This is a genomic window from Rhizobium sp. AC27/96, from assembly GCF_001692325.1.
GTDB lineage: Bacteria > Pseudomonadota > Alphaproteobacteria > Rhizobiales > Rhizobiaceae > Rhizobium.
Genome location: NZ_LXKN01000066.1, coordinates 171892 through 228304, shown reverse-complemented (window position 1 = coordinate 228304; position 56413 = coordinate 171892). Strand labels below are relative to the sequence as shown.

At 60.0% G+C, this 56413-nt stretch carries 58 protein-coding genes (2 of these 58 running past the window's edge); 25 read left to right on the top strand and 33 right to left on the bottom strand.

The window, feature by feature from the left end; all coding sequences use genetic code 11:
- From A6U86_RS30365 to A6U86_RS30335, 7 genes are all read left to right on the top strand, one after another.
- Positions 1-16 carry the 3' end of an ABC transporter ATP-binding protein gene (locus A6U86_RS30365; RefSeq protein ID WP_068399467.1) on the top strand. It extends 1715 nt beyond the left edge of the window, so the window shows 16 of its 1731 coding nt (coding positions 1716-1731); the start codon falls outside the window, past its left edge; it ends in the stop codon at positions 14-16.
- Entirely contained in the window at positions 13-1095 is a 1083-nt protein-coding gene (locus A6U86_RS30360; RefSeq protein ID WP_068399464.1) for an LLM class flavin-dependent oxidoreductase, read from the top strand. The genes A6U86_RS30365 and A6U86_RS30360 overlap by 4 nt, the downstream gene beginning before the upstream one ends.
- Positions 1096-1322: 227 nt before the next feature.
- On the top strand, positions 1323-1901 hold the full coding sequence (locus A6U86_RS30355; RefSeq protein ID WP_068399461.1) for a TetR/AcrR family transcriptional regulator: 579 nt from the start codon (positions 1323-1325) through the stop codon (positions 1899-1901).
- A 248-nt stretch (positions 1902-2149) separates the two neighbouring features.
- Entirely contained in the window at positions 2150-2311 is a 162-nt protein-coding gene (locus tag A6U86_RS30350) for a DUF1328 family protein (RefSeq protein WP_068399696.1), read from the top strand.
- Positions 2312-2530: 219 nt separating this feature from the next.
- Positions 2531-4039, top strand: coding sequence for an ATPase domain-containing protein (locus A6U86_RS30345; protein ID WP_068399458.1), 1509 nt, complete (start codon positions 2531-2533; stop codon positions 4037-4039).
- Positions 4023-6083, top strand: coding sequence for a hybrid sensor histidine kinase/response regulator (locus A6U86_RS30340; protein ID WP_068399455.1), 2061 nt, complete (start codon positions 4023-4025; stop codon positions 6081-6083). The genes A6U86_RS30345 and A6U86_RS30340 overlap by 17 nt, the downstream gene beginning before the upstream one ends.
- Positions 6084-6152: 69 nt before the next feature.
- Positions 6153-6920, top strand: a complete 768-nt coding sequence (locus A6U86_RS30335; protein WP_068399452.1) for an SDR family NAD(P)-dependent oxidoreductase — start codon at positions 6153-6155, stop codon at positions 6918-6920.
- 52 nt (positions 6921-6972) lie between these two features.
- On the opposite strand, the gene A6U86_RS30330 is transcribed toward A6U86_RS30335, so the two are convergent.
- The 3 genes from A6U86_RS30330 to A6U86_RS30320 form a co-directional block, all read right to left on the bottom strand.
- Positions 6973-7542, bottom strand: coding sequence for a hypothetical protein (locus A6U86_RS30330; RefSeq protein WP_244510137.1), 570 nt, complete (start codon positions 7540-7542; stop codon positions 6973-6975).
- Positions 7543-7851: 309 nt separating this feature from the next.
- The gene (locus A6U86_RS30325) at positions 7852-8172 is read right to left on the bottom strand and encodes a 2Fe-2S iron-sulfur cluster-binding protein (protein WP_068399693.1); all 321 of its coding nucleotides are present in this window, start codon (positions 8170-8172) and stop codon (positions 7852-7854) included.
- A gap of 28 nt (positions 8173-8200) precedes the next feature.
- Positions 8201-9430: a cytochrome P450 gene (locus tag A6U86_RS30320; RefSeq protein WP_068399690.1), complete on the bottom strand. Its 1230-nt coding sequence runs from the start codon at positions 9428-9430 to the stop codon at positions 8201-8203.
- 87 nt (positions 9431-9517) lie between these two features.
- Between A6U86_RS30320 and A6U86_RS30315 the strand changes: the two genes are divergently transcribed.
- Together A6U86_RS30315 and A6U86_RS30310 are read left to right on the top strand one after the other, a co-directional pair.
- Positions 9518-10438: an AraC family transcriptional regulator gene (locus tag A6U86_RS30315; protein WP_244510136.1), complete on the top strand. Its 921-nt coding sequence runs from the start codon at positions 9518-9520 to the stop codon at positions 10436-10438.
- A 130-nt stretch (positions 10439-10568) separates the two neighbouring features.
- Positions 10569-11495: a cation diffusion facilitator family transporter gene (locus A6U86_RS30310; protein ID WP_068399443.1), complete on the top strand. Its 927-nt coding sequence runs from the start codon at positions 10569-10571 to the stop codon at positions 11493-11495.
- 68 nt (positions 11496-11563) lie between these two features.
- Here A6U86_RS30310 and phnF read toward each other — a convergent pair whose 3' ends face one another.
- Positions 11564-12322, bottom strand: coding sequence for a phosphonate metabolism transcriptional regulator PhnF (gene phnF, locus A6U86_RS30305; protein ID WP_077467683.1), 759 nt, complete (start codon positions 12320-12322; stop codon positions 11564-11566).
- Between the two features lie 223 nt (positions 12323-12545).
- On the opposite strand from phnF, the gene A6U86_RS30300 reads away from it, so the two are divergent.
- The 11 genes from A6U86_RS30300 to A6U86_RS30255 all read left to right on the top strand — a co-directional run bounded on the left by A6U86_RS30300 (position 12546) and on the right by A6U86_RS30255 (position 22207).
- Positions 12546-13793, top strand: a complete 1248-nt coding sequence (locus A6U86_RS30300; protein ID WP_068399437.1) for an extracellular solute-binding protein — start codon at positions 12546-12548, stop codon at positions 13791-13793.
- Between the two features lie 10 nt (positions 13794-13803).
- Positions 13804-14688, top strand: a complete 885-nt coding sequence (locus A6U86_RS35980) for a carbohydrate ABC transporter permease (RefSeq protein WP_083197036.1) — start codon at positions 13804-13806, stop codon at positions 14686-14688.
- Complete coding sequence (locus A6U86_RS30295; RefSeq protein ID WP_244510135.1) at positions 14685-15524, top strand: carbohydrate ABC transporter permease; 840 nt, start codon at positions 14685-14687, stop codon at positions 15522-15524. Before A6U86_RS35980 ends, A6U86_RS30295 begins: the two co-directional genes overlap by 4 nt.
- A 7-nt stretch (positions 15525-15531) precedes the next feature.
- Positions 15532-16332, top strand: coding sequence for a PfkB family carbohydrate kinase (locus A6U86_RS30290; protein WP_068399687.1), 801 nt, complete (start codon positions 15532-15534; stop codon positions 16330-16332).
- 144 nt (positions 16333-16476) lie between these two features.
- Positions 16477-16935: a phosphonate C-P lyase system protein PhnG gene (locus A6U86_RS30285; RefSeq protein ID WP_068399432.1), complete on the top strand. Its 459-nt coding sequence runs from the start codon at positions 16477-16479 to the stop codon at positions 16933-16935.
- A gap of 2 nt (positions 16936-16937) precedes the next feature.
- Positions 16938-17483 (top strand): phosphonate C-P lyase system protein PhnH, encoded by a 546-nt coding sequence (gene phnH, locus A6U86_RS30280; RefSeq protein WP_068399429.1) that lies wholly within the window; start codon positions 16938-16940, stop codon positions 17481-17483.
- Complete coding sequence (locus A6U86_RS30275) at positions 17483-18574, top strand: carbon-phosphorus lyase complex subunit PhnI (protein WP_068399426.1); 1092 nt, start codon at positions 17483-17485, stop codon at positions 18572-18574. The genes phnH and A6U86_RS30275 overlap by 1 nt, the downstream gene beginning before the upstream one ends.
- On the top strand, positions 18571-19482 hold the full coding sequence (locus tag A6U86_RS30270; protein ID WP_068399423.1) for an alpha-D-ribose 1-methylphosphonate 5-phosphate C-P-lyase PhnJ: 912 nt from the start codon (positions 18571-18573) through the stop codon (positions 19480-19482). The genes A6U86_RS30275 and A6U86_RS30270 overlap by 4 nt, the downstream gene beginning before the upstream one ends.
- Complete coding sequence (locus A6U86_RS30265; protein WP_068399421.1) at positions 19482-20309, top strand: ATP-binding cassette domain-containing protein; 828 nt, start codon at positions 19482-19484, stop codon at positions 20307-20309. Before A6U86_RS30270 ends, A6U86_RS30265 begins: the two co-directional genes overlap by 1 nt.
- A 10-nt stretch (positions 20310-20319) precedes the next feature.
- Positions 20320-21066: a phosphonate C-P lyase system protein PhnL gene (locus A6U86_RS30260; RefSeq protein WP_068399418.1), complete on the top strand. Its 747-nt coding sequence runs from the start codon at positions 20320-20322 to the stop codon at positions 21064-21066.
- Entirely contained in the window at positions 21053-22207 is a 1155-nt protein-coding gene (locus A6U86_RS30255; protein WP_068399416.1) for an alpha-D-ribose 1-methylphosphonate 5-triphosphate diphosphatase, read from the top strand. The genes A6U86_RS30260 and A6U86_RS30255 overlap by 14 nt, the downstream gene beginning before the upstream one ends.
- A 91-nt stretch (positions 22208-22298) precedes the next feature.
- Here the strand turns inward: A6U86_RS30255 and A6U86_RS30250 are convergent, their stop codons facing one another.
- Complete coding sequence (locus A6U86_RS30250; RefSeq protein ID WP_068399413.1) at positions 22299-23108, bottom strand: SDR family oxidoreductase; 810 nt, start codon at positions 23106-23108, stop codon at positions 22299-22301.
- Positions 23109-23115: 7 nt separating this feature from the next.
- The gene (locus tag A6U86_RS30245; RefSeq protein WP_068399410.1) at positions 23116-24309 is read right to left on the bottom strand and encodes a phytanoyl-CoA dioxygenase family protein; all 1194 of its coding nucleotides are present in this window, start codon (positions 24307-24309) and stop codon (positions 23116-23118) included.
- Between the two features lie 107 nt (positions 24310-24416).
- On the opposite strand from A6U86_RS30245, the gene A6U86_RS30240 reads away from it, so the two are divergent.
- Positions 24417-25436 (top strand): LacI family DNA-binding transcriptional regulator, encoded by a 1020-nt coding sequence (locus A6U86_RS30240; RefSeq protein WP_068399407.1) that lies wholly within the window; start codon positions 24417-24419, stop codon positions 25434-25436.
- A gap of 25 nt (positions 25437-25461) precedes the next feature.
- On the opposite strand, the gene A6U86_RS30235 is transcribed toward A6U86_RS30240, so the two are convergent.
- From A6U86_RS30235 to A6U86_RS30190, 11 genes are all read right to left on the bottom strand, one after another.
- On the bottom strand, positions 25462-26463 hold the full coding sequence (locus A6U86_RS30235) for a hypothetical protein (protein WP_068399403.1): 1002 nt from the start codon (positions 26461-26463) through the stop codon (positions 25462-25464).
- Positions 26464-26584: 121 nt separating this feature from the next.
- The gene (phnX, locus tag A6U86_RS30230) at positions 26585-27388 is read right to left on the bottom strand and encodes a phosphonoacetaldehyde hydrolase (protein ID WP_068399401.1); all 804 of its coding nucleotides are present in this window, start codon (positions 27386-27388) and stop codon (positions 26585-26587) included.
- Entirely contained in the window at positions 27385-28539 is a 1155-nt protein-coding gene (locus A6U86_RS30225; RefSeq protein ID WP_068399686.1) for a TIGR03364 family FAD-dependent oxidoreductase, read from the bottom strand. The genes phnX and A6U86_RS30225 overlap by 4 nt, the downstream gene beginning before the upstream one ends.
- A gap of 153 nt (positions 28540-28692) precedes the next feature.
- Positions 28693-29595, bottom strand: a complete 903-nt coding sequence (locus A6U86_RS30220) for a LysR family transcriptional regulator (RefSeq protein ID WP_068399398.1) — start codon at positions 29593-29595, stop codon at positions 28693-28695.
- Positions 29596-29703: 108 nt separating this feature from the next.
- Positions 29704-30501: an ABC transporter permease subunit gene (locus tag A6U86_RS30215; RefSeq protein WP_068399394.1), complete on the bottom strand. Its 798-nt coding sequence runs from the start codon at positions 30499-30501 to the stop codon at positions 29704-29706.
- Complete coding sequence (locus tag A6U86_RS30210) at positions 30485-31354, bottom strand: 2-aminoethylphosphonate ABC transporter permease subunit (RefSeq protein ID WP_068399391.1); 870 nt, start codon at positions 31352-31354, stop codon at positions 30485-30487. Before A6U86_RS30210 ends, A6U86_RS30215 begins: the two co-directional genes overlap by 17 nt.
- Positions 31347-32492 carry an ABC transporter ATP-binding protein gene (locus tag A6U86_RS30205; protein WP_068399388.1) on the bottom strand — a complete coding sequence of 382 codons (1146 nt, stop codon included), beginning with the start codon at positions 32490-32492 and terminating at the stop codon, positions 31347-31349. Before A6U86_RS30205 ends, A6U86_RS30210 begins: the two co-directional genes overlap by 8 nt.
- Positions 32492-33523 carry a 2-aminoethylphosphonate ABC transporter substrate-binding protein gene (locus tag A6U86_RS30200; RefSeq protein ID WP_068399683.1) on the bottom strand — a complete coding sequence of 344 codons (1032 nt, stop codon included), beginning with the start codon at positions 33521-33523 and terminating at the stop codon, positions 32492-32494. The genes A6U86_RS30205 and A6U86_RS30200 overlap by 1 nt, the downstream gene beginning before the upstream one ends.
- 251 nt (positions 33524-33774) lie before the next feature.
- On the bottom strand, positions 33775-34374 hold the full coding sequence (locus A6U86_RS30195) for a TetR/AcrR family transcriptional regulator (protein ID WP_083197035.1): 600 nt from the start codon (positions 34372-34374) through the stop codon (positions 33775-33777).
- A gap of 13 nt (positions 34375-34387) precedes the next feature.
- Positions 34388-34798, bottom strand: a complete 411-nt coding sequence (locus A6U86_RS35030; protein ID WP_083197034.1) for a hypothetical protein — start codon at positions 34796-34798, stop codon at positions 34388-34390.
- A 14-nt stretch (positions 34799-34812) separates the two neighbouring features.
- Positions 34813-35256 carry a hypothetical protein gene (locus A6U86_RS30190; protein ID WP_068399678.1) on the bottom strand — a complete coding sequence of 148 codons (444 nt, stop codon included), beginning with the start codon at positions 35254-35256 and terminating at the stop codon, positions 34813-34815.
- Positions 35257-35685: 429 nt separating this feature from the next.
- On the opposite strand from A6U86_RS30190, the gene A6U86_RS30185 reads away from it, so the two are divergent.
- Positions 35686-37011 (top strand): MFS transporter, encoded by a 1326-nt coding sequence (locus tag A6U86_RS30185; RefSeq protein ID WP_083197032.1) that lies wholly within the window; start codon positions 35686-35688, stop codon positions 37009-37011.
- A 148-nt stretch (positions 37012-37159) separates the two neighbouring features.
- Positions 37160-37786 (top strand): LysE family translocator, encoded by a 627-nt coding sequence (locus A6U86_RS30180; protein ID WP_068399385.1) that lies wholly within the window; start codon positions 37160-37162, stop codon positions 37784-37786.
- Between the two features lie 6 nt (positions 37787-37792).
- Here A6U86_RS30180 and A6U86_RS30175 read toward each other — a convergent pair whose 3' ends face one another.
- Complete coding sequence (locus A6U86_RS30175; RefSeq protein WP_068399382.1) at positions 37793-38599, bottom strand: helix-turn-helix domain-containing protein; 807 nt, start codon at positions 38597-38599, stop codon at positions 37793-37795.
- A 106-nt stretch (positions 38600-38705) separates the two neighbouring features.
- Between A6U86_RS30175 and A6U86_RS30170 the strand changes: the two genes are divergently transcribed.
- A complete protein-coding gene (locus tag A6U86_RS30170; RefSeq protein WP_244510134.1) occupies positions 38706-39890 on the top strand; it encodes an MFS transporter in 1185 nt (394 codons plus the stop codon).
- Between the two features lie 26 nt (positions 39891-39916).
- On the opposite strand, the gene A6U86_RS30165 is transcribed toward A6U86_RS30170, so the two are convergent.
- The 11 genes from A6U86_RS30165 to A6U86_RS30115 all read right to left on the bottom strand — a co-directional run bounded on the left by A6U86_RS30165 (position 39917) and on the right by A6U86_RS30115 (position 49718).
- Positions 39917-40597 carry a GNAT family N-acetyltransferase gene (locus A6U86_RS30165; protein WP_068399376.1) on the bottom strand — a complete coding sequence of 227 codons (681 nt, stop codon included), beginning with the start codon at positions 40595-40597 and terminating at the stop codon, positions 39917-39919.
- Positions 40594-41088 carry a MarR family winged helix-turn-helix transcriptional regulator gene (locus A6U86_RS30160; RefSeq protein WP_068399373.1) on the bottom strand — a complete coding sequence of 165 codons (495 nt, stop codon included), beginning with the start codon at positions 41086-41088 and terminating at the stop codon, positions 40594-40596. The genes A6U86_RS30165 and A6U86_RS30160 overlap by 4 nt, the downstream gene beginning before the upstream one ends.
- Before the next feature lie 144 nt (positions 41089-41232).
- On the bottom strand, positions 41233-42495 hold the full coding sequence (locus A6U86_RS30155) for a Zn-dependent hydrolase (protein ID WP_068399371.1): 1263 nt from the start codon (positions 42493-42495) through the stop codon (positions 41233-41235).
- On the bottom strand, positions 42492-43334 hold the full coding sequence (locus A6U86_RS30150; RefSeq protein ID WP_068399368.1) for a BtpA/SgcQ family protein: 843 nt from the start codon (positions 43332-43334) through the stop codon (positions 42492-42494). The genes A6U86_RS30155 and A6U86_RS30150 overlap by 4 nt, the downstream gene beginning before the upstream one ends.
- Entirely contained in the window at positions 43331-44245 is a 915-nt protein-coding gene (locus A6U86_RS30145; RefSeq protein WP_068399365.1) for a ribokinase, read from the bottom strand. The genes A6U86_RS30150 and A6U86_RS30145 overlap by 4 nt, the downstream gene beginning before the upstream one ends.
- Positions 44246-44250: 5 nt before the next feature.
- Positions 44251-45021 (bottom strand): glutamine amidotransferase, encoded by a 771-nt coding sequence (locus A6U86_RS30140; protein WP_068399362.1) that lies wholly within the window; start codon positions 45019-45021, stop codon positions 44251-44253.
- A 28-nt stretch (positions 45022-45049) separates the two neighbouring features.
- Positions 45050-46141 carry a phosphotriesterase gene (locus tag A6U86_RS30135; protein ID WP_068399359.1) on the bottom strand — a complete coding sequence of 364 codons (1092 nt, stop codon included), beginning with the start codon at positions 46139-46141 and terminating at the stop codon, positions 45050-45052.
- Positions 46142-46144: 3 nt separating this feature from the next.
- Positions 46145-47152, bottom strand: a complete 1008-nt coding sequence (locus A6U86_RS30130; RefSeq protein ID WP_244510139.1) for an ABC transporter permease — start codon at positions 47150-47152, stop codon at positions 46145-46147.
- A gap of 2 nt (positions 47153-47154) precedes the next feature.
- Positions 47155-47952, bottom strand: a complete 798-nt coding sequence (locus tag A6U86_RS30125; protein ID WP_068399675.1) for an ATP-binding cassette domain-containing protein — start codon at positions 47950-47952, stop codon at positions 47155-47157.
- Between the two features lie 89 nt (positions 47953-48041).
- Positions 48042-48983, bottom strand: coding sequence for a substrate-binding domain-containing protein (locus A6U86_RS30120; RefSeq protein WP_068399354.1), 942 nt, complete (start codon positions 48981-48983; stop codon positions 48042-48044).
- Positions 48984-49103: 120 nt separating this feature from the next.
- Positions 49104-49718: a cupin domain-containing protein gene (locus tag A6U86_RS30115; protein WP_234906354.1), complete on the bottom strand. Its 615-nt coding sequence runs from the start codon at positions 49716-49718 to the stop codon at positions 49104-49106.
- A gap of 730 nt (positions 49719-50448) precedes the next feature.
- Between A6U86_RS30115 and A6U86_RS30110 the strand changes: the two genes are divergently transcribed.
- Complete coding sequence (locus tag A6U86_RS30110) at positions 50449-51540, top strand: porin (protein WP_068399348.1); 1092 nt, start codon at positions 50449-50451, stop codon at positions 51538-51540.
- A gap of 668 nt (positions 51541-52208) precedes the next feature.
- Here A6U86_RS30110 and A6U86_RS30105 read toward each other — a convergent pair.
- The 4 genes from A6U86_RS30105 to A6U86_RS30090 all read right to left on the bottom strand — a co-directional run.
- A complete protein-coding gene (locus A6U86_RS30105; protein ID WP_068399345.1) occupies positions 52209-52709 on the bottom strand; it encodes an HPP family protein in 501 nt (166 codons plus the stop codon).
- Between the two features lie 68 nt (positions 52710-52777).
- Positions 52778-53980 (bottom strand): NAD-dependent formate dehydrogenase, encoded by a 1203-nt coding sequence (locus A6U86_RS30100; protein ID WP_068399672.1) that lies wholly within the window; start codon positions 53978-53980, stop codon positions 52778-52780.
- Positions 53981-54198: 218 nt separating this feature from the next.
- Positions 54199-55146, bottom strand: a complete 948-nt coding sequence (locus A6U86_RS30095; RefSeq protein WP_068399342.1) for a LysR family transcriptional regulator — start codon at positions 55144-55146, stop codon at positions 54199-54201.
- Positions 55147-55223: 77 nt separating this feature from the next.
- On the bottom strand, positions 55224-56413 hold the 3' portion of the coding sequence (locus tag A6U86_RS30090; protein WP_068399339.1) for a 3-hydroxyacyl-CoA dehydrogenase NAD-binding domain-containing protein. Its footprint extends 874 nt past the window's final position; 1190 of the gene's 2064 nt are visible here — the last part of the coding sequence; the start codon falls outside the window, past its right edge — the gene reads right to left on this strand; its stop codon occupies positions 55224-55226.

Here is a 56413-nt window from a genome sequence, read left to right as displayed (position 1 = left end):
GGAAAAGATCGCATGAGCATCGCAGCGTCCGCCGGCATCCAGCCCTCGCCATTCCGCCCGAAGCAGCGGCTCGGCTTCAACACAAGGGTATCCTTCAACGATGATGCCGGGCCGGCGCAGGGACTGCGTGATGGGATCGAGCTGTTCAAGGCAGCCGAACGCCTGGGTTACCAGTCGGGCTGGGCCTATCAGCGGCACTTCGACCACTATCTGTCATCGCCCCTGCCGTTTTTCGCCGCAACTGGCCAGCACACACAGCACATCACGCTGGGCTCTGCTGTGATCCCGATGCGCTATCAGGACCCGATCCTGCTCGCCGAGGCGGCCGGCACGACCGATCTGCTGATTGGCGGCCGGCTGGAATTGGCAATCTCGACCGGTGCCAACGCCGCATTTGACGCCGTCTTCGGCACCGTTGATACCGACGCCCGCACGGAGGCCAAGCGCCGCCAGGCCCGCTTCCTTGCCGCGATCTCGGGGGAAGTCCTTCACACCGTCGCCGGGTCGGGCCAGGGTGCTCCTGCGGGCGCCGAGCTGCGCGTGACGCCGCACAGCCCAACATTGCGGTCCCGGATTCGGCAGGGATCGGCGAGCCTTGGCTCCGCGGTGCAGGCCGCTGAACTCGGAATCGGGCTCATCTCTGGAACCGTGCAGCACGACCACGCCGAAGGCGAGAGTTTTGGCGAATATCAGGCCCGCTGCATCGAGGCTTTTCGGATCACCTGGCACAAGACTTGGAGAACCGAGCCGCCACCGGTGGCCGTCGCCGCTTCGGTCCTTGTCGGCACCACTAGTGAACTCCGGGAGAAATACGCTGCCTACGATCTCGAGCGTCGCACCCAGGGGATAGCCGCGTCCCGTCCCAAGGGCGCGCTCGCGCCGGCCAACCAGCCAGTCGGCGCTCAGATTTCGCCGGTCTTTCACGGCGCGCCCGACGAGGTACTCGAGGCCGTGTTCAACGACCCGGGCCTTGCCGCAGCAGACGAGATTGTACTCTTCCTGCCGCCCGCCTTCGGTCTCGCCGAGAATGTGCGGCTGCTGACCGATCTCGCGGAGACAGTGGCACCAGACCTCGGCTGGTCGCCCACCTGGTGACTGGCACAGCAGAGCCAGGCTTGTCGCGGCTTTCGGTGAGGGTGCTATCGAGGGAGCAAGGCAAAACGATCAAACAGCCGGGATCGAAGCGCCCGGCGGGTACGGATCGGATGCGCCGGCAAGTTCAAGGAGTTGATCTTGCCGATGGGGATGCAAATCCCGCCACAACCTTATATCTGTTTTCCGCTCCCCATACGTCGAACTGAGCATAGGCGCTACGAATACCCATGAGACGGTCCATATCCGAACAAATCCTCGAGGTCGCCGGCGTGTTGTTCTATCGCGAGGGCATCCGCGCGGTCGGCATCGAAAGGATCATCGAGGAAGCCAGCATCGCCAAGGCGACCCTCTATCGCCATTTTCCTTCCAAGGATTATCTGGTCGCAGCCTATCTGAGCCAACGCCACGAGCGTGTCATCAACGCATTGGAGGATGTGAGGCGGCGAACGGCAACGCAGCGCGAGCAGATAGAGGTCATTTTCCAGGAGCTCTTCAAGAAGGCCGACAGCCGCGAATTCAGGGGGTGCGCCTTCGCACTCGCGGTTGCCGAGCATGGCGATTCCGCTCGCATCGTGGACGTTGCGCGAGAACACAAACGCGCCGTCCGCGCCATTTTCGCGGCTATTCTGGCCGAAGCCGGCATTACCGACAGCCAGCCGGCGAGACATCTTGCTCTTCTCTACGAAGGTGCACTTGCCACCGTTGCCGTCGATCGCGATCCGGCAGCAGTACTCGTTGCCGGCCAATGCGCCCTTACGGTTTTCGATGGGGCAAAGGCGGCCCTGGACGGCCGCGACAGGCAATGAGATCACAGCGCTAACGGGTTAGAAATTCGACGGCCCCTCATCCGCATGCCGTCCCACCGCCACGTAAATATCAGCCATTGCCGCAGCAGTGTTTGACGCCGACCTCTGAGTTCTTCGCGCACTTACCGTGCATGACAATGACCGAAGATCTTGAGGCCGTTTCCTCTTCCGGTTTGTGCTTGCATCACCGGGATGGAACAAAGCAAGGGCTGTTCTCGTTCTCTGTCTGACCACAGATGGAGGATAAGATGCTTTACTATGCACTGCTATTTCTTGTCGTTGCTTTGATTGCAGGTGCTCTCGGCTTCGGTGGTCTTGCAGGCGCGTCGGCATCCATTGCCCACGTCCTATTCTTTCTTTTTCTCATATTGTTCGTCGCGTCGCTTCTCATGCGCGTAATCCGACGCTGAAGGATAGCCGTCGCACAATGAAACATGGGCTGATGGTGCCAGCTGATCGTTGCACCAACCTTCACGCTACAGCGAGATATACAGCGAAGATCGCCTCTTCATCATCATCGGGCGATCCTCAGGCTTGCTGAAGATAGAACAAGCATTCGAGCAGCTGCCGGAGGCCGGTATTTGCTCTCGCAATCTAAGCTCTGCATCTTGGAGAGATTAGGAGAAAAAATGATTGAAGAGTTGCATGAAAAGGCATTGACCGGCGTTGCGGGTCTCGACGATGTGCTTTCCGGTGGATTGACACGCCGTCACGTATTTCTCTTGGAAGGCTCGCCGGGCACCGGCAAAACCACGATTGCCCTGCAGTTCCTTCTGGAGGGAGCGGTCAAGGGCGAACGCTGTCTCTATATCAGCCTTTCAGAAACCGAAGACGAGTTGCGAGACAGCGCCCGTTCCCATGGCATGGAAATCGGCGATCAGATCCGGATCTTCGAGCTTGTCCCGCCCGAAAGCCTTCTCGACGCGGATCAGCAGCAAAGCCTTTTATATTCGTCCGACCTCGAACTGGGCGAGACGACCAAGCTCATTTTCGAGACATTCGAGCGCATGAAGCCGCAAAGAGTGGTCATCGACAGCCTCTCGGAAATCCGGCTGCTGGCGCAGAGTTCGCTGCGGTATCGCCGCCAGATCCTGGCACTCAAGCATTTCTTCTCGAGGTCCGACGCTACCGTCTTGCTTCTCGACGACATGACATCCGATATCCTCGACAAGACCGTTCATAGCGTCGTTCATGCCGTCATCCATCTGGAGCAGCTGGCCCCCGATTACGGATCGGAGCGTCGGCGGTTGCGGATCATCAAATACCGCGGGCAATCCTTTCGCGGCGGCTATCATGATTTCATCATCAAGACGGGCGGCGTCGCCGTATTCCCCCGTCTGCGTGCGATAGAACATAAAATGGGGTTCGAGCGCACCACGCTTAAAAGCGGCATCCCGGAGTTCGATGATCTTCTGGGTGGCGGCATCGAGCGCGGTTCGAGCACGCTCCTGATCGGCCCGGCAGGAACGGGCAAGAGCCTGTTTGCACTGCAGTTCGTCGATGCGGCCACCAAGCGCGGCGAAAAGGCGGCCATTTTCGTCTTTGACGAGGAACTAGGCCTGCTTTTCTCGCGGACCAAGGCGATGGGCTTTGACCTGGAGGGCATGCGAGATGCAGGCCTGATCCACATCGAGCAATTGGATGCGGCAGAGCTGTCACCCGGTGAATTTGCCCAGCGTGTCAGGGACCGCGTCGCGAGCTATGACGCAAAGGCCGTCGTCATCGACAGCGTCAACGGCTACCAGGCGTCGATGCCGGAGGAAAACGCGCTCATTCTGCACATGCATGAGCTGCTGCAATATCTCAACCGGCAGGGCGCCAACACTTTCCTCACGGTTGCCCAGCACGGGCTCGTCGGAGATATGAAATCTCCTGTCGATGTGACCTATCTCGCCGATACCGTCATCCTGCTTCGCTATTTCGAAGCGCTCGGGAAGGTCCGGCGGGCAGTATCCGTCATCAAAAAGCGCACAGGCAAACATGAGGATACCATTCGGGAATTTCGGATTACGCATGCCGGCTTGACCTTGGGCGAACCTCTTTCCGGCTTTCAAGGCGTCCTGCGGGGCGTACCGACTTTCATGAACGAAAGGCACCCGCTGCTTTCGAATTCAGACGAGGATGGCGATCATTCCTAATAGAGATACCATCGGCCTTATCCACGCTCCTCTCGGACGCGATGCACAGATTGCAGCCTCGTTGCTGCAGGAGGCAGGCGTCAATTCGAAAGTGGCGCCGGATCTCACCGCCTTTGTCGCCAGTCTGAGCGACGATGTGGCGTTTGCAATCATCACCGAAGAGACATTGCGCTCAGCGGACCTGCGCGCAATGTCCGCCTGGATCGAAGCCCAGCCGAGCTGGTCCGACCTGCCGTTCATCATCATGACGAACCGCGGCGGCGGCCCCGAGCGCAATCCCGCCGCCGCAAGGCTTTCGGAAATCCTCGGCAATGTCAGCTTCATCGAACGTCCGTTCCATGTAACAACCTTCGTCAGCGTCGCCCGATCGGCATTGCGGGGACGACGTCGCCAATACGAAGCGCGATTGCGCATCGAAGCCCTGGACGAAGGCGAGCGGAGGCTGCAAACCGCAATCGAGGCCGGGCGGCTAGGCGCCTGGGAGCTCGACCTTGCGACCAAGGAGCTGATCACCTCGGCAACCTGCAAGCGGATTTTTGGACGCGACCCCGACCTCGGCTTCACCTATCGTGACCTGCTGGATACCGTCCACCCGGAAGACCTTGACCGCATGCAGAATGCGGTGGCCACCACGGTCAACACAGGGGCGGACTACTCGATCGAATACAGGACGATCTGGGGCGACGGTTCGGTCCACTGGGCAGAAATCCACGCCCAGCTTCATCGAGATCGAGCGGGCAAGGCGATCAAGCTGGTCGGTGTGTCGGCCGATATAACCGCGCGACTGAAGGCCGAGGAACATCAGCGGCAGCTCAATGAAATATTGGAGGAAAGAGTGGCGGAGCGTACGCTTGAACTCGAACAGGCGCACGCTGTCGTCATGGCGGAGGTCAGCCAGCGCGAGCGCGCGGAGGAACAGCTTAGTCACGCACAGAAGATGGAGGCTATCGGCCAGTTGACCGGCGGGGTCGCCCACGATTTCAACAATCTGCTGATGGCAGTCCTCGGCAATCTTGAGTTGCTTCGCAAACATGTCGGAGACGACGTAAAGGCAGGCCGCCTGATCGACGGGGCGTTGCAAGGCGCCAAGCGAGGCGCCTCTCTCACCCAGAGACTGCTGGCGTTTGCACGCCGACAGGACCTTCGCATCGGCCCGGTCGATCTGGGCGGGCTTGTCGTTGGAATGGAAGATCTCCTGAAACGATCCGTCGGCTCGGCTATTCGAATTGAATCGTCAATTCCCGCCGCCCTCCCTTTCGTGTCCGCAGACAGCAATCAGGTGGAGTTGGCTCTGCTCAATCTCGCAGTCAACGCCCGGGATGCCATGCCCGATGGCGGCACCATATGGATAAAACTGAGGGCGGAAGAACAGGCCGAGAAAACAGAGACTCTTGCGGCCGGGAACTATCTTGTTCTGTCGGTGGTCGATGAGGGGCATGGGATGAACGAAGAAACGCTGCAAAAGGCCATAGAGCCGTTCTTCTCCACGAAGGAACTCGGAAAGGGAACGGGGCTCGGCCTATCCATGATCCATGGGCTTGCCCTGCAGTTGAAAGGCGATCTCAGACTAGCCAGCAGCATCGGCAAGGGGACGACGGCTGAGCTCTGGATACCGGTCTCGACATCCACGAGCTCCCGAGACGTCGTTGTCGAGGTGACGCCAGTGAGCCCGGAAGAGGCCGCGGGACCAAAGAAGATCCTGCTCGTCGACGATGATGTCCTGATCGCGATGAGCTCCGCCGATATGCTCAGCGATCTCGGTCATGAGGTGACTGAGGCGCATTCGGGCAAGGAGGCGCTCGAATATTTGAACAGCGGCGGCGGCTTCGACCTGATGATCACCGATTATTCCATGCCCGGCATGACCGGTGCGGAATTGGCCAAAGCAGCCCGTAATATTGCTCCCGACCTACCGATCCTCATTGCCTCCGGATATGCCGAATTGCCGGCCGGTGCGGATCTCGATGTCGCAAGGCTCGGAAAACCGTATACGCAAACGCAGTTGGCTGCCGAAATCGGCAAGCTTATATCCCCGGATCGTTGAGAAATATCGCTTTATGCCGCGCGTGAATTGTAGTTCGATCCACATTTTCGGACATCAAGCGAGGAACCAATGACGGACAGGCTAAAGGGTAAGATTGCCATCATCTCTGGCGGAGCCACGGGGATGGGCGGGGCGGCGTCACGTCTGTTTGCGGCGGAAGGAGCGAAAGTCGCAATTATCGACCGAAATGGCGATGCCGCGGCGGAGACGGTGCAATCCATTCGCAGCGGCGGCGGCAGCGCCGATCATTGGGTCGCCGATGTTTCGGACGAAGCGGCCGTCAATGGCGCCGTGAAGGGCATCGAGGATCGTTTCGGTGCCGCAAACGTACTCTTCAATCACGCCGGAACGATCGTCATCAAACCGTTTCTCGAAACGACGCTTGAGGAATGGGAATGGCTGCACGCAGTCAACGTGCGTTCGATGTTCCTGATGACCAAAGCCGTCCTGCCGGGCATGATTGCGGCTGGCGGGGGTTCCATCGTCTGCACATCGTCGATCTCGGCAGTTGCTGCTACGCCGATGGAGGTACTCTACGACACCACGAAAGGTGCCGTTCATATGTTCGCTCGCGCCATAGCCGTCGAATTCCGCGACCGAAATATTCGTTGCAACGCGGTTTGCCCTGGCTTTATCCGCACGCCGCATGGCCTGCGCGAGGTCGCCGAGCTGCAGGCGCTTGGTGTCGATGTTTCCGATGCCGCGATCGCCGCGCAACAGGGCCGGATCGGCGAGCCGGAGGATGTGGCACGAGCCGCCCTCTACCTGGCCTCTGACGAATCCAATTTCGTGAACGGCATCCATCTCTTCGTCGATAATGGCTTCACGGCAATTTAGCCGTATGGCGCCTCGGACTAAGAGACACTGTCTCGAGAGACGATAAGATCCCCTAGGCTGCCGTGGCGCCAACTCTGCGCCCGGCACGCCGTGACCGGCTTTCGCTAAGGGCGCGTTGAAAATTCTTGTCGGTTTGTGCGTGGTGGCCGAGATCATCGAGGAATTCGGAGACATCCCGGAGGGTTTCGACAACGATGTATCGCAGACCACCGCCGGCATCGATCCGGTCATAACCGATGCTGATACCGAAGCCGCCATTCACCTTGCGAAACCACGCGGATCGCCAGCTGTTGAAGCCGCTGGGATCCGCCTCAAATTCGGCAAGCAAGGTCTTTTGCCGTTCAAGCCGCCTGAGGAATGTTGCGACCATATCCGCCGCGCCCGCCTTCGGCTTTTCCGCCCTCTTCGCAGCCCATTTTTCGACAAACCCGGATCTGGGCGGCGAAATTGAGACTTCATCGTGATTGGCTGCAATAGCCTGGACCGGATCCGACACCTCGGTACAGTGCTCGCGCACAGGCGCGCTGACCGCAGGCTCCTCGTTTTCCGCCAGGCTCTGCTTGAGGTCGGAGGCGAAGGAGCCCCAGATCGACTTTGCCTGTTCGGCAGGCCTTGTTCTCATTCGGCGGGAGGATTTGATTTCGAGGACGAAAGGTTTTGTCTGTTTAGCCATAATGCTCGGATGTGCGCTCAGTGACGGGCCGCGTCTGACTCAGGATCAGCTTGGATGAAGGGCTGAGGATTGCCTCATAGTCGCAATTGCGGTAGCGCAATCGCTTATGATCTCTCCAAGACAAGACCTTATAGCGGATTGTCTTCCATTGGAAACCCCCGCTGTATTCGATCGCAACTCTGCCAAGCCAGGCCTTCGGAATAGAAAATGGCAGCGTCTTCTATTCAGCAACCCTGTCGATTGCCAAGATGCCTGGGATCAGTGCTGACTATCCGGAACGACCACGCGCATTCCGTCGGTGACGCTGCTCAAGAGGATCTGACAACTAAGGCGACTGTTGGCGGTCGGGTCCATCACGAACTCGATCATGTCAGCTTCCTCCTCAGAAGGCGGAGGCAGCAGATCGAGGTGCGGCTGATCGATGTAGCAATGACAGGTCCCGCAGGCCAAGGCGCCGCCGCATTGCGCCACGATACCATCGATGTTGTTCCTGACGGCAACGGCCATCAGCGTCTCGCCATTCTCCGCACGCACACGCTTTTCCTGACCAGCGGAGTCGACGAACACGATTTCACACATTGCATTCTCCATGCTTTCGACAACCCGCTCAAGCGGGAATAAGCCTGATGTTAAGCCGCTGCGGCCCACGAACCGACAGTCCGCGCTTGTAGGCGGGACGTTCGTCCAGCAATTCGATGGAGCGCGTTCGCTGGAGCAGCGTCGTAAAAATGATCTCCATATCGAGGCGGGCGAGATGATTGCCGAGACAGAAATGCGCGCCACCGCCGAACGCCAGATGGCGGTTGGGGCTTCGCTCGATATTGAATTGGTCAGGCGTGTCGAACTGCTCGGGATCACGATTGGCAGCACCATAGAGCAGGCCGACCTTGGTGCCTCTCGGCAGGCTCTTGCCCGCGATCACCTTTTCCTCGGTGAGATAGCGATGGAAGAATGGCAGCGGCGACTCGTAGCGGAACATTTCTTGAATGGCGGTCGGCATAGCGGTCGGCGCTTCCCTGAGCTTGGCCAGAGCGTCTGAATGCTGCAAGAGAGCGTGCATTCCGCTGCCCAGCACGTCGATCGTCGAGCCGTGTCCGGCCATCAAGATCAGCATGCAGGTGGAAACGAGTTCGTCTTCGGTCAACTCGCCGGCGGTATAGGCCTGCGTGAGCCGACAGAGGAGATCGTCGCGCGGGCTGCGCACGCGATCGGCAATGAGCTCCTTCAGCAATTCGTAGAACTCTGTCGTCGCGCGCTCGGCAATCGCCTTGCGTTCGGCGCTGCGGTCGACGTCGAAATACTGCACCACCTGCTCCGACCATCGGCGCAATTGCCCCGCATATTCGTCCGGCACACCGAGCACCGAGCCGATGATATGGCCTGGGACTTCCGAGGCAAGATCCTCGACGAAATCGATCGTTCCCGCCTCTAGCAGCCGGTCGAGCAGCTTGTCGACGAAATCCTGGATCATCCCGCGCTGGCGGGCGACGAGAGCGGGAGTGAATTCGCGGAAAACCTTGCGCCGCAGACGGTCGTGCGTTTCGCCATCGGAATCCAGCATGCTGAACTGCACGAAGCGCGAATGGTTCGGCATGTCATGCCAGTTCAGCCGAACCTTGTGCTCCTGGATCTCCTCGGGAGAGAGGAAGAATTCAAGGGAGCGCACCAGCGTCTTGTCGCCGGCGGCGGCGGCAACATCCTGGTAGCGCGACAGCAGCCATATATCGAAATGCTCGTAATAAACCGGACCTTCGCTGGCGCGGAGTGCGCGATAGGATGCATAGGGATCCTCTGCGAATGCCTGCGAGAGCGGATCAAATGATTGGGTTGCCGTCATCGCCACCTGGATCTCCTCCATTCCGGTTAAACTGGCGCAGAATAACCTTCCCTACAACAGAAAGACATAGATGCGAACCGCGCCCATATGGATAAAACTCTCATCCTCGGATATGGTCGGGCCACCATGGTCGACGAAGCAACAGCGGCGGAAATCCGCGCCCTCGATGAGGTCTTCTTTCAAACGCCGGGCCGGCTCTCGCGGGCCCTACCCTATTCGCTCCTGGCCGCCGGACGGCGGATCTGCAGCCCCACAGAAGCGCCAATCGCCCAGCGCTTCAACCAGCATACCCTGATCCTCACCCTCAGCGGCAAAGGCGTGCTTGACGTCAACGGACAATCAAACCTGCTGCAACAGGGAACAATCGCCTGGCTCGACTCCTCGATGCTCTACTCGCATGGCTGTGAGCCGCACCATTCTCACTGGTCGTATCTCTGGCTCGGCTTCGTCGGTCACGGGCTCGACACCCTGTTCGATAATCTGGGCGTGGGTGGAAATCCTGTCTTCGCTACGGCGGCTCAACATGATCTGCAGCCGCTTTTCGAAGACATTCTCAAGGAGGTGGAGACAAGCGGCTTCCTGGCCGACAGCCGGTGTTTTGCCCTGCTCGCACAGCTGATATCGACGCTGGTGTCCGAGCGCGCCGACTGCGGCGATCTCAGCGGCGCGGTACAGAGGTTGCAGCGCGTCCTGGAAACCGTACGGGCCGATCTTTCACATTCCTGGAGCGTGACGGAACTTGCAGCGGCCGCCAATCTCAGCCAGGCACAATTGTTTCGCCGGTTTCGTCAGAGGATGGGGACGACACCTCTCGACTGGCTTCGCCACGAGCGCGTCAACGCCGCCAAACGACTACTCGTCGTGACGGAAGAGCAGATCGGGCAGATCGCCGCCAGATGCGGCTATCCCGACCCCTTCCATTTTGCGCGGGACTTCAAAAAACTGGCCGGCGTCACGCCAAGCGAGTTCAGGCGGCAGGGGCGGAGCGCGTCCTTTGGGAGCCCATGAAAATCGCGACACTTGTCGATGGGCTCCAATCAATTGGCCCGTTTTAGGACGCCGCGAAAAGCTGTCGTATAACCGTATACAGAAGGACCGATCGAAGCATGTGTGAGATATCCCTCAGGAGGATCGAAGAGTGAGCAACGAACAAGGCGTCCTGCGCGTCTCCATCATCGTAACGTTCGTTCTTGCGGCCGCGGGCATTATCTTCGGCGTCCTGTCCGGCTCCTACGCCATCGTCTTCGACGGTGTCTACGCTTTGACGGATGCGATCATGACCATCGTCGCGCTGATCGTCTCCAACCTGATCATCTCGTCGGCAACAGACACGGAAGGCAGCCGCAGGTTCGCCAAGCATTTCACCATGGGTTTCTGGCATCTGGAACCCATGGTCCTCGGCCTTAACGGCATCCTGCTGACGGGTGCGGCGATCTATGCATTGATCAATGCGGTCGCCAGCATCATGGCCGGCGGTCGGCATCTCTCCTTCGACCAGGCCATCATTTATGCCGTGCTGACAATGATCATTGCCTTCGCCATGGCGATCTACGCCCAGAGGATGAACAGGACGCTCAGATCGAGCTTCATCGCCCTGGACGCCAAGGCCTGGGTGATGACCGGCGGCCTCAGCACCGCACTGCTCATCGCCTTTATCTTCGGCTTCTTCATTCAGGGAACGAGCCTGCAATGGATGTCGCCCTATGTCGACCCTGTGGCGCTTGCCCTTGTGTGCATCATCGTTATCCCCATACCGGCCGGCACGATCAGGCAGGCATTTGCCGACATCATGCTCATGACACCGGCTGATCTCAGGGAGCATGTCGACCGTGTCGCGACTGACGTCGTCCAGCGCTACAATTTCGAATCCTACCGCTCCTATGTCGCCCGCGTCGGGCGCGGCAAGCAGATCGAGCTTTACTTCATCGTGCCCAAGGATGGACCGGCAAGAAAACTGGAGGAATGGGATCGTATCCGCGATGAAATCGGTGAGGCGATCGGCGATGAAAGCCCGGACCGCTGGCTGACCATTGCCTTCACGACCGATCCGGAATGGGCCATCTAGCCTATAGGGAACGCCCGTTTGCGCCGATCAGCCTGTCGCGCCACATTCGCTCTTCCGCCGAAGTCCGTTTAACCGGCATCGCCGCGCGTCAGCACGTCCAGAAGCTGGCTGGTATTGTCGATCGAGAACTGCACACGCTCACCCGGCCAAACCGACTCTGAATAGGAAATCGGTGTGCCCTTGAGATCGACGTCGACTTTTCTAAGCGCCACTACCGGCTGGGACATGGATTGCGATAGCTGCTTTGCCTCTTCGCTTGTCGGCAACCGGACGATGATGTCGGTGCGCAGGCGGATATAGTCGGGTATGCCGTACTCGGCCAGAATGACGGTGACGCTCCGCCCACCGCGCCGCGCTTCGTCAAAGCCGGGAAAGCGGCGCACGGGATAATAGGCATGCGAGTAATTTATCGGCTCGTCGTCGGCGAAGCCGCGGCGGACGATATGATAGACCGGCTCTCCGTGCGGAAGCCGCAAAGCTTCGGCGATGAACTCGGGAGCGGGAACCACTTCTTCGTGGATCGCCTGCCCCAGCGGCTCTCGGCCCTGATCCAGCAGGTTCTGGGAGAAACGCGTGCGTTCGGACAAACGGTAGTCGAGGCGGCTATCCCTGACGAAGGTTCCGCGTCCCTGCTCGACCAGAACAAGCCCGCGGCTTTCCAGACGAGAAATAGCGCGCCGTATCGTATGGCGCCCAACGCCGAAACGGTCCATCAGGTCGGTTTCCGTCGGCAGTTGCGCTTTCGGCGACAGACGGCCGGTCAGAATATCCTCGGCAATATCGCTCTCGACCTGCTGCCATTGTCCGTGCAGCGACTTCTTCTCCATGCCCATCCATCCGAATCCAGCCATGTCATTCGAATGTCATATATCGGCTTCAGCATTGTATTTCAATCTCTGTTCAATGATGAACGTCCCACAGATCGTTGATGAACCGAATTTTACCCGTGATCTTCTGCCATTAGGCCAATGCCTCTTCATATGGATGTCATTTGCCACCATTAGATAAATATCCGGATGATATATTATTCATTCGGATAATGAGGGTATAATGGTAGAGCTTAATCGTCGGCAATTTATTGCAGGTACAACAGCAGTCATCGGCGCAAACATCGCGCTGACCGGAACAGCTCGATCGGCCGATGCGGCCATTGAAATCTCGAGCACCTGGGGCTCCGACAAGCCGTTCCAGAAGGTTGTCGACGCATTCAACGCCAAGAATCTCGGCGTCACTGTTACGAACCGCTTCGACGGTGACTATGAAGCGGTGACCGCAAAGGCCGTCGCCAGCATCGCCGCCGGCCGTCCGCCGGCCATGATGATCACCGGCTGGAAATTCGGTTATTTCGCCAAGCGCACGCTTGGCGCCCGCGATCTGCGTGAGATCAATGCCACCAAGGCAGAGGCGATCCTTGCCAATTTCCGTTCTTCCGTGCTGCCGCTCGTCACCATTGATGGCGCGGTCATCGGCCTTCCCTGGGCGATGTCGACGCCGATCACCTATATCAACAGCGAGATTTGGAAGGCGGCCGGCCTCGATCCGAACCTGCCGGAAACACCGGATACGACGTGGCTTTACGAGAGTGCCCGCAAGCTCGATGCCGCGTTGAAGGGCAAGCATCCGACCTATCGTTCGCCGATCTCGCTCTCCAACAATGAATGGACGAGCCAGTCCTTCATCCAGAATGCGGGCGGCTTTATTATCGATCCGGCCGGCAAGCTGGCCTTGAACAGCCCCGAAGCCATCGCCGGCATGACGGAATATTGCGCACCGGCGCATGAGGGTCTTTGGCTCCCAGTCAGCGACAAGGAACAAACGGCAGCATTCCAATCCGGTGCCCTTGCCATCTGCACGACCAGCTCGACCTCGGCCGTCACTTTCCCCTTCGGCGCTGCAAAGGCGATCACGACCAAGTTCCCGAGCCTTCCGGACCATCCACGCAAGATGAACAGCGGCGGCAATTTCATCGCCGTTTACACCCGTAACAAGGAACAGGCGGAAGCCTCGCTCGCCTTCCTTGAATTCTGCGCTTCGAAGGAAGGCCAGACGCTCTGGTCGCAGACCGGCTACCTCAACACGTCGACGCATGACATTCCCCTGATCAACGACTTCATGAAGCCGGCCGCCGGCCAGCTGACGGACGGCTTGACCGCAGAGACGATCTGGCCGGGCAAGCGCGGTCTCGAAGGTCAAGCCGTGTGGCGCAAGTGGGTCTCGCGCATGCTGCTCAAGGAGACGACGGTCGCCGACGGCATCAAGGGCGCCCATGACGAGCTGACAGGCCTGATTTCGGCATAGGCACAGTATTATGCCATTTCGTCTTAGATCGCTGGCCCCCTATCTGTTTGTGGGGCCAGCCGTTCTCGCCGTTGCAATATTCCTCTACGGCCCGCTCATCGCTTCGATGGCGCTGTCTGTGATCGACTGGAATCTGCTGTCGTCCGACATCCGTTTTGTCGGCTTCGACAATTATGCGTCCGTTTTCGAGAATGCCGATTTTCGCGCCGCAGCCTGGAATACGTTGCTCTATTGCATCGTCCTCATCCCGGCCGAGATCATCGTGCCATTGATCTTTGCGGTCATGCTTCATTCGGTGCGCAAGAACCCGATGCAGGCCTTTTATCGCGGCAGCCTGTTTCTGCCGACGATCGTCGCCTATTCCGTCGCGGGCGTCGCCTGGTCGTGGTTGTTCAACCCCATCAACGGCCTGTTCAACGAAATCCTCGGCTATTTCGGTTTCCCACCATCGCGTTGGCATACCGATCCGAGCCTGGCGCTCTTGTGCGTGAGCCTCGTGACATTCTGGAAGACCTTCGGCCTCAACATGCTCCTCTGGCTGGCGGCACTGGCAAACCTGCCGCATCAGCTGCGCGAGGCATCGCAGCTCGATGGTGCGGGGTCGCTGCGGCATTTCTTCAACATCAGTCTGCCATTGATGACGCCAACAGCCTTCTTCATCAGCGTCACGACCTTCTTCCACGTCCTTGACGACATTGTCGGCATTATCGACGTCCTGACCCATGGCGGGCCTGCGGGCGCCAGTTCGAGCCTGCTTTATTTCCTGTGGCAGCAAGGATTGCTATTCTTCCAGTTCGGACCCGCAAGTGCCGTTGCCGTCATCATTATCGTGCTCGTGCTTGCCGTGACATGGCTGCAGTTCCGCGTCAGCGAAAAGCGGGTCCACTACAGATGAACAATTTTGGCTCGAAGCTGCACCGGCTGCTGCTTCATATCGCGCTGCTGGCGATCTGCATTGTCACCGTTTTTCCGCTGGTCTGGATGGTTTCCGCCGCCTTCACGCCAAACGAGATCATCATGTCGAAGTCGGTGCGGCTCTGGCCGGAAGATCCGACCCTGTCGAATTTCACCGCCGCCGCCAGCCGTCATCCCATCTGGATGTGGCTGTGGAACTCGTTGCTGACGGCAACGCTCATCACTGTCGGAAAGCTCATTCTCGCCGTCCCTGCGGGTTTTGCCTTTGGGCGACTGGAATTTCGGGGGCGGCAGACACTCTTCTGGTTCGTCATAGCCACCATGTCCTTTCCGAGCGTGCTGGCGATCATCCCGACCTATATCGCCGTCGTTAAACTGCAGGCCTTCAACACCTATGGGGCGATGATCATTCCGTCGATCCCCTATATCGGCTTCTACGTCTTCTACATGCGGCAGGCGTTCCGGTCGCTGCCGGCCTCGATGTTCGAGGCAGCGCGGATGGATGGCAGCGGCCTGGGGCGGCAATTTATCGAGATCGGCCTGCCGAATGTCATCCCGGCGATCGCGGCGCTTTCGGTCATCTCCTTCATGGGCGCCTGGAACATCTATCTCTGGGGTCAGCTCGTGCTGGACGACGCCTTCAAGAAGACGCTGACGACCGGTATCGCGTCCTTTGCCGATCTTGAAGGTGCCGATCGGGCATGGGGACCATTGATGGCCACGAGTTTGCTGTCGATCGTGCCCGTTCTTCTGATATTCCTGCTGGCACAGCGCTTCATCGTCGATGCGCTGGCCCCCGGCATTGACGACAGATAGGCAGAGCATGCCCCGTGTAATTGTTATCGGATCGGTCAATCACGACCGCATATGGCAGCTGGACGCACCACTGGTGCCGGGCCGGCGGATACAGTTCTCATCCCGGACAACCCGGCTCGGCGGCGGCGCCTTCTATACGGGTCGGCAGCTTCTGGAACTGGGAGCCGACGTCGCCATCCTTTCGCGGCTGATGCAGGACGAACAGGGTGAAGCAGCCCTGAAATCTCTCGTCGCCGATGGCTTCGACAGCCAATACATCACGATGGCGCCGGGCGAGACCATGCCGCTGGAAATCTTCCTCGAACCGAATGGAGAGAGGACCATCCTCGCACCCACGAGGCAATTGGCGCCGTTAACGGCCAGTGAGAAACTCTCGAGCGCGGGCGTCTACATCAATGCGCTCAGTCTCGACGAGAGCCTTGTCGGTCAGATCGGTGCCCAGCCGCTCGTCATTTCGCAATTTCCGCTGCGGCCTGCAACGCCGCGTCCCGCCGACTATGTGATCTCCTCCCGTGACGATGTCGCGGATGATCTCCACGTCGCTTGGCTGCGCGCCGGTCAAATCGCCGGTCCGCGCCTGAAGATGCTTGTGCTGACCGATGGGCCTCGCCCGATCAGCCTGTTCGATGGATCGACGACCGTGGAAGTGGAGCCGGCGGCAAAGGTCGATACCGCAAATACGATCGGCGCAGGGGATCGGTTTGCCGGCGCCTTGCTGTTCGCCTTGCTGGAAGGGCTGGAGCCAGCCGCCGCAGCGCGCGAAGCAAGCCGCGTGACTGCAAAATGGTTGCGCCGGCGCGAAGGCTGAGCATCCCCGTCATTCGGGATCAGAAATATCGCCCTTGCGCAGCGAAACGACATGGACAATTCATTCGGATGATTATAGAAATTATTCGAATGTTTCTGACGTGAGGCGTCCAGCCCAAACGAACCACTGCCAAGGAAGAAGACCATGACCGAGGAGAAGACCGGTAGTCCGGTCGGTAAATCCTATCCCCATGCGCAGGCATTGGAAATTCTTGCAGCAGGCCGCCCGGAGGCCATAAAGGCGACTGCCGAACAAGTGCTCGACACGCTCGGCGAGGTCGCCGTTCTCGTCAACCGCACCGGCCTTGCCATGCTTCCACTGACCGATACGGTCCGTGGTACGGCCTTTCATCTGGGCGAGGTCCTGGTGTCCGAGGCGCATATCCGCGTGCCGGAGCGATCTGTCGAAGGTTATGGCGCTGTCATCGGCCGGAATCTTGAACATGCCATGGCGATGGCGATCATCGATGCGGCGATCACCGCCGGGCATCGGGCCGACATCATCCTTGAACTTCTGGATGCCGAACGGCGCCATCAGGAAGCAGAGGATCGGTTGCTGCTGCAAAAAGTCGAAGCGACCCGCGTGCAGATGGAGACCTTCTGACCATGGCACACAATCTTCTGCCGACCCTGGACGACACCCGTACCAACGCCACTTTCGAGGCACTCCTGTGGGCCCTGAGCCGGCCCGGCCAGGTGCGCGAGATGCCGGGAGAAGGCTTCTGGCCCCTCGCAGAGAGCCTGCTCGATCGCGAATGCAGCTTCCATGCTGCAGATGACCCATCCTTGGAAACAATGCTGGCCACAACTGGCGCCCGGCGGGCACCACTTGCCGAGGCGGACTATGTCTTTACGGCAATCGACTCCGCCGAAAAGGTCGAAGTACTATCGTCATTGCGCATCGGCACCCTCGCCTATCCGGATGATGCCGCAACGCTGTTTGCGACTGCACGGTTCGGCACCGGGCAGCGGCTGCGCCTTACCGGCCCCGGCATCAAGGACAGCATTACGATCGAGATCGGCGGCATCGACCCCGGCTTCTGGCAGATGCGCCGCAAGGCGATCCGTTATCCCCTCGGCTGGGATCTCTATCTCGTCGACGGCGAGCGCCTGCTCGGCATTCCCCGCTCAACCACAATCGAGGTGCTCTGATGGCCTATGTAGCAACCCGTGGCGGCGAATATGCCATCGACCAGGCCGAGCGGCTGTTTCGCAGCGATCTCGGCGCGATTACCCGCGAGCGCGTCGAGGCGGTCAAGACTGGCCTTCCCTATCTCATCGACCGCGTCATGGGCGAGGCGTCGCTTTATGAGCCTGACCTCGCTGCCCTGGCTTTGGCGCAGGCGGGCGGCGATCTCTACGAGGCGATCCTGCTGCTACGCGCCTACCGGACGACGCAGCCGAGGATCGCCGTTGCAGAGCCGGTCGGCCAGACGGATCTTTTCACCGTTCGCCGCATCTCAGCAGCCTTCAAGGATATTCCGGGCGGCCAGATCCTCGGGCCGACGCTCGATTATTCGCATCGCCTGCTGCAGGTCGATGTGCTGAAGGGCGAGGACTATGTGCCCGAGCCGGTGATCCCGGCAGCAGAACCGGCCCCCGCGAGCCAACCCTCCCTGACCAGTTGGCAGAAGGCGCAAGGCCTTATTCCGGAGCATCCGGTCGAAACGGTCGCACCGGATGATATCCCGGATCTGACGCGCGAACCGCTGCTCTTTCCCGCGACGCGGGCGCACAAGCTGCAAAGCCTGGCGCGTGCCGACACCGGCGGAACCCTCGCACTCGGATATTCCACAATGCGCGGCTACAGCTCCGTCCATCCGACGGTCAATGAATTGCGCCTGGCCGAAGCACCGGTCCGGCTGCGCCACCCCTGCGGCACGGTCTTCAGCGCCGGCCGCGTTCGCGTCAGCCAGACCGAAGTCATCTCCAAGTCGAAAGAGCTGGAACTGGGCTTCTCGGCCACCTTCGGCTGGAACGAGGTGAAGGTGATTGCGGCGGCGACACTCGATCTCGCCTCCAGCCAGCCCAATCCGCATCCGGCCGCCAATGAAGAATTCGTTCTCTATCATACCGAGCCGGTCGAAAGCTCCGGCTTCTGCATCCACTTCAAGCTTCCGCACTACGTCACGTTCCAGTCCAGCCTGGACGCGCTGCGCCGCGTCAAGACAGACAAGAACACGGCCGCAAAACTTGCGGACACCGACAAGCTTCCCTCACAACAAGAGGAGGTCGCGCTATGAAACTTCAGGACCTGACAAAACCCTGGATGGCCTTCAACTATGGCTTCCTCGATGAATCCGCCAAGCGCGAGATGCGTCGCCGCATTCTGAAGGCGATTGCCGTGCCGGGCTATCAGGTGCCCTATGCCAGCCGCGAAGTGCCGATCGCCCGCGGCTGGGGAACGGGTGGCCTGCAGGTGACGCTGACGCTGCTCAAGCCAACCTCGGTCGTCAAAGTGATCGACCAGGGTTCGGATGATTCCGTCAATGCCAGCAGCATCCGCAAATTCGTCGCCCGCGTCGGCGGCGCCGTCGAGACTGAGGACACGATGGCTGCAACCATCATCCAGTCGCGCCACCGAATTCCGGAGGAAAAGCTGCACGAGGATCAGATCCTGGTGCTGCAGGTTCCGAACCCGGAGCCGTTGCGCCCCGTTCAGCCTGATATGTCGGTGGCGCGCGAGATGCATGGCGATGCCGATTACGGCCAGCTCTGGCTTATCCTCTACGAACAACTCGTCAAATCCGGCCGCATCATGCAGGGATCAAGCTATCCAAGCATGGTCAACGGTCGACACGTTATGACACCATCGCCGATCCCGCGTTGGGATGTGCCCAAGCTCAACCAGGCCGACCATCTGACGATCCTTTCGGCTGGGCGCGAGAAACGCATCTTTGCCGTGCCGCCCTATACGCGCGTCGAGCCTTTGGTCTTCGACGATGTGCCCTACCGGGTAGAAGATCACCAGGACAAGACCTGTTACCGCAGCAATGTCACCGGCTTCTTCATGAACGAGATTCCCCAGGAGGATGGCTCCTCGCAATACGAATTGTCCGACAGTCATTTCGGCGTCAAGCATATCCGCAAGACTGAGGCCGAAACGGTCGAGATCGGCGAGACCTGGTACAACAATGGAAGGATGGGCTGATGGCCAACCTTGACCTCGCAAGACCAGCGGAGCCGACCCGCCAGCCGCCGAGACTGATGCTAGCGGATCCCATTCTGACGATGCGCGATATCGCGCGGAACTATGGCGACGTGCGGGCGCTTGCCGGCGTCGACGTCACCGTCTATCCGGGCGAAGTGCTTGGCATCGTCGGCGAATCCGGTTCCGGCAAGTCGACGCTCCTCAGGATGATGAACCTTGAGGATACGCCCGATACCGGCACTTATAATCTGGCGCTCCCGGGACATGAGGGCCGCAATCTCTTCACGCTCGATCGCTTTGAGCGGCGGATGCTGAGGGCGCATCATATCGGCATCGTCTATCAGAACCCGCATCTCGGCTTGCTGATGAACCACACCAGCAGCGGCAATGTCGCCGAACGCCTGCTGATTGCCGGCAATCGCAATTTCGCCGAGCTGCGCGAAAGGGCACGCCAATCCCTCGACGCGTCGGAATTTCCGATCGAGCGCATGGACGCACGGCCGAACGAGCTTTCCGGCGGCATGCAGCAGCGCGTGCAGCTCGCCAAGGCGATCGCGCTTGAACCTGCCGTCCTGCTGCTCGACGAGCCGACAACCGGTCTCGACGTCAGCGTCCAGGCTCTGGTTCTCGACACGCTGAAGCGCCTGCAGCGCGACCGTTCCATCACCATGGTTCTAGTATCGCATGATCTCGGCGTCATCCGCACCATGGCGGACCGGGTTCTGGTCATGCGGCGCGGCATGGTGATCGAACAGGGCCTCGCCGACCAGATCTTCCAGGACCCACAGCACGCCTATACGCAGCAACTCGTGCACGCGAAGCTTTGAGGGAAAGACGATGAACATTCAGGTTTCCGCCCGACAAGTTCCAGCTCCGGTGTTGCGCGTCGAAGGCCTCTCGAAGCAATTCGAAATGCATCATTTGAAGCGCACGCTGTTTGCCTTCGAGAATATCGACTTCGAGCTCGGCGAAGGCGAATTCATTCTGCTCAAAGGGGAGAATGGCGCGGGCAAATCGACATTGCTGCGTACGCTCTATCGTTCCTACCTGCCGCGCGGCGGCCATGTCTATTATCATACGAAGGAAGGGATCATCGATCTCGCGACTGCCGCGGATGTCGATATCGCCGTGCTGCGCCGGCGTGAAATCGGCTTCGTCACCCAGTTCCTGAATGCGCGTCCGCGTGTCGCGGCGGAGGAGCTTGTTGCCGAGCCGCTGAGGCTCGCCGGCAACTCACATGCTGAATCCCTCGCCGAAGCGCGGCGCTGGCTCGACGCTTTCGGTGTGAAGAAGCAGCTCTGGTCTGCCTATCCCTCGACATTCTCAGGCGGCGAGCAGCAGAAGGTCAATCTGGCCCGTGCGCTGATCCTGCCGCAGCGTCTCCTGCTGCTCGACGAGCCGACGGCCTCGCTCGATCACGCCGCCCGGCGGGCACTGGTCGAAAGACTGGCACAGCTCAAGGCGTCAGGCGTTGCAATGATCGGTGTCTTTCATCATCCAGAGGATGTAAGGGCATTGATCGACCAGGAACTTCATCTGGAAGCCATCAAGATCGAGGACGAGCAAGACGATGTGGCTGAGTAATTTTGAGATTGTATTGCAGGACCGCGTGATCGAGCGCGGCGCCGTCAGGATCGAAGAGGGGCTGATCGCAGAGATCAGCGAACGGCCGGTCGAGGGCGCAGATGTAGACGGCCACGGCCGGTTTCTACTGCCCGGCTTCGTCGACATGCATGGCGATATGATCGAGAAATGCGTGGAGCCGCGGGTCAACGTCCGAATGCCGCTGGAACTCGGCGTCTACGACCTCGACAAGATGCTTGCCGCCAACGGCGTAACGACCGCCTATGCGGCTGTTGCCTTCACGCCGGCAACCTACGGCCATGTCCGCTCGGCGGAAAATACCCGAGCAATGATCGAAAAACTCGCATCGATGCGAGACGAACTCTTGATCGACCATCGCGTCCACGGCCGCTTCGAGGTGACCTTCCTGCCCGCCCTGAAAGAGGCAAAGACGCTGATCGACGCGGGCGCGATCCACCTGATTTCGCTCATGGACCACACGCCGGGCCAGGGCCAATATCGCGATATCGAATTGCATATCGCCAATACGGCAAAGGCAAAGAAGATCAGCGAAGCCCAGGCTGCAGAGCTTGTGAAACAGCGCATGGCGGCCCGCACCGAACACGGCGACAGCACGGACATCATCAACGGACTGGCGGACCTGGCGCGCGAGCACGGCGTAGTGCTCGCCTCCCATGATGACGACACCATCGAGAAGGTCGCGCTGCTCCACAGCCTCGGCGCGGCGATCAGCGAGTTTCCGATCAATATCGCGACTGCGACGGAAGCAAGGAAACTCGGATTGGCGACCGCGATGGGCGCTCCGAATGCGCTGAGAGGCCTGTCCTATTCCGGCAATCTCTCCGCCCGTGAAGCCTACGAGGCCGGCGTCCTCGATATCCTTGCCAGCGACTATCATCCATCGGCCATTCTTCCGGCTGTCATCGCTCTTGCGGAAATCGGCACGGGCGGCCTTCCCGCCTCGGCTGCGTTGGCAAGCTCCAATCCGGCAAAGGCACTCGGCCTCAACGACCGCGGCCGGATCGCCGAAGGGCTGCGCGCCGATCTCGTGATCGCCGAGCGCGGCCGCGTGCCGCGCGTGCGTAGCACCATCCGCGGCGGCAAGATGGTTTGGTCCGACGGCTCGATCAAAGGCTTCTAGGCCACTCGAAACGGCTGGTTGGCGCTTCGCGTCGAGACGCAGCACCCCGTCGTCAGCGGGAGGGCGTTGCCCTCCCGCCCAATCATATACCTTACATCGCCTTCTGCGGGTGCGGCGTGCCTTCATAGGCACCCCAGATCGATTGATCCAGATTGATCGTCGCACCGGTCATCAGGCCGGATTCCTCGGAGGACAGATAGGCGACGGCGCGGGCGACCTCGGCCGGATCGACCAACCGACCGAAGGGCTGATTGGCGGCCGCCTTTGCCAACCAGTCATCGGCGGCGCCATGATACTCCCGCTGAATGCGATCCTCGCCATCGCTCGACATCCAGCCGATGTTGAGCGCATTGACCCTGATCCGGTTTCTGAGCAGCGAGAAGGCAGTGTTGCGGGTTAGCGTGTCGAGCGCGCCCTTGGACGAGCAATAGGCGCTGATGAAGGGCTGCCCGGCCATCGACGACATCGAGGAGATATTGACGATCGTGCCCTCGACTCCATTGGCGATCATATTCTTGATCGCGTCCTGCATCAGAAAGAACGGCGCGCGCACATTGATGGCGAAGATCTGGTCGAACAGTTCCGGGCTGGTGTCGAGAATCGTCCCTCGATCAGTGGTCGCGGCAACGTTGACCAGGGCATCGATCCGGCCAAACCGCTCGGCCGCCGCCTCTATGACCTTGCGGCAGTCTTCGACTCGGCCCAGATCGGCCGCAACGAAGATAACCGGGGCGCCATAGCGCTCACCAATCTCCCGTGCCTTGGCCTCGCCCTTTGCGGTGCTGCGGCCGCAGATCGTAATCCCTGCCGCCCCGCGTTCGGCAAAGAGACGCGCGACCTCCGCACCTAGTCCCTGCGTGCCACCGGTCACAACGGCAAATTTTCCATCCAGTCGGTTCATAGAATCCTCACGCCTCCCTGCGTGCCGCATGTGCGGCGATCAGCTCGGCAAAATGCCCGGCATCCATCCCCGCATCAAGGGCTTCGGCCATGATTTGAGCCTGTGTTTTCGGAGCCAGACCTCCGACCGGCGGATCGCTGTCGAGATTGGTGGGGAAGGCATAGCCTTCGGCCGTCGATGCAACAACATTGGTCGCCTCGGCGCGGCTGAACACACCTGCCTGAACGGCGGCGAGCAACGCCGGATAGGCCGTTACCGACATGCGGCTTCTATTGACGCTCTCCATCGCCCGCCCGAAAGCCGATGACACCTGCAGGAGGTTCGCCATGCGATAGATATCCTTGGAGACATTGTTGCCGGCGCCATGCATGACCGCCGGATTGAAGAAGACGGCATCGCCCTTTTCCAGCGGCAGCTGCACGTGATGCTCGGCGAAATAGGCCTGGAACTCCGGGCGGCCGAAGGCGATGTAGCCTTCAAAGAAGGTTTGCGAATAGGGCAGGAAGAGCGTCGGTCCACTCTCGAGCGGCATATCGCAGTGCGCGACCGCTCCCTGCAAAGTCAGCAGCGGCGAAACCGCATGAATATGGCCGGGATAGGACTGCATCTGCCGCGGCGTCATGAAGCCGAGATGATAATCGCGATGCGGCTTCTGCGCCGTGCCGCCGGGGTTCACCCGGTTCATCTGCGCGGTCATCTGGTAGCCGACGCCCAACCAGGCTTCCGATACCATGGCGATGGCAGTCGAGGCGTAGTAGTGAGCGAAATTCTCCGGGTCCGCCAGGCAATGTTTCTCCAGGGAGTTCCAGATGCGGTCGTTGGCGCCGGGCTTGGCGAAATGATCGCCTGCTCCCCTGCCCTTCTCCTTTTCCTCGCGGACGATGGCTTCGAAAACAGCGGTCGCACGGTCGACAACGGCAGTATCAGGCATGGCATTCTTGATGACGATGATGCCCGGCCCTGAGGTGAAGGCTTCAACCCACTCGGCCATCAGCTCCCGCCGCTCGTGTTCGTCTCCCGCGGCGTTGCGAACCTTCTTCCCATCATAGATGAGAATGCTTTTCTCGATCCGATCGGCAAGTGGCCAGTCTGCCGGATCGGCGGTCTTTTCAACCAGAACCTTGAAATGATCGAGATTGCCGCAATCGGCCGAAAGCCAAACTTTTTGGCTGCGCCGGCTGGTCAGTGTCTGAGCGTCCATGATGTTCTCCTCCCGAGATGACGTTCGATTTATGTGTTGAAGGTAACCTCGCCCCGGTCTATGAAAAAGACTGAAAACACCTCAAAAACACCTCAGAAGGATGGCAGGTGAAATCACGCTTCCCACTGAAAGACATTGCCCTACAGGCCGGCTTGAGTCTGGCGACCGTGGACCGGGTGATGCATGAACGTGCCGGCGTTCGCGTGGTAACACGCACCCGCGTTGCTGCAGCAATTTCCGAGCTGGAACGGCAATATGTACAATCGGGCCTCGCCGGGCGGCGCTTCGTCATCGACATCGTGATGGATACGCCGCAACGTTTTTCCACGGCAGTGCGCGAAGCATTCGAGGCGGAATTGCCCGGTATGCGCCCGGCCTCATTCTCTGCGCGGTTTCATGTTGCCGAGACGATGAGCGAGCAGGAGCTGCTGTCCATCCTCAATACCATCCGCCGGCGCGGCAGCCACGGCGTCGTCCTGAAGGCTGCCTCGACGCCGGCCATTGCCGAACTTGCCGCCCAACTGATGGCGGCAAGGATTCCTGTTGTCACCCTGGTCACCGATCTGCCAGCGGATTCCCGCATCGGCTACGTCGGCATGGACAATCGCGTTGCGGGCGCAACCGCCGCCCATCTGCTCGGCCGCATGGCGGGAGAACAACCCGGCAAGGTGCTGGTAACGCTATCGAGCAGGCTCTTTGCCGGCGAGGACGAGCGCGAGCAGGGATTCCGCAATGTTCTCGCGGATCGTTTCCCTCATCTTTCGACCGTGCGGATTTCCGAGGGATTTGGCGTCGACAGAACAACCCAGCTGCTCGTCCGAGACGCCTTGGAACGGGAGCCGGATATTCGCGCGGTTTATTCGATCGGCGGCGGCAATCGCGCCATATTGAAAGCCTTCACCGAAGCCCGGCGCGAATGCGCCGTTTTCGCCGCGCACGATCTCGATCAGGACAATGTCAGGCTGCTCGCGACCGGCGCCATTACCTTCGTCATCCATCACGATCTGCGGCACGACGCCCGCAGTGCCTGTCAGCTGATGCTCGCCTATCACCGGATGCTGCCGCCCGATTTTCAGGTGGCTCCGTCGAGAGTGGCAATCGCAACCCCCTTCGAGCCGACACAGTGACTGCAACGGCCTTGCATGCCACTTCCTAATCCCGGCTGCTCACCAGAAACCACTTATACTGAAGCGGATCCGGCGATCGAACCGCGTGATTGAGCGCCTTTCCCAGAAGATGCAGGCTCTCTATCGCCAGCAGGCCAGCTCCGATGTGATGAGCAAGCTCCTCTCTTGCAACAAATACTTCGACGAAACCCATGGGCAGAGTGCAGATCCACGACCAATGCGGCAGCAGCCGCGAGGGCAGGCTCGCCCCTTTCAAATAGCCATTGGCGTCGTCAATAGCGGTCTTGATATGCCCGAAATCGATCTCTCCAGCCTGAAGTTCATCCGACCATGAGCGGACCTTTCCCCGCCAGGCCTCGATGCGCGGGTTCTCGCGAAGATTGAGAGCCTCGGAAAACGTCGCCGGCGATGGCACCTCGATCTGGTTCTCAAAATAGAGTTTCACGATCGCCAGATCGGCAGGCTCCGTATTGCCCGCCTTTGCCTCGGAACCGATGATATCGGGCAGGACCTGGCTGTAGGTCGGAATGCCTCGCCGGGTGAGTTCCAGGCTGATGGACGCCATGGTGAATTCCAACTCGACCTCGTGCAGCATCCGATCGCCGGCAAACCACCGGACCCTTTCCGGAATTTCTTCCAAATCCGTGGTGATCTCATCAAAGCTCGCGGAGGAGACGGTGATATTCCGTACGGCGAGATTGGAAATGATCAGGTTTTTGAGCGCGCGGAGCTCATCTACCTGATAGCGCCCCATCGGCCGGACGTTGAGATCGGGAGCGACATGGCCAATCCAGTGAAGGTGGCCGTCGATCGGCCGTGGGTCGATATCCAGATCGGGTGGAAGCAAAGGCTCCTCGGCGAGAACGAACATCTCGAGCGCCTGACGCTGGTGAGCGGGGCTGATCCAGCCTTCGTCAAACCCTTCCTTGAAGCGATGTCGAATGAAAGGACTGTCGGCAGCGCCCATGCGCTGATCGAAATAGAGCGCATGAGCAAGATTCCATGCCGGAAAACGATGGAAGAGCATGCGGCATCCTCTTGTGATGACGTTAGCCTAGTTCTTCCCACATCATAGCAAAGGCTTTTCTTCGCCGCGATGCGTTTCGTTGTCGTGCTGTCGAATAATCCCTATTTGAGCCCTTGGCAGATCAAGGCCGCTCGCCTGCGGCAAGCCGACGTTCGACGTCGTCAATGACAGGCATCAGATCGGCGACCGTATCAATGACATAATGAGCCCCGTGCTTTTTCAGCACACCGGACGCATGTTCGCGGACCCTGGCAAGCGCGTCGGGTGCCATGGTCGCGACTTCCTGCGGCGTCAGACCGGCTTCATTGCCGCTCAATGCGAGACCGACCGTCCAGCAGCCGGCGGCAACACCCTCGTCGATACCAACGCCGGTATCATCGACCTTGACGACCGCATTGGCGGGCCAGACGTCGAGATCGAGAAAGCACTTGTACATGTTCATCGGTGTCGGCCGGCCATGCGGAAGGTCGCCGGCACACACGAGATTGTCGACCTCGTAGCCCTGTTCCTTGGCAAGCGGCAGGACGCGCTCCATGATCGAACGGGTATAACCCGTCGTCGAGCCGATCTTGAGGCCGCGCTGGCGCAACGATCCAACGACTTCGGTGGTGCCGGGCACGAGATCTGCAAATTTATGCACGACCTCCTCGTTCATCGGAACGAAGACCTCGTAGACTGCGTCCACGTCTGCCGCCGTCGGCGCCTTGCCATGGCGCGCCGTCCATAGCTCGTGAATGCGCGGCTGCTTCAGCATCGCGTCTATGTGATCCCATTTCGGGCGACCCATCGGCTCTCTCGCTTCCGGGATGGTGACCTCGATGCCGAAACGGCTGAAGGCCTCGACGAATACGCCCATCGGAGCGAAGGACCCGAAATCGATCACGGTTCCTGCCCAATCGAATACAACGGCTTTCAGCTGGCTCATTGCTCTGTCTCCCATGAACCCGATTTTGAACCATAAAGATCATCGATGACCTGCTCGCCCAACGCGAAGCCGGTCGAAGCACCGGTGCCGCCCGTTACCATCGCGAGCCGAATATTATCCGCAGGACGCTCGACCAGAACATTGCGCGTCTTCGAGGAGGCATAGGTGCCGATCCATCGGTTGACCACATGCCGGCCCGGAAGGTCGAAGACACGGTCGAATTCATTGAGAATAAGCTGGTCGAAACGGTCGCTTGCAAAGGGCTGCTGGGCATTGCCATAAACATGGCTGTCGCCGACGACGAGCGAGCCATCCGCAGACTGGACGGCGATCAGATGGATACCGGCGGCGCGGCTCTCGGCTTCCTCCCGATCCAGCCGCATTCCGAGCGCTACCGCCTCCGGCAAATCGGCAAAGCCCTCGTAGCGCGCCAGGCTCATATCCGACATGACAGCGGCGCCAAACCGGCTTGGCTGCCCAGGCGAGACACGCAGCATCTGCAGCGTGCAGATCGTCAATGGATGGCTGCCGATGACATCGGGGAAAAGCGTCGAGAAATCGTCGCCGGGGCAAACGACGACTGCTTCGGCTTCGATGAGGCCATGGCTTGTTTCGATCCGAGTGCCGTCGATCGCCCGAACGGCGGTGTTCCATCGAAAGTCGACGTTGTGTCTGGCTTCGAGCCAGGCGGCGAGTTTCGGCAAAGCCTCGGAAGATTCTACACGCAGCTCGTGCGGGCTGTAGAGGATCGATTTGACTTCGTCGAGGCGCATGCCGGGCACGAGATCCCCCGCCTCGGTTGCCGTCATCAGGCGGCATTTCTCGCCCATCGGCGTTTTGAGAAAGGCTTCCACCACGACCGCAGCCTCGTCGCGCCGGGCCGGCATCACCAGACCGCGATGCAGCACCGAGATACCTGCCTCATCGACGATCTCGGCCCAGATGTCGCGGCTGCGCATGGCCCGCTCCCAATGCGCGCCAGCCTTCTGTCCGGAAATGGTGACGAAGCCGAAATTGCGAATGGAGGCACCAACGGCCTTGGCATTGCGCTCGATGACAACGACTTTCTTGCCCTGTCGCGTCGCAGCCAGCGCCATACCGAGCCCGACGATACCAGCGCCGACTACCGCAAGATCATATCCAACTGCCATCACACTGCCCTTTCCTCAGCCAGCCCAGCTCTCTTCGATTGGCCTTGCAAACGCCACCGAGTCTTTGGTCGGACTTTATAGGGTAAGGCATAGCAAAATCATATGACAGAATTATAAATTCTGTGAAATTATATGAAGTGGCTATATTTTCCATCAATTGAAAGGGAGCTCGCCGTCCATCTCGAGCGCATGCTCCCTCGCGACCTCGAAGAAGGCTGCAATGGCCGCGTGATCGCGGCATTCCGGCAAGGTAACGAGATAGTGGCCGATGGCCAGTTCGGGTTCGACCAGCGGAACGACGTCTATGTGATCGTCGGACCGGACCTCCCCCTCGATGGAAATCGCCAACCCTATGCCGGCGGCAGCGGCAGCATAGGCGACATCGAGTGTTGCCACTTCGAGGACGGGCTTCAGCTTCACGCCCTGCTTGCTGGCAGCGTCTTCGAGCAGCATGCGGGTGCCGGAGGATTTGTTCCACAGCACCATGTCGTGGCCATCGAGATCGGCCAAAGTCAAGCGACCTTTCTCAAGCATGGGATCTCCCTTGCGGCCATAGATCGCCACGCGGGATTCGTGCAGCCGCAGCGATGAAAAGCGGCTGTCGGGCGTGACCTGGGAAATCGTCGCGACATCAAGCTCGCCGCGCAGCACAGCGTCGGCCAGTTCCAGAGACGGACCGCCCCGCGTCGTCAAACGCAGAGACGGAAATTGCCGAACGAAGGCCGTCAAGACCGGCATGATGAGCCGGTGCGCGCTGAAGCCGATAGAGATCGTGCCGCTGTTCAGCGATGTGGTGTCGGTGATCGCCCTGTCGACCTCATTGAGGCATTTCAGCGTCACCCTGATCTTGGCGATCAGACTGACTGCGGATGGTGCGACGCTGATGTTATGTCCATCACGAATAAAAACGCGGGTGCGGCACAATTCCTCGAATGACTGGACCTGTGTGGAAACCGACGGCTGGCTGATCCCCAGATCTTCAGCCGCACGCGAGAATTTTCCCGTGCGTGCCAATGCTTCGACGGCCTTCATTTGCGCAAGCGTAACAGACGGCATTCGCGATGGTCCCACCCTGAAATCGCACAGATATACAGTTCAATAAGTCGCCGACCCCACCGTGGCAACTCGCTTTCCATAAAGGCCGGACATGTCGGCGGCGTGGCGTCAGCGCTGGACCGATCTGTTGGAGAGGCGCGAGAGCCCCCAAAGCACGATCAGCGTTGCCACACCCAGGATCATCGTCAGCGTTGCGGCATCGAAGATGGCGCCACGATCGGAGAGAGCGAAGATATTGACCGGCAAGGTGACCCAGCCCGGCGGATAGATCATCACGGTCGCTCCCAGCTCGCCCATCGACAGCGCGAAGCTGAGGCTGAAGGCAGCGACGAGATAGGGCATCAACAGCGGAAGCGTGATCCGTCGCAGCCGATAGAAAGGACGGGCGCCGAGGCTTTCGGCGATCTGCTCGCATTCGACGGGCAGGCGTGCAAGGCCGGCTGAAACATTGCCGTAGGTGAACGCCGAGATCAGCACGAAATGCGCGATCAGCACGATCAGCCGCGTGCCGTTCAGGAGCAGCGGCGGCTGGCTGAAAGCGACGAGCAGGCCAAGGCCGATGGAGACCGAGGGGACGGCGCTTGGAATGAAGAAGACGAGATCGAGAATGCGTTTGCGCAAAGGGTTCAGTTTCCGCAAAGCCAAAGCCGCCCATGTGCCGCTGATGAGCGCGGCGACGCTGGCGATCGCTCCCGTGGCGATGCTCACTTTCAGGCTGTCGAAAGAATCACTCCTGAAGGCATTGGCATAGTGAACCAGCGTCAGCTTGGTCGGAAGAATGTCGTTCCATTGACCGCTGACGCTCGCCAAGGCGATCACCGCGATCGGCAATCCGTAGACGATGAGAAACAGCGGGATGGCGACGCCCCAGACCAGCAGCCGCCCCGATTTAGACCACACCAGCACGATTGCCTCCGAAATGGGCGATCACGGCCCGATAGAGACTATAAAGACCAAGCGACAGCACAACATTGACCACGGCGATGACGCAAGCGGTCGTATAGTCGAATTCCTGGATCGCCTTGGCGTAAACGAGAACAGGCAGCGTGATGACGCCCTTGGCGCCGATGAACAGCACGATGCCGAATTCGTTGACCGTCAGCAGCAGGCAGAGACTGCCGCCGGCGATCAGAGCCGGCATGGCCGCCGGGAGGATTACCTGCCGCCCGATACGCCAAGGCTTTGCGCCGAGGCTGCTGGCAACTTCGATCTGCGCCTGGTCGATCTGTGAAAAGGTCGCCAGCAGCGGCCGCATGACGAAGGGCGTATAGACAGTTGTTTCCGCGAGTATCACGCCCCACTGCGAATAGAGAAAGTCGAGCGGCGGCAGATCGACATGCATCAACCGCATCAGGCTTTCGTTCACGAGACCCGCCGAGCCATAGATGAAGGTGAAGGCAAGCGTCACGAGAAAGGTCGGCAAGGCGATGAACGTATCGATCAGCCGCCCGCAGAACTTCGCACCCGGAAAAGGAACGAAGGCGATCACCAGCGAGAAGATGAAGCCGAGCACAAGGCACCCCGCCGTCGAGCCGAGCGCGATGACGATCGTATGCTGGAGCCCATCAAGAAACTCGCGGGACGACAAGACCTCGGCAAATGCCGCAAGTGATAGGGTGCCGGGATCGCCAAGGGACTGCCTGATAATCAGCGCCAGCGGATAGAAGAACAAGACTGCGAGAACGAGAAGCGGCGGCACCGTCCAGAAGCGGTCCCAGCGCGGCTTGGGCGCAAGTGTTGCTGCGGCGACATCAGCCATTGCGGCCGTCCTCCGGCACCAATGTTACATCGGCGGAATTGAGGTGGAGCGTCAGCATGGACCCAAGAGACGGCGGCGCGCTCATCGGCGCGGAGGACATTCGAACCTCCTGCCCCGCCACTTCAAGCGTGACGTTGTGCGTGTCGCCCTGCCATTGGACGCTGCGCACGACGCCGGTCAACCGATTGCTCTCGCCCTCAGAAGCATCCAGCCGAAAATCATGCGGCCTGGCGCACAGTAGGCAATCGCTTCCCATCGGCAGACGATGATGGTTGCGTGCGACCAGAAGCTGATCGCCAAACCGCACCTGCGCCCGATGCTCGTCAAGCGGCTGCAGGCCCTTGACCTCAAGGAGGTTGGCGCGCCCGAGAAACTCGGCGGCGAAGCGGTTCGGTGGATAACGGAATAGGGACTGGGCATCGCCGAACGCCTTCAGCTTTCCATCGCGCATGATGCCGATATGGTTGGCGAGCGTCAGCGCCTCGGACTGATCATGTGTCACATAAAGCACGGTCAGCGACGGCAGCTCGCGATGCAGCCTTGCGAGCTCGTCGACCATCGAGCGACGGATCTGCGCATCGAGCGCCGAAAGCGGCTCATCGAGAAGCAGCACCTGTGGCCGGATGGCAATGGCGCGGGCGATGGCGACACGCTGCTGCTGGCCGCCGGAAAGCTCACGTGGATAACGCTTCGCGTAATTGGCCATTCCGACCATGGCGAGCGCTTCGGGAACACGGGCGCGAATAATCTCCTCCGGCGCGCGGCGAGCCCGCAATCCGAAAGCGACATTTTCCTCGACCCGCATATGCGGAAACAGTGCATAGTTCTGTACGACCATGCCGATGTCGCGGTCATAGGGCGCGAGATTGGTGACGTCCCTGTCGCCGATCATGATACGGCCGCCGGATGGGTGCACGAAGCCGGCCACAGCTCTGAGAGCCGTGGTTTTTCCCGAGCCCGATGGGCCGATCAGGGCGACGATCTCACCGGGGCTGACCGTGAGGTTCAGCGAGTCGAGAACCGTGAGGCCGCCATAGGCAACCGAGACATTCTCGAAGGTGATACGCTTGGCGGCTGCGGCCGACGACGATGTCGTCGGCCGGCCGTTTTCGGATAGCTTTGCGTTTGCTATCGACATCAGTTGCTCGCGATCGCCTTGCCGTAGGCATCGACGTCCTGCTTTAGATCGGCAAGCACCTTGGTCCAGTCCGGCGACCAGATTTCGATGCCGTCCATGATGGCGTGAAGCTTGGCGAAGTTCTCGTCGGTCGGATTGATGTCGGTGCGAACCGGCAAGCCCTGAGCGACGGCGCTGACATCCTTCTGGGCGTCTTCGCTGAGCAGGAAGTCGATCAGCTTCTTACCGTTGTCCGAATGCGGCGCGCTGGAAACAAGCGCAATGTAATAGGGAAGCGGGAACGCGGTCTTCTTGCCATCCGGGCCTGCGGGGAAGAAGATCTTGATGTTCGGATTGTCAGCCTGCTGCGCCAGGTTCATCTGCAGATCGCCGTTGGCGACATAGAGCTCGCCCTTGTTGACCAGCGCGGTCAGCTTGCCGGTCGAGGCGGACGGGCCGAGATTGTTGACCTGAAGCTTCTTCAAATAGTCGAGGCCGGAATCCTTGCCGCCAAAGGCATGGAATGCCTGCAGCATCAAGGCGGTGCCATCGCCTGCCTGGCCGGGCGTGGAATACTGGATCTTCTGCTTGAACTTCGGATCGAGCAGGTCCTGATAGGTCGCCGGCGGCGTCTTCAGCACCGAGCTGTTGTAGATGAAGTTCGGGTAATTGTTGATCATCGCGACATAGAGGCCCTTCGGGTCCTTGTCGCGCGCGTCGATCTTATCGGCGCCGGCGGGCGTATAGGCGTCAAGCAGGCCTTCGCTGGCCGCCTTCTGCACGAAGGGCGGCAGGGTCACGAGAACGTCGGCCTGGGTATTGGATTTTTCCTTCGACAGCCGGTCAACGACGCCGCTGGAGCCTGCTTCAACATACTGAACTTTGATGCCGGTCGCCTTGGTGAAGGCTTCGAATTCGTTACCGTACCAGCTCGGCGTGCCGTCATGCAGGCCATCGGCGCTGTAGATCGTCACGACGTTATCCGCCGCCATGGCCGGCAGCGCGACCGAAGCAAGCAAGCCCGCAATCGCAAAAATGGATTTGGTTTTCATGATATTTCCTTTGCTCAATGACCTGACCCAGCCAGCACGGAGTGGGTTGATGTGAAACGGCGCGAGCAAATTCATAGTCAAAGACTATTTCATTTATATGACAATAGTTATTGCCTATAATTTTAATAAGGTAAGCTTATCTCTTATTCTGTCTTCAGACTGAGGTACGCAGGTGAGTGATGATGCGGTGCCAAGCGCAAACCATCCGCGACTTTTTAATGAAGCGGTTGCCGCGCTCGTCCAGTATCAGTTTACGAACTGATGGCGCGTCGACAGAAATCCGTGACCGCACCAGCAAGCTTTTGCCGGTCGACCGATGGTCCGTCGGCCAGACAGTCATCCACGGCACCATGCATGGCATTGAACAGCATGACGGCCGTAAGCCTGGCATCGACAAATGAGAATGCACCGGCATCACGACCTTCCAGCAGAAAGGATGTCAGGCGGGTGACGATCGGGTTGGCCCGCTTCATGCCACGCTTGGCGGGGTGGAATTGCTGGAAAACCAGATCGTGCAGCGGGACCGCGTCAAGATAGCCGAATACGCAGGTCTCCATCCAGACATCAAACCGGTACATCCAGCTGCCGGTAGCGGCTGCTGCATTGGCCGCATCGACCTTCTGGCAGAATTGTTCGATGAACCGGATCTTCAAACCGGCAAGCACATCATCCTTGGTCTGGAAATGGAGATAGAAAGTGCCCTTTGCGACGTCGGCGGCTTCAACGATTTCCGCAACGCTGGTGGCAGCAAAGCCCTTTTCCAGAAACAGGCGCTGGGCGGCATCCATCAATTCCTCGCGACGGATTTCCGGCGGCTTGGTGCGCGGGCGCTGGCGGTCTGCGACGGTCACGGGCTCTCCTTGTTCACAGGCTCTCGATGGCAAGTCCGGCAGGCTTGAGAACGGATCGACATAACCATTCTGCCGCATGCAGGCCTTTCTCGAAGATTTCTAACGGCATATCGAGCGGAAGACGAGCAAGACTTTGCCGCGCAGCATCGGTTATTGCCTCGGGAACGACAACCGCAACGCCGAGTAGCGATCGATGAAGAGCGTCTCCAGCGCTCTCAATCCGTTGCGCCACTATCCGCAGCATCGCCGCATCACCAAAAAACATGGGCTCGCAAGCCGCGATCAGCAGAAGCGCAAACGGCTGCTTGCGCTCCAGCCAACCCTCGACCCGATCGAGGCCTGATCGCATGGCTTCGGCATCCAACGGCGCTTCCGCAACCAGAATGGCAAGAGGCCAATGGGTCTCATCGCAATCCGGTGCCATCGATGGGCACGCCTTCATGACGGCGCGCGCATCGCGGTGAGGCTTCGCAGAACACTGCCCATATGCACCGGCATTCCGACGGTGGCCGAAACGGAAGCGAGCCACATCGTTGCCTCGTTCACATCGTCGAATATCTGCGCGGGAACACCGAACAGCTTTTCGGCATTCATTCGGCTCATCTCTTCCAGGGCCGCCGGCGGCACGACGGTCGCCATGCCGATGACAAGCTGCTTGATTCGCTCGCCATTGGATTGAAGCCAGACCTTGGCCTCCTTCGCACCGCCATCAGGGCGCTTGAGCGCTTCACTATCGGTGAAGACCCGCAAGGTGGAGAAGGTTTCGCCACGGTCGAGCCACTCCGTCCAATCGGACAGGAAGTCGAGTTGCTCCTTGAGCGACATGGAGCCTTGGGCGGCGGAAAGCACGAGTGGCCAATGCGTAAGATCGTGGCGGATCATGACAAGCATTCCTCCTATGCAAAATAGGAATGACGGCTGCGGCGCGAACTGTTCATGAGGCTCCTGCCCCACGCAGACGACCGTTCTTCATACCGATATAACAACACGGCAAATATATGACTGACCGTCGGTCATTTGTAAAGGTGAGTGATTTTGCTCCGTGAATATCCCCACCGAAAGGCCCGCTATCCTGGATAGGCCACGCAAATCTACACGGCGGATGGCTATCAAACTGCTCCGCAAAACTGCTTGTGAAACCAGACAGGACAGCTATTGACCTTTTCACCCATGAATATAATCTGCGTATATGCAAACGGCTGGGCATGTGCGAGCCGTCATGGAAATGACCGGAGGGAGATCCGGTGAGGACGGAGGCGGCCTCGAGCGGCATTGTGCCACTTGGGGATCTCACCGTTCGGGAGGAGTGACATGACTGACGATAATCCGGCGGTGCAGAGCGCCGTGCGCAAGGCAACCATTCGCCTTTTGCCCTTTCTGGGCCTGATGCTGATCCTGAATTTCCTCGATCGCTCCAATGTCGGCTTCGCCAAGACGGCCTACCAGGCCGATACCGGCATTTCGGATGCGGCTTATGCCTTCGGCGCCGGCATTCTCTATCTCGGCTATGCGACATTCGAAGTACCGAGCAACCTGATCATGCAGCGTGTCGGCGCGCGCCTCTGGCTGAGCCGCATCATGATCACCTGGGGGATCGTCTCGGCCTGCATGGTCTTTGCTCACACCGCAACGACCTATTACATCGTGCGCTTCATGCTTGGCGTCTGCGAAGCCGGGTTCTATCCGGGCGTCCTGCTCTATCTGACCTACTGGTTCCCTGCCAAGCAAAGGGCGCGCGCCACCGGCCTGTTTTACCTTGGCATACCTCTATCGCTGGTGATCGGTGCCCCGCTTTCCGGCTGGCTGCTCACCCACCACGACGTGCTCGGTCTCACCAACTGGCAATGGATGTTCGCGGTCGAAGGACTGGCGGCGACGGTTGTCGGTATTTTCGCGCTCTTCTTCCTGACAAGCCGTCCGAACGAAGCGAAGTGGCTGACGACGGAAGAGAAGAACGCGCTGATTGGCGTCATCGAGGCGGAAGAACGCGGCAAGCTCTCCGAGGTCAAGCATTCCGTCTTCGGCGTGCTGAAGGATTGGCGCGTTCTGGCCTTTATCGGCATCTACCTGTTCATCCAGATCGGCGTCGGTCCCATTACCTTCTACCTGCCAGCACGGTTGGCACAGGCAATGGGTGGCGGCATCAATACCTGGGTCGGCGTCCTGCTCGGCCTTCCCTGGTTCTGCGCGCTCATCGCGACGCGTGTCTTCACCGTCTATGCCGACAAGCACGATAATCACCGCGTCGTCTGCATCTTGATGCTGACGATCGGCACCCTTGCGCTTGCAACGATCGGGTTGACGATGAACCCCTGGGTCATGGTTATCGCCGCCTGCATCGCGGTTCCGGGGCTAGCATCCTCGCAGCCTGTCTTCTGGAGCCTGCCGACCCGCTATCTGGGCGGCGTCGGCGCGGCAAGCGGCATTGCCTTCATCGTCTCGCTCGGCAATCTCGGCAGCTTTGCCTCACCGCAGATCAAGGCCTATGTCGATGCGGCCACCGGGAACGGCGATGTCGGATTCTATATTCTCGCCGGCTGCTGCTTCCTGTCGGTCGTGCTCCTGATCGCGCTCGGCTCGCACCGCCGCTGGATCGTCGATGCCGAACCGGCTCCCCGCGCCAGCCGTACGCACTGAAAGGATCGCATCGTCGAGAATGTGACGCATCGACCATTGACAGGTTGCATTGTCAGGTTCTTGAGTTGGGACGGCAGCCGCTGCGCATGGCAACGGAGTCGTCTATCTTCAACTTCATCGAAGTTGAATACGGAAGTGTGGGAAACCGATGATCAGCCTTGGTGTTTTGACAACCTATTTTATCGTCGTGCTGGGGCTGATGCTGATTCCTGGGCCAGCCACGCTGCTGACATTGGCTCGGTCTGTCAGCGGCGGCAGGCGTGTTGGCCTGGCGACAGGCCTTGGCATCGCCTCCGGCGATCTCTTCCATACGATCATGGCGACGTTCGGCTTGTCGGCATTGTTGGCCACCTCGGCATTGGCGTTCGAGATCGTCAAATATGCCGGCGTCATCTATCTGATCTATCTCGGTTTCAAGGCCTTCATCGAGAAGACCGAGAGCCTGGACATGCCGGCCGCGCAGGCCATTACCGCCCAACGCGCTTTTCGGCAGGGGTTCTTTACCGAGATACTGAACCCGAAGACCGCCCTGTTTTTCCTGGCCTTCCTGCCACAGTTCATCCACCCGGAAAGCGGCTCCGTCATCGCCCAATTCGCCCTGCTCGGCGCTATCTTCGTCGGGCTCAGCATATGCGTGACGTCGCTTCTGGCTGTTGGAGCCGGTTCGATCGGCGGCTGGCTGCGCCGCAACCGCAGCGTCGGCCGGTGGCAGGGGAAGGTCGTCGGCACGATTTACGTGGCGCTCGGCCTCAGGCTCGCCCTCCAGCAGCAGTAGGCCTGTTCAGCGGTTGTCATCCCGCAGGCTGTCGGGTTGGATCTGCTGACGGGCGATTTCACGCGGGGCGTAGCCAAAGGCGCGCTTGAACATCGACGTGAAGGCGGCGGGATTCTTATAGCCGAGATCCAGCGCGATCGTCGTGACCGCCGTGCCGGCGACCAGCCGCGGAAGCGCCGCATGCCGACAGGCCTGCTGGCGCCACTCGACGAAGCTCAATCCCGTCTCCAGACGAAACATCCGGGTAAATGCGCGCCGGCTCATGCTCATCCGGTCGGCCCATGCGTCGATGGTGTCATGCGCGGTGGGATGCAGCAGAAAATCCTGGCACTTCTGTGCGAGCACCGGATTGTTCGGCAATGGCAGGGAAAGCGGCAGCGGTTTCAGGCGTGCCAATTCGTGCAGAAGAAGCGCCATCAACGCGCCGGACCGATCGTTCGGATCGTATTCCACCGGAATATCGACAGCCTCGGCGATCAGCGCCCGCAACAAGGGCGATATCTCCACAACCTGGCAATGATCCGGCATGTTCTCGATGGCATGAGGTTCGATATAGACGCTGCGCATGCTGACATCGCCCAGCATGCGAACGCTGTGAACGACGCCCGGAGGAATCCACATGCCTCGTTCGGGCGGCATGACCAAGGTGCCGTTCGGGGTCGTCGCCAGCACCACGCCGGAAAAGCCATAGAGCAACTGCGCGCGGCGATGCTGATGCGGGGCGACGCGGTGCCCATCCTTGTACTCGTTGCCGAGCGCCACCAGAGGCCGCTCGACATCGATGAAAGGATCAATTCGGCTGTTCCTGACCATTTTGGCCCAGTCTCGTAACAGTTACGCCTAATCGCGGTGGCGGGCGATTTGTTCTTTCAATATCAGCGCGACAGACGAATTGAAAGCGAGTGCCATGAGCCAGGTCATGAACGCGCCCCGCGCGGCAACCACCATATATCCGATCCTGATGGTCGCCAGCCTCGGCCATTTTATCAACGACGTCACCCAATCCTTGCTGCCGGCGAGCTATCCCGTCCTGAAGGCCGGCTTCGAGCTAAGCTTCGCCCAGCTTGGCCTGCTCACATTCGTCTATCAGATTACCGCATCGCTCCTGCAGCCATTCGTCGGATGGTATACAGACGGCAAGCCGCAGCCCTATTCCCTCCCCTTCGGCATGGCCTGCAGTTGCGCGGGCATGCTGACCTTGGGCTTCGCACCGAACTATTCGGTTCTGGTGATGGGCGCGGTGCTGCTCGGATTTGGCTCTTCGATCTTCCACCCCGAAGCATCGCGTATCGCGCGACTGGCATCGGGCGGCAAGCATGGCTTTGCACAATCGGTGTTTCAGGTCGGCGGTAATTTCGGCACGTCGCTTGGGCCGTTGCTGGCCGCCTTCTTCATCCTGCCGCACGGGCAGCGTGGCATGGCCTTCCTCGCCGTGCTCGCCTTCCTCGGCATTCTCATTCTCGGCGGTCTCGGCCGTTGGTACCAGATGAACGGGCAAAGCCTTCGCGCTCCGGCCAAGTCGGGCAGAAAGCACAAGGCCCTCACCCTGTCGCGCACCCGTGTCGGCATTGCCATCGCCGTGCTGATCGCGCTGATCTTCTCGAAGTATTTCTATCTCGCGAGCTTCACCAGCTACTATAATTTCTACCTGATGGACCGGTTCGGGCTTTCCGAACGCTCGGCGCAGCTCTGCCAGTTCGTATTCTTTGCCGCCGTCGCCTTCGGCACCATGATCGGCGGCCCGGTGGGCGACCGTATCGGCCGCAAGAAGGTCATCTGGGGGTCCATCCTCGGCATCCTGCCGTTCACGATCATCCTGCCGCATGCGAGCCTCGAGATCACCGTCATCCTCAGCGCCATCATCGGCACCGTCATCGCATCGGCATTCTCGGCAATCGTCGTCTATGCCCAGGAGTTGATGCCCGGCCGCGTCGGCATGGTCTCGGGTCTGTTCTTCGGCTTCGCCTTCGGCATGGGCGGCATCGGGGCCGCGGCACTCGGCGCACTGGCCGACCGCACAAGCATCGAATTCGTGTTCGAACTCTGCGCGTTCCTGCCGCTGATCGGGCTTTTGACGATCCTGTTGCCGAACGTCGAGGATTGAGGCCGGGCATCGCCCGGCCCGGTGACTCAGCTGCGGCGCTTGACGATCCGCAAATTCATTTCGGAGCGCAGGTGAAAGCCGAGTGCGGTGTAGAGCGCAATCGCCGAGGTATTGCCGATATAGGCATGCAGGTACACCGTCTCGTCCCTGGCGGAAATTTCGCCGGCGACAAACCGGAACAACAGCTTGCCGAAGCCACGCGCCTGGAAATCCGGATGCGTGCAGAGACCGCTTAGCTCGGCAAAACCGGTCTGCCGCATGCGCTGGCCGCCCATGGCAATGAGGCGGCCGTCCATCTTGATACCCCAGAAAGTGCCGAGGCTCTGGGCCCGCAGCGTAAACGGACCGGGCTTGGTGAGCGTTGCCAGGGCAAGCATATCCTCCGCATCGGCCTCCGTCAGCGGCTCGATGCGGCTGTCTGAAATTCGCTCATAAGGCCGCTCGGCAATCATCTGCACGAGGGTGGCTTCCGTGACGGCAGTCAATCCCTCCGGGAGCACGACCGGCGCGGCCTCGACAAGAGCCATCACTTCGCCCACCGCAGGCAGACTTTGCAGCGCTTCAAGGCTCTCTTTGGAATTGTCGGCGCAGGCGGCAAAGGGGACGATAGAGGGCGGATAGCGCCTTGCCCACTCGCTGCCTTCGGCCAATGCCGCATGACCGCTTTGAAGGGCACTCCAGACGGGGCGATCAAGGAGGTGTTTCATTGCTTCTGTTCCTTCTGGAAATTTCCCCGGCGGGCAAGTGGAGCTTCGGCCAGACCTTCTTCGATCACGGCAAGCTGCTGCAGGATCGGCCCCGACATATCCCCGCAAAGCTCGGCCACCGCCTGCTCGATGCGTGGCCAGACCGATTGCTTCGAATAATCGACGAGCTCCTGCCCCTTCGGCGTCAGCGAGATCAGCCTTCGGCGCTGATCCTCAGCCGAGGCCTGCATGTCGACATAGCCGAGCTCCAGAAGCTGGGAGATCGTGCGCGTAGCACCCGGCTGGGTGATGCCGACGGCCTGGGCGAGTTCGCCTATCGTGAGTGGGCCGTTGCCGTCGATCGCCGCGAGGAACGGATATTGGGCCGACTGAATGGAAACACCGAGTTCCTCGATGATCTGCTGGGTATCGGCCTGAAGCCGCTCGCCAATGCGGCGGAAGCGGCTGCCGAGACAGAGCAAGCCGAGCGATTTCACGATATCCTCTACCAAGGAAGCCTCCTGGCACCAATTACATAACAAGTTATATAATTGCTTATGCAATTGCCGTCAAGCAGGCTTCCGATTGGCTGTGACCGCACCACCTTCCCGACGAAATCGAGATGCCGACGCGCCCTTTAGACTATGCAGCCGCGTCTACAGCCCGCGGCTTGCCTTGTCGCCAGCCAAAGCAATTGTCGTCTCAAACAATATTCTGGCGCCGATTTCGATATTCTCGTCAGCGACGAATTCGGCCTCGTTGTGGCTTATGCCACCCCGGCACGGAACGAATATCATCGCCGTCGGTGCGACGCGGCTCAGGAAGAGCGCATCATGAAAGGCGCCTGAAACCATCCGCATGCTGGCAACGCCAAGCCCTTCGCATGCATTCTCAATCGCGGCGACAACTGCGGCATCGAATTTCCCGGGCGCCATGTCGAACCGCTTTTCGATGTACACATCGCTCAGGTGACGGGCGGCCGCCGAGCGGCATTCCGCCTCGACGCGAGCCTCGATGGATGCCAGCGCATCTTCCTCCGGATGACGGATATCGACCGTCAGCGTCACCCTGCTTGGGATGACGTTGATGGAACTCGGCTCCACGGCCATGCGCCCGACCGTTAATCGCGCCAGAGGATCAGCCGGCATGATGGCTTCCTGCAATCGAACGATCGCCTCGGCGGCTGCGGCCATCGGGTCCTTGCGAAACTCGAGCGGCGTGGTACCCGCATGCGCAGCCTCACCGACGAAGGAAACTTCGAGCCATTTGGTTCCCTGGACGCCGGTGACGACACCGATCGGTATTTCTTCGCGTTCGAGAACCGGCCCTTGCTCGATATGGACTTCGACGAAGGCGGAGACGGAATGGCCGGCCGGGCGCACCTCCGCCTCCGGCAGCGCACTCAGCGTTGCCGCCAGTTCATCGCCCAGCCTCGCGCCGTCCGCGCCGCGCGTCTCACGCCAATTGGACAAATCACCGGCACCGACGAAGACCATCGAGCCCATGCAGCCCGGAAAGAAGCGGCTGCCTTCTTCGTTGGTCCAGGAGACCACTTCGATGGCCCGCTCCGTCACCGCGCCCGCGTCTTGCAGCGTCTCCAACACTTCGAAGGCGGATAGCGTACCGAGCGCACCATCGAACCTGCCGCCCGTTGGCTGACTATCGAGATGACTGCCGATCAGGACAGGAGCAAGCGAGGGATCGCGCCCCTCGCGCCGGATGAAGAGATTGGCGACATCATCCTGATAGACTCGAAATCCGCGTGCAAAAGCAAGCTCTACAAGCAGACGACGCGCTGCCCTATCTTCCGGGCTCAGCGCCTGCCGATTGACGCCTCCGGCCCGAGTAGCGCCTATGGCCGCAAAATCGGTGATGCGCTGCAACAATCTCTGCACATCGATCATCGGCTTGCCATTCATCGGCGAATGCCTGCCACGAAATCCTTCACGCGCTGCGGATCGACGGCATTCCACCAGACGTCATCATGCTTCAAGGAACTCGCGACGATCACGCCATCGGCCACCGACAGGATGTCGTTGACATTGTCTGGCGTAACGCCGCTGCCGACGAGCGTCGGCAGGCCCGATGCCCGCTTGATCATGTCGATATAACCGATATCCGCCGCGTGCCCCGTCCGCTGGCCGGTCGCGATGACCACATCCGCATCGAAGAAGACGATGTCCTTGACTTGCTCTTCGACCGGCCGGTCGGCGACGATGGCATGAGCCCCGTGCTTCACATGCGCATCGGCGAAAATGCGGATGCCACGGGCATTCAGGCTCGCACGGTAGCGCATGGCGCGCGCCGCCTCGCCCTCGATAAAGCCCTCGTTGGCGACATAGGCATTGGCCCATTGGTTCACGCGCACGAAACCGGCACCGGCAGCACTGGCGATCGCCAATGCGGGAATGGCGGCATTGGCAAGGACATTGATGCCGATCGGCCGACCGAGTTCGCGTCTGATGCGGTCGGAAATGACGGACATATAGGCCGATGTCTCGTGACCGATATCGTCTGGCTTCGAAAAAGGAATATCGCCATGATTTTCGATGATCACGGCGTCGCAGCCGCCCGCAAGATAGCCGCGCGCATCATCGAGGCCGCGCTGGTAGACCAGCTCGATAGCCTCGCCCGAATAGCGCGGCGCGCCCGGCAGCGGCGCCAGATGAACGACGCCAATGATGGCCTTGTCGCGGCCGAAAAGATCGATGAGCGCATTGCCCGTTGTCTGGCCGATTGGCTTTGCTGTTCCAGTCATGTGTTTTCCAATTCTGATATCTTCAAGAGTTCCGAAAATTCCGCCCTTGTGGGATAGGCGGCGAGTGTTCCAAGACGGCTGACGGCCAAGGCCGCAGCCTTCGTGGCCACCGCTGCGGCCTGGCCAAGATTCTTTCCCTGCGCCAGCAAACCGGCAACCGTGCCGGCAAAACAATCGCCGGCGCCGCTGGTATCGACAACCACCGTCTTTTGCGCCGACAGCCGGAGCGGGTGGGCATCTTTCGCATCGAGGAGCAGGCTCCCCTCGCCCGCGAGCGTAATGATGACGCTTGCAGCGCCCATCTCCGCGAGCATCCGTGCCGCTTGCTCGGGATCGGCGAGACCTGTCAGTGCCGAGGCTTCTCCCTGGTTGACGATGACGAGATCGACATCAGCGAGGTCGCTGACCTGCCTCTCCGGCAGCGGGCTCGGATTGAGCGCCGTCAAAAGACCCGATCGCTTGGCGTGATGCAGGCAGGCAACCGTCACGCTCCAGGGCAAATTGCCTTGGAGCAGGAGGATTTCACCCGCCTGCCATCTTGCCTGCAGTTCCGTCTGCGAGAGCGGGTCGAAGGCCCGTGCACACTCGACAGCGCTGACGATGGCATTCTCGCCGGCTTCGTCGAGCAGGATCGTCGATCGATCGGTCGGATGTGGAAGACGGATCAACTGGCCGGTATCGAGATCGGCCTGCAATATCCGGACCAGCCTCTCCGCCAGCTCGTCATTCCCGAGTGCGGACCACAGACAAACATCCGCGCCGCTTCGCGCCGCCGCGACCGCCTGGTTGGCGCCCTTGCCCCCAAGTCCCTCGATCGTTGTCAGCGCGTTGAGCGTTTCACCCGGCCGCGGCAGGCGCGGCAGGCGAAAGCTCGTATCCAGGCAGACATTGCCGACGACATGGAGGCGCATGGCAATCAATCTTTCGTCGTTGCCCAGGCCAGCATCTGCTCGAACAAGGTCTTGTAGCCGTTCCAGGCGATGAACTCCGGCGGCAGCCAATGCGGACCGACATCCGAGGTCCAGACAAGCGTCCGGCCTGAGCCATATGTGCCGGTCACCAGCAGCGGCAGCGAGCCATATTCGCCCGACACCGTCGCCAGCACCTCGGCGCCCGGCTTGACCGTCACTTCGTTGAAGCCGAGCAGATAGGGCCAATCGCCGCCCAGGCCTTTGAGGACCGGATGCGTCGCATCGCCGGTGACAACAGGCGTAAAGCCTTCGGGAACCTCGACGCGGTCGTCCACCGCCATGCAGGCCACCGGAAGTACATCCTCGACCGGCGTCTTGCGATAGCGGGCGCCGCCATTGATGCCCTGGAAGCTGTAGTAGCCGCCGAACATCAGCAGCGCACCGCCCTTCGCCACATAGTCGCGCAGGAGTTTCAACCGGTTCGGGGTCCTCTTGGAGTGGATCCAGGTATCGGGATGCAGCAGCAGCGTATTGGCGCCGATATCCGAGAGAACGATCGCCGAATATTCATCAAGCGCCTCCGCCGTCAGCGGAAAGTCCCGCTGGGCCTCGTGCGCCGGCATAAAGGTGACGTCAAAGGCACTGTCCTTGAGTGCCGTCAGCAGCTCATCGGCACCGGTATGATAAGTGACCGTCGGAAACTGGTCGAAACCCTTGATATGGGTCGCGGTGGAAATCCATGATTCACCCGCGAGGAGAACCTTTTTCTTGCTCATGTCTGCTCCTTGTCTGCACCCGCGGCCGTCAGGCCGAGGCGGAAAATACCGATTGGGGATTGGAGATCAGCATCCGGTCGATCGCCTGCTGATCGACGCCGAGGCGTTTCAGCCGCGGCAGGAAATGCTTGAGAATGTAACCGTAGCCGAAGCCGCCGTAGCGGGTCAGCATCATCTTGAGGAAAACGTCCTGCGACAACAGCAGCCGGTCGGCGAAGCCCATGTCGACGAGCGTGCCGATCGCCCGGGCATTTTCCTCGTCGGAAGGCGATTGGGCGTCCTGATCTGCGTAGTAATAGTCCATGCCGATCATGTCGTATTCCAGAAAGGCGCCGCGCTCGGCGAGGCTCATCTGGTAGCGGAGATCATTGTGGCTGGGATTCATATGGCAAAGGACGGTGTGGCGCAGATCCGCGCCCTCCTCTTCCACCATATCCAGCACGCGATGGGCAAGACGCTCCCAACCCGGTAGATGGATCGACAGCGGCAGCCCGGTCAACCGTGATGCCCTCGCCGAAGCCCTCAGCGACTTCTGCTCCTCGGCAGTAAAATCCTTGCTGACACCGACTTCGCCGATGATGCCGGCCATGATCTCCGGCTGCGTTTCGCCGCCGCCGACATCATTGACGATGAAGGCCGTGACCTCATCGACATCCATATCCTTCAGCCATTCGGGATGGGTATGCTCAAGATAGAATCCCGTCCCCATGATGATCTTCAACCCGGACAGGCGCGCGATGCGGCGCATCTGTTCGGCATCACGCCCGATACCGAAATTGGTGGTTTCCACGACCGTATGGCCGCCGAGCGACTGGAAACGGCCGAGTTCGGCAAGCGCAAGATCGGCATCATCGAGCGAGACGTTGTCGCGGTTCATGTACGGGTTCATGCGCAGATCGCCGATGATCTCGATGCCAAGCGGTTGTTCGGCAATCGCTCGCTCATCTGGATGGCAAGGGCACTTCCACGTTCGGGCGCCATCGAGGAAGATATGCTCGTGCATCAAGGTCACGCCCATCTCGGACACCGGGATCGGCCCCAATACCGTCATGGCGCATCCCGTCTGCACGCCGATGGCGTGACGTGTCTTTGCGGTCTCGGGAAAGAGATGTTCCAGCATCGCTCAACGGCTCCTGACCGCGCCCTTGAACAGGCGAAAGTTGAGCCAGATCGCCACGAGAATGATCACCCCGGTCACGATCGGCGTGAAGAAGGGCGACATGTGCGACAGTATGAGGCCGTTGGCGATGACGGCCACGGTAAGTGCGCCGAGCACGGTGCCGACGACCGATCCGCGCCCGCCAAACAGGCTGGTGCCGCCAAGCACCACGGCCGCGATGACATCGAGTTCAAAACCCTGGCCGGAATTGGACGAGCCAGATCCCAGTCGCGCCGCGAGAATGACGCCGGCGATGGAAGCGGCAACACCGGAGATCACATAGACGAACAGCGTCACCCCACGCGTATTGACGCCGGCACGTCGTACCGCCTCGGCATTGGCGCCGATGCCCGTGACATAACGGCCGAAAGGCGTCTCGTTGAAGGCGACATAGGCTGCGGCAAGGACGACGACCGCAATCAGCGCCGGCGCGGGAATGCCGAAGAACCACGCCTGGCCGATGGCCGTGAACGGGCTTTCCGGAGCGACGGGGATGGAATAGCCGCCGGTAATGAGGAGCGCCAGACCGCGGATGACGGAAAGCCCGGCAAGCGTGACGATGAAGGCCGGAATGCGCTCATAGGCGATGAAATAGCCCTGGATCAGGCCGGTTACCGCACCGAGAAGCAACATCAGCAGCACGGTTAGCGGCCACGGAATGCCGACCTGCAGGCATGCGGCCGAAAGCGTTGCCGCCAGAGCCAGCACCGAGCCTACGGAGAGGTCGATCCCGCCCGTGGTTATCACAAAGGTCATCGCCGCGGCGACGATCAGGAGCGGCGCCGACTGCCTGACGACGTTCAGCAAATTCGGCGCCGTCAGGAAGACATTGGTGAAGAGCGAAAAGAAGATGCACACGGCAATGAAGAACAGCGCGATCGATACGATGCCGCCATTGGCCATGGCCTTGTCGTAGAGGCGCGCCTTGCGCATGCGGGTCGACTGGCCGGTTTGGGCATGAGAAGAGGTCATGGTCATGCGGAAACGCCTCGATCTGGAGATGGGCCGGCGGAGCGCGCGGCGAACTTGCGGCCGACGATCAGGTTGACGACCTCTTCGATATTGGTGTCTTCGATCCGGCGTTCGGCGACATTCTGGCCCTCATACATCACCTGAATACGGTCGCAGACCAGGAACAAATCCTGCAGGCGGTGTGTGATCAGGATGACGCTGACGCCGCGGGCGCTGACGGTGCGAATGAGTTCGAGAACGGCCTCGACCTCGGCGACGGCCAGAGCCGCCGTGGGTTCATCCATGATCAACACCGATGGGTTGAACGAGGCGGCACGGCCGATTGCGATCGACTGGCGCTGACCGCCCGACAGATTTTCCACCTTCAGCCGCGTATCGGGAATGACGATGCCGAGGCCTTCGAGCATGTGGCGCGCGCGCTCATGCATCGTCTTCTTGTCGAGCATGGGAATGCCCGCAAGCTTCCATTTGGGCTCGCGCCCCAGAAAGAGATTGCCCGCAACGTCGACCGAGTCACAGAGCGAGAGATCCTGGTAGACCATCTCGACATGCGCCGCACGGGCATCGGCCGGTGAGGCAAAGGAGACAGCCCGGCCATCGATTTCGATCGTTCCCGAATCCGGGATCACGGCGCCGGACAACACCTTGCTCAAGGTGGACTTGCCGGCGCCATTGTCGCCGACCAGGCCGAGAACCTCGCCTGGTTTCAAGGTCAACGACACATTCTCCAGCGACTGCATCGTGCCATAGCGTTTGGAAATACCGGTCATTCTGACGCGGTAGGTATCAGCGTTTGTCATCTCACTGCTGCCTTGCGGAAATGGCTCAAGCCATAATGCCATAACGTCACGGCCGAGACGATCGGCCATGACGTGACGAGGGGTCCGGGTTACTTGAACATGCCCCGAAACTTGTCGACATTTTCCTTGGTGACGATGGTCACCGGCACGTTGATGATCGGATCGATCTTTTCGCCCTTCTTGACCTTGACCAGAGCCTCGACCGCAGCCTTGCCCTCGCCGGCCGGATCCTGCTGGATTACCGCGGTGACCCAGCCCTGATCGATGCCTTCGACCGCCTGCTTGGTGAGATCCCAGCCGAATACCTTGACGCTGCCGGTCTTACCCTGGCTGGTCACGGCGGCGACGGCGCCGAGCAATGCCGGTTCGCCGGTTGCATAGAGCGTCGTCATGTCCGGATTGGCGGTAATGAGATTTTCGGCGGCGCTGAGCGCCACATCCTGGACGTTCTGGCCATCGACCGTATCGAGGAAAGTGACCTTCTGCTCGCCGGCCTTCACGGCCGCCTTGAAGCCATCGAGACGCTGGTTCTGGATGAAGGAATTGAGCGCGCCGACGACGCCGATCTTGGCGCTGCCACTCAGCTTGTCCTTGACGTAGTCGGAATAAAACTTGCCGATCTCTCCACCGGCCTTGGTGTTGTCGACGCCGACGAAGGCGATATTGTCACCGTTCGGAATTTGCGCATCGATGGCGATGACCGGAATGCCGGCCTTCTTGGCGGCCGTAATTGCCGGCTTGACGCCATTGACGTCGATGGCGACCAGGATAATGCCATCGACCTTCTGGGTAATGTAGTTCTCGATCGCGTCATTCTGTGCGCTCGGAACGTTGTTGGCATTGAAGATGACGAGATCGACGCCAGCCTTCTTGGCCGCTTCCTTGGCACCGTCATTGATCTGGTTGAAGAACAGGGCCTGCTGGTTGATGGTGACGAGCGCCAGCGTATCGGCCATAGCCGACCTGGCATTGAACCCGAGGGCAACGGTTGCGACGACAGCGCAGCCGAAGACATAGTTTGTAAGACGCATGAAAGTTCCCCTTTTTTAATTGCAGGGGCATTATTCAAGTTACTTGAATTTCTGTCAAGTGACTTGAATTTTCAACTTTGCTCATTCAACACGCGCTAGAAAAACTTGCGGGCCATGCACTCAAAAGGTCGCTGGTGTATTGACCCAGAAGATGCTTGCTCTTTCGCTCCCGACATTGCGATACCAATGCGGAAGCTCGGAATTGAAGACGAAACTATCGCCGACCGCCAGTCGAAAGGTGCGCTCGCCGACCATCAGCTCGACTTCTCCGGCAAGCACATAACCCACCTCTTCGCCGATATGCTGGATAGGCCCGGCGCTTTGGCCACCCGCCTCGATGTGATGGATATTGCATTGGAGAAGATGGCCCGGCGAATAGGGAATGATCCGCTCCAGAGAGATACCTTCGCCCCTGCGCAACGGATCGAGCCCGATCAGCGGCCGGGTGCCCGAACGAAAGACGATGCCCTCCTCACCATCGGCCTCCTCGAACATCCAGCCTATATTCGTGCCCAGCGCCCCGACGAGCCTGTGGAGCATCGGAAGGGACGGAGAGGCTTTGCCATTTTCGATCTTGGACAGCAGGCTTTCGGAACAATCGGCGGCCAGGGACAGAGCCTTCAGCGTCAATCCTCGCGTCTGTCGGGCGAGCTTCAGCCGACCACCGAGGCGCGCCGGATTGGCAAGAATCCTGTCCTCGCCGTTGTCGCCGGATTTCCGTGGGGGCTCGATCATATTCATGGTTTCGATATCGCATTGATGGAGGGTGAAGCTTAGCGCCTCCCCATCCCCGATGTCTAGGCAGCGATCGGCACGTGCCCGGCAGCCGCTCAAGTTTGAGCGTTTGCGGCAAACAGGACCGGTCCGCAAAAGGGGGTTCGCCCCTCGTATTGGAACGCTTTTACGTCCGGCCCTGCATTTCCCGCAGGCCGCACCTGCAAGAGGCGGCGCTTTTGCTCGCCGATTGCGGCGAGAGATAGGCTGTCTATAAAGAATATTAAGCCGTCAGCGATTGCACGGGAGAATCGGCTATCCGACGCGAATGCGAATAATTGCTGGAAACAAGGGACTTCCACCCGGGAGGATTCCACAGGCTCGTCTCCTTATGGTGAGCTTGATCACGAACTCGCAGATCGCATCTCCAGCCAAAAAATCGATCCGCTGCGCTCCACGGCACATGTTGCATTAAATCAACAGTCGGCTTTTCCGTCCTCGAAGGCGACCAGCATGAATTTACAAACAATCTGAATGTATATACCTTTGCATTCAAGATCATGTTTAGCTTGCGATCTGGTGGGGTTATTTCAGTTGCAAGCTGACGAGGTCTTTTAGGGGTGGGGACGATACAGACGGTCAATTGCTGATGCATTGCCTGGCTTGCCTTACGTTCAAAAGAGGCGTGTCCAGGATCACGTATTATACCCGCTCCTTGGGATATGAGGTCAATCAAAACCAGGAGTTTATAATGAACATCAAGAGCCTTCTTCTCGGCTCCGCTGCTGCGCTGGCAGCAGTTTCCGGTGCTCACGCGGCTGACGCCATCGTTGCTGCAGAGCCGGAGCCGCTGGAATACGTTCGCATTTGCGACGCCTACGGCGCAGGCTACTTCTTCATTCCGGGCACTGAAACCTGCCTCAAGATCGGCGGCATGGTCCGTACCGAAGGCAAGTGGTACGACGCCTACAACGCAAACAGCAGAAACGGCACGCTGTGGCACACCCGCGCTCAGCTGGCCCTCGACACCGCGACCGACACCGAATACGGCCCGCTGAAGACCAATACGGTTATCCGTTGGGATTGGCAGGAAGGCAACAGCACCAGCACCAAGCTGCTCTGGGCCAACATCAGCCTCGGTGGCTTCCTCGTCGGTAAGGCTGACTCCCAGTACAACTACTACATGGGCTATGCCGGCGACGTCATCAACGACGACGTGATCTATGACGGTCCGTACGAGCTCAACCAGCTGACCTACAACTATGACGCCGGCAACGGCTTCACGGCTGTGATCTCGCTCGAAGACAGCAACTCCAGCGGCTCGGGCGCTGCTTACGGCGCAAGCTGGGCAACGGACGACAAGGCCAACCACTACGCTCCCGACGTTGTCGCCGGTGCTGGCTTCAAGTCCGGCGCATGGGGCTTCAAGATCGTTGGCGGTTACGACTCGATCAAGTCGGAAGGCGCTATCAAGGCTCGTGTCGACGCTGACTTCGGTGTCTTCTCGGCCTTCTTGATGGGCGGCTGGAACACCGACGGCGACAACCTGAACAAGTACGCAGGCACCAACCTGGCCCGCTCTTCTTGCCCGGTTGACGATGCATCGAAGTGCGGCTGGGGTGACTGGGCAGTTTGGGGCGGCGTTGGCGTTCCGATCAACGAAAAGCTGAAGTGGAACCTGCAGCTCGCCTACACCGACTCCAAGATCTTCGCCGCTACGACGAACGTCAAGTGGAACCCGGTCAAGAACCTGCTCATCGAGCCGGAACTGTCCTACACCAACTTCGATTCTGTGAACCAGGATCAGTGGGCCGGTATCCTGCGCTTCCAGCGCAGCTTCTAATAACAGTTATCTGGTCTACCTGGGACCGGATATGAGAAGCCCGATGTACCGATCCATCGGGCTTCTCACAACGATCGGTTGACCTCCGATCAAAGACGGAAGGATCCGGTTTCCCTCCGGATCCTTCTGAGTTCAGGACAATCAATTTCAAGACCTGCAGCCCTCACCGCTGGCAACCGCGGAACATGCTCCCAAACCGCGATGGGATCATCGGGCACTAAGCTTCTAAGCAAAATTTTATTCATAATACTCAATAGCTTGCCGCATTTTCGGATGAGCGGCGGCGCCATATTTCCGGCCTATTCCTACCAGAACATTTCGCTATGGATTTGCTCCGGCATCGGCAGCGGATCAGGCCGGACTGCGTGAGATTATCAATGATCGATAGAGGCCGGCATCGAGCGCATATATGCCCGTTCGCAATTCCCGTTGACAATTGCTAAGACACACTTATTATTAGCGTGCTGAATTTGATTGACCTCCAATCCAGCAAAGAGCGGCCCAGTTATTTCCCTAGACTGGACCGCTTTTGCTTTTATGGAATACCGCCGATCGCTGCCCGAGCCTCGTCCATCCCGGCAATATCAGCCTCTCAACCCATATCATGCTTGCTGCCCGACTTGCCTCAGCCGACGGCAGAACCTGCCCGGCTGCGCTCCATCCGTGCCTCAACTGGGGTACGAGCGCTGCGAAATGAAACGATGATAGCAATAGGCCGCGCCGACGATCAAAATCGTTCCGGCGAGCATGGGCGTGACCAGAAACGGCCAGGATGCGCCGGCCGCGATCACAACGATCGGATCGGCGCCGGCCGGCGGATGCAGCGTCTCGGTTGCCTGCATGGCCGCAATCGCAAGGCCGACGGCGAGCGCAAACGACAGGGGATGCGCACCCAACAACGCAAACACCGCGACGCCGATGAAGGCCGAGATGAGGTGACCGCCGATGACGTTCTTCGGCTGCGCGAGCGGGCTCTGAGGCAAGGCGAAGACCAAAACGCAGCTCGCGCCGAATGGCGCCACCAGCAGGAGTACGCCGAGGGTCGCGCTGAGCTGCGACAGAATATAGATCACCAGAAAGCCGCCGAAGCCCGACACCAGTGCTGCGCGCACGCGGCGACCAATGCGCATGCCCAAGCTCGGTTCCGAAAGACTGTTGATTTCTGTCATGTGTCGTCTCGATTGTTCGCAGGCGGAATGAGGGAGCGTGGCGCAAGCCTCCACGCTCCCTGGCCTTGTCAGCTGCGCTTGAACTTGGCGGCCTCTTCGGAGCCACCGGTCGCATTGCCGGCGCTATAGGAATGCGCGCCCGTTCCGGCGAGCTTGCCGCCATCGACGATCAGATATTCATCGCGGATCGGACGGCCCTCGAAGAAGCATTCGAGGATTTCCCGCGTGCCGGCGGCATAGCGAGTCTGGGCCGAAAGCGAGGTGCCGGAAATATGCGGCGTCATGCCATGATGCGGCATGGTGCGCCATGGATGATCCTTCGGTGCCGGCTGCGGGAACCAGACGTCACCGGCATAGCCGGCAAGCTGGCCTCTCTCGAGAGCCCGGGCGATCGCATCGCGGTCGCACAGCTTGCCGCGCGCCGTGTTGACGAGATAGGCGCCGCGCTTGAAGCGCTTCAGCGTCTCGTCGTTGATCATGTGCTCGGTCTCGGGATGAAGCGGGCAATTGAGCGTGACGACGTCGCAGACTTCGTACATCTCCTCGCGCGTGGCATGCCACGTCAGGCCCAGTTCCTTCTCGACCGCCTCGGGCAGGCGATGACGATCGGTATAATGCAGGTGCATGTCGAAGGGCTTCAGCCGCTTCAGCACCGCAAGACCGATACGGCCGGCGGCGACCGTGCCGACATGCATGCCTTCGACGTCATAGGACCGCGCGACGCAATCGGCGATGTTCCAACCGCCCTTCACCACCCATTGATAGGACGGGATATAGTTGCGCACGAGGCCGAGGATCATCATGACGACATGTTCGGCCACGCTGATCGAATTGCAGTAGGTGACTTCGGCAACCGTGACGCCGCGGTCGATGGCGGCCTGCAGATCGACATGGTCGGAACCGATGCCGGCGGTTAGAGCCAGTCTCAGGTTCTTCGCCTTGGCGATGCGCTCGGCCGTCAGATAGGCCGGCCAGAAGGGCTGCGAGATGACGACATCCGCGTCGACGATCTCCCGTTCCAGAACGGAATCCGGGCCATCCTTGTCTGAGGTGACAACGAAAGTGTGGCCGTTCTCTTCGAGGTATTTGCGCAAGCCCAGCTCGCCGGAGACGCTGCCGAGCAGGGTGCCGGGCTTGAAGTCGGTGGCCTTCGGCGTCGGCAGGGTCTGGCCGCCGGGATAGTGTTCGATTTTCGGCAGATCATCGCGGGCGTAGGATTTGGGATAACCGTCGATAGGATCGTCGTAAAGAACGCAAACTACTTTTGCCATATTCGTTTCCTCAGCTGCGACAGCAGGAAACACCCCGGAAACGCGTGAGCGCACGCGCCGGTCCCAGATATCGGTTCTGTCAGAAATTGGCCGCCATCAGCTTGCGCTTTTGAGGGTCAGTCGCCGGTGTTTCCTAAAGCCGTGTTCCGTGCAATCGGAACCTCGTTTCAACAAGGCGATGTTTTCACGCCGAGGAGTCGCCGGCAAATGAAAGGTTTTTACCGCGCGATAGACGATATCGATGGTGGCGGCGGCACGGCAGCATGCCGTTCGAAATCGGTATCGAAATCCGCGCCCTGCAAGGCCCTTGCCAATGCCTTGGTCATGGGCGATTGCGGCGACCGGTTCGAAATGACCAATCCCAGTGCTTGGCGGTGATGCGGTTCGATCAGTTCGATGGAAACGAGATCGGTCTTGTCGCCGAGAATATAGAAGAAAGTATGCGGCACGATGCTGCACCACAGGCCGTTGCGGATATGTGCGCAGACAGCCAGGAAGGAATTGCTGACGACGGAGGGCTTCAGCGTCAGTCCCGCGGATGCGGCAATGCCGTTGAGGATACGCCTGTTCTGCATATCCTCGCTCAAGAGGCACAGCGATTGCGAGACGGCCTCTGCCCACGGAAGCGTTCGACGCTTTGCCAAGGGATGGTCGGCACGGCAAACGAAGACATATCGTTCGTGATAAAGCGGCAGCCGCTGCACATTCTCCAGCGGCTCATTCTCCAGATAGGTCAGGCCGCCATCGAGCTCGAACGTATCGAGCCCGTGCTGGATGGCGCGGGAGGTCATCGACTTGATCTCGATGGTCGCATCGGGATTCTCCAGGCTGAAGCGCTCGGACAGAAACGAGACAGCCGCCATCGCCGCAGGCACGACGCCCAATCTCAGCGTGCCGGACAGGCCTTTCTTGGAGCCGGCGATATCCTTCTGCAGGCTGTCGTAGTCGGACAGAATCTGCCGTCCCCATTCCAGAACGCGCTCCCCATCAGGCGTCAGGCCGATATAGCGATTTCCACGCGCGATAAGGGTGACGCGAAGGTCGTCTTCGAGCTTGCGGATGGCCGCCGACAGGGTTGGCTGCGTGATGTGACAGACCTCGGCGGCCCTGGCGAAATGTTTTTCCTCCGCCAGAGTCACGAAGAACGAAAGATGTCTGATCAGCACCGGTAGCTCCCATCCATGTAGCGTTATATCTCATGAAATATAACGCTACATGGATCAAGCCTTTTCCTTAGCCGAGTTCACATGCCGGCAAGCGCCGAAAAGCCGCCCCGCTCTGCTGCGAGGCGCAGGCGGGCGCATGGCGGATCGGCAAGGCCCGGTGTGGAAAGTCCATCCAACAGGGCGACGACCTCGGCAAGGCCACGTGCTTCCGCATAATGCATTGGCCCGCCGCGCCAGCGCGGGAAACCATAGCCATGGATCTTCACAAGATCGATATCGGCTGCGCGAACGGCAACACCCTCATCCAGAATACGCGCCGCCTCGTTGACCATCGGCAGAATGATCGCATCGGCGATCGAAGCCTCGTCCCATGCCAGCTGCGCCTGGCCGTGCGCTTCTTCGGCAATGATCGCTGCCACGGCGTCGGACAGCTGCGGCGCGCGGTCACCCGGCCGATAGTCGTACCAACCGCCGCCAGACTTCTGCCCGAAGCGCTCGATGGCGCAGAGCCGGTCGCCCACTGGCGCGAAAGATACTTCGCCACGCTCGCGGGCGGCCTTGCGCTGGAAGCCGGCGATGTCGAGACCGCCGAGATCCTGCGCCTCGAACGGGCCCATCGGCAGGCCGAAAGCGCGCATGGCGGCATCAACGGCCGAGGGCTTGGCGCCTGAGAGCAGCAGCCGCTCGGACTGTGCACGCGTGACCTTCAGGATGCGATTGCCAATGAAGCCGTCACAGATACCGGCGCGAACCGGGATCTTGCCGAGCAGACGGGCAAGCGCAAAGCCGGTCGCCAGCACCTCAGGCGCCGTCGTCTCCGTCGGCACGATCTCCAGAAGCTTCATGATATGAGCGGGACTGAAGAAATGCAGGCCGAGAAAGCGCTCGGGGTTCGACAGGCCCTGGCTGATCTGATCGGGATCGAGATAGGACGTGTTCGTGGTGAGCACCGCATCCGGACGGCAGACCTCCGATAGTTTTGCGAAGACCGCGCGCTTGATCGAGAGATCTTCAAAGACTGCCTCGACAACAAGATCAGTATCTGCAAGCGAACCGTAGTCGTCAATGCCGATAACACCGGCTATGCGTTCGGCCGCAACCTCGGGCGTGATACGACCGCGTTTTGCAGACGCTTCGAAGATCGACCGGACATTGGCAAGCCCGCGCTCGACGACGGTCCCATCGCGCTCGACGAGGACCACCGGCAGACCAGCATCCCTGAGCGCCGCGGCGATGCCGGCGCCCATGGTGCCACCACCGATAACCG

Coding starts and splice junctions, on each gene's coding strand:
- A6U86_RS30335 (WP_068399452.1), top strand. CDS start 6,153: ATGACGGACAGGCTAAAGGGTAAGATTGCCATCATCTCTGGCGGAGCC.
- A6U86_RS30165 (WP_068399376.1), bottom strand. CDS start 40,597: ATGAAACACCTCCTTGATCGCCCCGTCTGGAGTGCCCTTCAAAGCGGT.
- A6U86_RS30205 (WP_068399388.1), bottom strand. CDS start 32,492: ATGTCGATAGCAAACGCAAAGCTATCCGAAAACGGCCGGCCGACGACA.
- phnH (WP_068399429.1), top strand. CDS start 16,938: ATGGCACACAATCTTCTGCCGACCCTGGACGACACCCGTACCAACGCC.
- A6U86_RS30290 (WP_068399687.1), top strand. CDS start 15,532: ATGCCCCGTGTAATTGTTATCGGATCGGTCAATCACGACCGCATATGG.
- A6U86_RS30325 (WP_068399693.1), bottom strand. CDS start 8,172: ATGTGTGAAATCGTGTTCGTCGACTCCGCTGGTCAGGAAAAGCGTGTG.
- A6U86_RS30250 (WP_068399413.1), bottom strand. CDS start 23,108: ATGAACCGACTGGATGGAAAATTTGCCGTTGTGACCGGTGGCACGCAG.
- A6U86_RS30185 (WP_083197032.1), top strand. CDS start 35,686: ATGACTGACGATAATCCGGCGGTGCAGAGCGCCGTGCGCAAGGCAACC.
- phnX (WP_068399401.1), bottom strand. CDS start 27,388: ATGAGCCAGCTGAAAGCCGTTGTATTCGATTGGGCAGGAACCGTGATC.
- A6U86_RS30200 (WP_068399683.1), bottom strand. CDS start 33,523: ATGAAAACCAAATCCATTTTTGCGATTGCGGGCTTGCTTGCTTCGGTC.
- phnF (WP_077467683.1), bottom strand. CDS start 12,322: ATGGAGAAGAAGTCGCTGCACGGACAATGGCAGCAGGTCGAGAGCGAT.
- A6U86_RS30345 (WP_068399458.1), top strand. CDS start 2,531: ATGATTGAAGAGTTGCATGAAAAGGCATTGACCGGCGTTGCGGGTCTC.
- A6U86_RS30190 (WP_068399678.1), bottom strand. CDS start 35,256: ATGATCCGCCACGATCTTACGCATTGGCCACTCGTGCTTTCCGCCGCC.
- A6U86_RS30300 (WP_068399437.1), top strand. CDS start 12,546: ATGGTAGAGCTTAATCGTCGGCAATTTATTGCAGGTACAACAGCAGTC.
- A6U86_RS30180 (WP_068399385.1), top strand. CDS start 37,160: ATGATCAGCCTTGGTGTTTTGACAACCTATTTTATCGTCGTGCTGGGG.
- A6U86_RS30315 (WP_244510136.1), top strand. CDS start 9,518: ATGGATAAAACTCTCATCCTCGGATATGGTCGGGCCACCATGGTCGAC.
- A6U86_RS30150 (WP_068399368.1), bottom strand. CDS start 43,334: ATGACTGGAACAGCAAAGCCAATCGGCCAGACAACGGGCAATGCGCTC.
- A6U86_RS30295 (WP_244510135.1), top strand. CDS start 14,685: ATGAACAATTTTGGCTCGAAGCTGCACCGGCTGCTGCTTCATATCGCG.
- A6U86_RS35980 (WP_083197036.1), top strand. CDS start 13,804: ATGCCATTTCGTCTTAGATCGCTGGCCCCCTATCTGTTTGTGGGGCCA.
- A6U86_RS30100 (WP_068399672.1), bottom strand. CDS start 53,980: ATGGCAAAAGTAGTTTGCGTTCTTTACGACGATCCTATCGACGGTTAT.
- A6U86_RS30275 (WP_068399426.1), top strand. CDS start 17,483: ATGGCCTATGTAGCAACCCGTGGCGGCGAATATGCCATCGACCAGGCC.
- A6U86_RS30225 (WP_068399686.1), bottom strand. CDS start 28,539: ATGGCAGTTGGATATGATCTTGCGGTAGTCGGCGCTGGTATCGTCGGG.
- A6U86_RS30330 (WP_244510137.1), bottom strand. CDS start 7,542: ATGAGAACAAGGCCTGCCGAACAGGCAAAGTCGATCTGGGGCTCCTTC.
- A6U86_RS30260 (WP_068399418.1), top strand. CDS start 20,320: ATGAACATTCAGGTTTCCGCCCGACAAGTTCCAGCTCCGGTGTTGCGC.
- A6U86_RS30155 (WP_068399371.1), bottom strand. CDS start 42,495: ATGAATGGCAAGCCGATGATCGATGTGCAGAGATTGTTGCAGCGCATC.
- A6U86_RS30135 (WP_068399359.1), bottom strand. CDS start 46,141: ATGCTGGAACATCTCTTTCCCGAGACCGCAAAGACACGTCACGCCATC.
- A6U86_RS30120 (WP_068399354.1), bottom strand. CDS start 48,983: ATGCGTCTTACAAACTATGTCTTCGGCTGCGCTGTCGTCGCAACCGTT.
- A6U86_RS30320 (WP_068399690.1), bottom strand. CDS start 9,430: ATGACGGCAACCCAATCATTTGATCCGCTCTCGCAGGCATTCGCAGAG.
- A6U86_RS30105 (WP_068399345.1), bottom strand. CDS start 52,709: ATGACAGAAATCAACAGTCTTTCGGAACCGAGCTTGGGCATGCGCATT.
- A6U86_RS30170 (WP_244510134.1), top strand. CDS start 38,706: ATGAACGCGCCCCGCGCGGCAACCACCATATATCCGATCCTGATGGTC.
- A6U86_RS30265 (WP_068399421.1), top strand. CDS start 19,482: ATGGCCAACCTTGACCTCGCAAGACCAGCGGAGCCGACCCGCCAGCCG.
- A6U86_RS30175 (WP_068399382.1), bottom strand. CDS start 38,599: ATGGTCAGGAACAGCCGAATTGATCCTTTCATCGATGTCGAGCGGCCT.
- A6U86_RS30350 (WP_068399696.1), top strand. CDS start 2,150: ATGCTTTACTATGCACTGCTATTTCTTGTCGTTGCTTTGATTGCAGGT.
- A6U86_RS30145 (WP_068399365.1), bottom strand. CDS start 44,245: ATGCGCCTCCATGTCGTCGGCAATGTCTGCCTGGATACGAGCTTTCGC.
- A6U86_RS30360 (WP_068399464.1), top strand. CDS start 13: ATGAGCATCGCAGCGTCCGCCGGCATCCAGCCCTCGCCATTCCGCCCG.
- A6U86_RS30140 (WP_068399362.1), bottom strand. CDS start 45,021: ATGAGCAAGAAAAAGGTTCTCCTCGCGGGTGAATCATGGATTTCCACC.
- A6U86_RS30340 (WP_068399455.1), top strand. CDS start 4,023: ATGGCGATCATTCCTAATAGAGATACCATCGGCCTTATCCACGCTCCT.
- A6U86_RS30235 (WP_068399403.1), bottom strand. CDS start 26,463: ATGCTCTTCCATCGTTTTCCGGCATGGAATCTTGCTCATGCGCTCTAT.
- A6U86_RS30130 (WP_244510139.1), bottom strand. CDS start 47,152: ATGACCTCTTCTCATGCCCAAACCGGCCAGTCGACCCGCATGCGCAAG.
- A6U86_RS35030 (WP_083197034.1), bottom strand. CDS start 34,798: ATGGCACCGGATTGCGATGAGACCCATTGGCCTCTTGCCATTCTGGTT.
- A6U86_RS30245 (WP_068399410.1), bottom strand. CDS start 24,309: ATGGACGCTCAGACACTGACCAGCCGGCGCAGCCAAAAAGTTTGGCTT.
- A6U86_RS30125 (WP_068399675.1), bottom strand. CDS start 47,952: ATGACAAACGCTGATACCTACCGCGTCAGAATGACCGGTATTTCCAAA.
- A6U86_RS30210 (WP_068399391.1), bottom strand. CDS start 31,354: ATGGCTGATGTCGCCGCAGCAACACTTGCGCCCAAGCCGCGCTGGGAC.
- A6U86_RS30270 (WP_068399423.1), top strand. CDS start 18,571: ATGAAACTTCAGGACCTGACAAAACCCTGGATGGCCTTCAACTATGGC.
- A6U86_RS30285 (WP_068399432.1), top strand. CDS start 16,477: ATGACCGAGGAGAAGACCGGTAGTCCGGTCGGTAAATCCTATCCCCAT.
- A6U86_RS30220 (WP_068399398.1), bottom strand. CDS start 29,595: ATGCCGTCTGTTACGCTTGCGCAAATGAAGGCCGTCGAAGCATTGGCA.
- A6U86_RS30355 (WP_068399461.1), top strand. CDS start 1,323: ATGAGACGGTCCATATCCGAACAAATCCTCGAGGTCGCCGGCGTGTTG.
- A6U86_RS30110 (WP_068399348.1), top strand. CDS start 50,449: ATGAACATCAAGAGCCTTCTTCTCGGCTCCGCTGCTGCGCTGGCAGCA.
- A6U86_RS30115 (WP_234906354.1), bottom strand. CDS start 49,718: ATGATCGAGCCCCCACGGAAATCCGGCGACAACGGCGAGGACAGGATT.
- A6U86_RS30255 (WP_068399416.1), top strand. CDS start 21,053: ATGTGGCTGAGTAATTTTGAGATTGTATTGCAGGACCGCGTGATCGAG.